The sequence below is a fragment of the Mesorhizobium sp. HAY1-8B genome, assembly GCF_056868045.1.
This window is the reverse complement of record NZ_CP200321.1, coordinates 2,034,257-2,091,927: the sequence shown is the minus strand read 5'-3', so window position 1 is coordinate 2,091,927 and position 57,671 is coordinate 2,034,257. Positions and strand designations below refer to the sequence as shown.

The window sequence follows — 57,671 nt, the reverse complement described above, 5'->3', positions numbered from 1 at the left end:
TTGAGCCCGATTCTCCCCAGGGCAGATTTTTCTTTTTTCATAACGCCCACCTTTGACTGTGGACGCTATCAATCCCGTCTCAAATTATTGCAAAGGAAGGTGGATAAGTTTCCTGTACTTGATAATATCCATTTTATTTAAAATTTTATGCAAATTTATACTTACGCTCACCAAGCACCCGGAGCCGACCCACGCCAGACGGATCGCATGCCAGCCAATGTATATCAGGTTATATGCTTCGAGTTTACCACGCGTAAAAAATACTGAAGCTCGCATATCCGAATATATGAAACAGATTGCAAGATAGTTGCAAAGTAGAAGGGGTCACTGTCTCTATCCGGGAAATGCCGGAGGGGTTTTGGCCATGACGAACAGTAACGATTTGGACACCTTCTCGAATTCGTGGGACGAGCACTCTGAACATAATGGCTTGCCGTCGCAGGCGCAGATTCAGGTCGCGGAAGCGCAAAAGGCGGCTCCGGCAGCCGCTGAACCGGTTCCGGTCGACGTCGGCAACGGCACGCCCGTCAAACCGGAAGCACCCGCGGAGGCCAAGGCCCCAGCGGCAGCGGCGCCGCACGAATATGTGGCCGACACCAGCAATGTGGTGAAACTTCCAGCCAACGTCTCGATCGACAACATCAAGGTCGACGGCCACAATCTCGTGCTCGAACAGGCCGACGGTTCGGTGATCGTCATCAAGGACGGCGCCCTCAACGTGCCGACCTTCATCATAGGCGACGTCGAAGTGCCGCGCGTTGCCTTGATCGCGGCGTTGGAAGCAAGCCATGTCGATGTCGCCTTTGGCGCCGACGGGTCGATTTCGGCGGGTCCTGGAGGTTCGGCCTCTAGCGCAGGCGGAGACTTCTCGGTTCCCCCAGGCGGTATCGGCGACGGGTTCGGCCTGTCGGCACTATTGCCGCCGACTGATCTGGCGTTCGGCCAGCCGGACAACCGCGAGCTGTTCCCGTCTCTTCTCAAGCCCGATTCCACACCGTCGATCGGTGACCTGACACCCGAGGCCGGTGGCGGTGACACCATCGTATACGAAAAGGGCCTCACCTCGGCTCCCGACACCAGCGAGATCAATACCGGCACGTTCACCATCTCCTCCCCCGACGGTGTCGGCTCGCTGACGATCGCCGGCCAAGTGATTTCGGGTGCCGCGCTTGCCAACAGCGCATCGACGCCGGTCACCATCACCACGCCGCTCGGCAGTACGCTGACCATCACCGATTACGATGCCAGCACCGGCCAGGTGAGCTACAGCTACACGCTTGTCCACAGCGAGACCCATCCCGGCGCCAGCACCGATTCCATCTACGACGACATGACTGTGACGGTGACCGACAGCGACGGCGACACCTCGGCTCCCGGCACACTGTCCGTCCAGATCGTCGACGATGTGCCGCATGCGGCGAACGACAGCGGGCAGCAGGCGGCGGAGAACGCGGCGGTCGCGGTCGACGTCAAGGCCAACGACACGGCGGGCGCCGACGGCGTCGACTGGAGCGGCGTGACGCACACGGTTGCGCAGAACGGCGCCAACCCGGCGACGGGGACCCTGTCCTACAACAATGACGGCACCTTCACCTACACGCCCGGCGCGGGCGAACAGGGAACGGTGACGTTCGACTACACCATCAAGGACGGCGACGGCGACACCTCGACCGCGACCGTGACGATCACGCTGCTGACCGACTCGACGCCGACGATCACGGTGACGCCGACCGGCGGCACGCCCGCCGCCGACGCGCAGGCGGTGGTCGACGAGAAGGGCCTGCCGACCGGCACCGGCGAACTGGCCGATCACGATGCCGGCAACAACAGCGACGCGTCCGAGACAACGACCGGCACCTTCAACGTCACCACGGGCGGCGACACACTGCAGAAGCTGGAGATCGCCGACAAGGACGGCAACCTGGTCAACGTGACCAGCGGCGGCACGGTGCACGGCACCAATGGCGACCTGATCGTGACGGTCAATGGCGGCGTCTACAGCTACAGCTACACGCTGGCCCACAACGTGACCAACGCCGATCCCACCAAGACCGGGGCGGCCGACCAGGCGACCGGCGAGCACTTCGCGGTGACGGTCACCGACAGCGACGGCGACCAGGCCAGCGGCTCGCTGACGGTCAAGGTCAATGACGACGGGCCGCATGCGGCGAACGACAGCGGGCAGCAGGCGGCGGAGAACGCGGCGGTCGCGGTCGACGTCAAGGCCAACGACACGGCGGGCGCCGACGGCGTCGACTGGAGCGGCGTGACGCACACGGTCGCGCAGAACGGCGCGAGCCCGGCGACGGGCACCCTGTCCTACAACAATGACGGCACCTTCACCTACACGCCCGGCGCGGGCGAACAGGGAACGGTGACGTTCGACTACACCATCAAGGACGGCGACGGCGACACCTCGACCGCGACCGTGACGATCACGCTGCTGACCGACTCGACGCCGACGATCACGGTGACGCCGACCGGCGGCACGCCCGCCGCCGACGCGCAGGCGGTGGTCGACGAGAAGGGCCTGCCGACCGGCACCGGCGAACTGGCCGATCACGATGCCGGCAACAACAGCGACGCGTCCGAGACGACGACCGGCACCTTCAACGTCACCACGGGCGGCGACACACTGCAGAAGCTGGAGATCGCCGACAAGGACGGCAACCTGGTCAACGTGACCAGCGGCGGCACGGTGCATGGCACCAATGGCGACCTGATCGTGACGGTCAATGGCGGCGTCTACAGCTACAGCTACACGCTGGCCCACAACGTGACCAACGCCGATCCCACCAAGACCGGGGCGGCCGACCAGGCGACCGGCGAGCACTTCGCGGTGACGGTGACCGACAGCGACGGCGATCAGGCCAGCGGCTCGCTGACGGTCAAGGTCAATGACGACGGGCCACATGCGGTGAACGACAGCGGGCAGCAGGCGACGGAGAACGCGGCGGTCGCGGTCGACGTCAAGGCCAACGACACGGCGGGCGCCGACGGCGTCGACTGGAGCGGCGTGACGCACACGGTTGCGCAGAACGGCGCCAACCCGGCGACGGGGGCCCTGTCCTACAACAATGACGGCACCTTCACCTACACGCCCGGCGCGGGCGAACAGGGAACGGTGACGTTCGACTACACCATCAAGGACGGCGACGGCGACACCTCGACCGCGACCGTGACGATCACGCTGCTGACCGACTCGACGCCGACGATCACGGTGACGCCGACCGGCGGCACGCCCGCCGCCGACGCGCAGGCGGTGGTCGACGAGAAGGGCCTGCCGACCGGCACCGGCGAACTGGCCGATCACGATGCCGGCAACAACAGCGACGCGTCCGAGACGACGACCGGCACCTTCAACGTCACCACGGGCGGTGACACACTGCAGAAGCTGGAGATCGCCGACAAGGACGGCAACCTGGTCAACGTGACCAGCGGCGGCACGGTGCATGGCACCAATGGCGACCTGATCGTGACGGTCAATGGCGGCGTCTACAGCTACAGCTACACGCTGGCCCACAACGTGACCAACGCCGACCCCACCAAGACCGGGGCGGCCGACCAGGCGGCCGGCGAGCACTTCGCGGTGACGGTCACCGACAGCGACGGCGACCAGGCCAGCGGCTCGCTGACGGTCAAGGTCAATGACGACGGGCCGCATGCGGTGAACGACAGCGGGCAGCAGGCGACGGAGAACGCGGCGGTCGCGGTCGACGTCAAGGCCAACGACACGGCGGGCGCCGACGGCGTCGACTGGAGCGGCGTGACGCACACGGTTGCGCAGAACGGCGCCAACCCGGCGACGGGGACCCTGTCCTACAACAATGACGGCACCTTCACCTACACGCCCGGCGCGGGCGAACAGGGAACGGTGACGTTCGACTACACCATCAAGGACGGCGACGGCGACACCTCGACCGCGACCGTGACGATCACGCTGCTGACCGACTCGACGCCGACGATCACGGTGACGCCGACCGGCGGCACGCCCGCCGCCGACGCGCAGGCGGTGGTCGACGAGAAGGGCCTGCCGACCGGCACCGGCGAACTGGCCGATCACGATGCCGGCAACAACAGCGACGCGTCCGAGACGACGACCGGCACCTTCAACGTCACCACGGGCGGCGACACACTGCAGAAGCTGGAGATCGCCGACAAGGACGGCAACCTGGTCAACGTGACCAGCGGCGGCACGGTGCATGGCACCAATGGCGACCTGATCGTGACAGTCAATGGCGGCGTCTACAGCTACAGCTACACGCTGGCCCACAACGTGACCAACGCCGACCCCACCAAGACCGGGGCGGCCGACCAGGCGGCCGGCGAGCACTTCGCGGTGACGGTCACCGACAGCGATGGCGACCAGGCCAGCGGCTCGCTGACGGTCAAGGTCAATGACGACGGGCCGCATGCGGTGAACGACAGCGGGCAGCAGGCGACGGAGAACGCGGCGGTCGCGGTCGACGTCAAGGCCAACGACACGGCGGGCGCCGACGGCGTCGACTGGAGCGGCGTGACGCACACGGTTGCGCAGAACGGCGCCAACCCGGCGACGGGGACCCTGTCCTACAACAATGACGGCACCTTCACCTACACGCCCGGCGCGGGCGAACAGGGAACGGTGACGTTCGACTACACCATCAAGGACGGCGACGGCGACACCTCGACCGCGACCGTGACGATCACGCTGCTGACCGACTCGACGCCGACGATCACGGTGACGCCGACCGGCGGCACGCCCGCCGCCGACGCGCAGGCGGTGGTCGACGAGAAGGGCCTGCCGACCGGCACCGGCGAACTGGCCGATCACGATGCCGGCAACAACAGCGACGCGTCCGAGACGACGACCGGCACCTTCAACGTCACCACGGGCGGCGACACACTGCAGAAGCTGGAGATCGCCGACAAGGACGGCAACCTGGTCAACGTGACCAGCGGCGGCACGGTGCATGGCACCAATGGCGACCTGATCGTGACAGTCAATGGCGGCGTCTACAGCTACAGCTACACGCTGGCCCACAACGTGACCAACGCCGATCCCACCAAGACCGGGGCGGCCGACCAGGCGACCGGCGAGCACTTCGCGGTGACGGTCACCGACAGCGACGGCGACCAGGCCAGCGGCTCGCTGACGGTCAAGGTCAATGACGACGGGCCGCATGCGGCGAACGACAGCGGGCAGCAGGCGGCGGAGAACGCGGCGGTCGCGGTCGACGTCAAGGCCAACGACACGGCGGGCGCCGACGGCGTCGACTGGAGCGGCGTGACGCACACGGTCGCGCAGAACGGCGCGAGCCCGGCGACGGGCACCCTGTCCTACAACAATGACGGCACCTTCACCTACACGCCCGGCGCGGGCGAACAGGGAACGGTGACGTTCGACTACACCATCAAGGACGGCGACGGCGACACCTCGACCGCGACCGTGACGATCACGCTGCTGACCGACTCGACGCCGACGATCACGGTGACGCCGACCGGCGGCACGCCCGCCGCCGACGCGCAGGCGGTGGTCGACGAGAAGGGCCTGCCGACCGGCACCGGCGAACTGGCCGATCACGATGCCGGCAACAACAGCGACGCGTCCGAGACGACGACCGGCACCTTCAACGTCACCACGGGCGGCGACACACTGCAGAAGCTGGAGATCGCCGACAAGGACGGCAACCTGGTCAACGTGACCAGCGGCGGCACGGTGCATGGCACCAATGGCGACCTGATCGTGACAGTCAATGGCGGCGTCTACAGCTACAGCTACACGCTGGCCCACAACGTGACCAACGCCGACCCCACCAAGACCGGGGCGGCCGACCAGGCGGCCGGCGAGCACTTCGCGGTGACGGTCACCGACAGCGACGGCGACCAGGCCAGCGGCTCGCTGACGGTCAAGGTCAATGACGACGGGCCGCATGCGCATGACGATACCTGGGGTTCGCCTATCACCGGTCCCACGACCCTTACCGGCCTGCTAGGCAACGACGTCTTCGGTGCCGATGGCGTGGCGACAACAACACCCGGCGTGATAACAACCACCAACGGCGCTCATGGCACCGTCATCTACAACAACGACGGAACCTTCACCTACGCGCCGACGGGGGTGTATGTCGGGTCAGACACTTTCACCTACACGATCAAGGACGGCGACGGCGACATCTCGACGGCGACGGTCACTGTGAATGTAAACACCAACTCGGTTCCGACAGGCGGCGGTTCCGTTTCGCTTGTTGTCAACGAGGCGGCGCTCGATACGACGCTGGATAGTGCCACGCCAGCCGACTTGGCAGCCGGCGCGGTAACCGGCAGCAACCCGGGCAGCCGCACGGAAACCGCTCAGCAGACTTCGGGAATAACATTCAACGCGACGGGCGAAGCGTTGACCGTCGCCTTCGGTGACCCCGCGAATCCGGCTTCCGGATGGGTTGCTCCCACAATCTCGAACCTGGCGCCCGGCTATACGATCACCTGGTCACTTAACGGCAGCGGCCAACTTGTCGGGAATCTGATCGAGACGGCCGGAAACGTGGACCTCGGCGCATTCATTTACCTCGCCTTGACTGGCACGAGTGCTGCCGCCGGCAGTTCGGTGACCCCGACGATCACCGCAACCCTGACCGACCATTTGCAGCATCTTGCGGGCAGCGGTGCCAACAGCATCACCATCAACGGGCTTCAGGTGGTCGCAACCGACACCAGTGGCGATCATGTCTCCGGCGCGGTCAATCTGACGGTTCTGGATGACGTTCCGCAGCCGTTCGTCGGCGACGGCATCAACCTGCCGGACTCATTGCATTCCATGCTGACGGAACATCTGAACTTTGCCGCTGGCGCAGGCGCCGACGGCGTCGGGAACGTCGTGTTCAACGTCTCCAACGGCATGGCCGTTACAGACGCCAACGGCGCGAGCGTCTACCTTAACGGCGAGCAGTTGTTCTATCAAATCTCCTCCGATGGTCACACGGTCGAAGGGCGGACATCGGCTGCAAACGGCAATGACCTTGGGTTCACCGCCACGCTCAACCCGGCAAACGACACCTGGTCGTTCGTGTTGAACGGCACGATCTTCAACGGAGCCCAATTCACAACAGCCGGCGCCTCGGCCTCGGGCGGCAACAACCAGGTGATTGCGTTCACCACGCTCACCACCCCGGATACACCGGACGATCTGCTGGTCACGGCCAGCGGTGGCAACAGTGTCAATACCAGTACTGGAAACTTTGGTGTCGGTAATGGCCAGAGCATCACAAGCGGCGAGACAATCCGTTTCGACTTCGTGAAGAATGCATCGACCACTGGAGTCCTCGCCGGGACCAGCTACACCGAGCACTATGAAGTATCGAGCTTCACCCAAGGGATAACCAAAGCGAACGGCACGGTGGATATCAAGATCAGAGCCGTGAACGCCGACGACGACAAGATTTTCGTTGGCGACAGCTCCGGGGAAGGCACCGCCGCCGGAATCACCGTGACTTTTGTGAACGGATCCGGCGGAGCTGCGCCCACGCTAACGAACAATGGCGACGGCACTTTCACGCTTCATGGGCTGGACCAAGGCGATACCTTCACGGTCTCGGCAAGTTCGGATCCGTTCAGTGCGGTCGAGATCTCGGGAGCCTCGTCGGGAACCTTCAAGCTTGGTCCCGCCACCTTCGCCACCGCCAACGCGGTTGACCCGTTCGACATCAAGATCCCGATCACGGGATCGGATGGCGATAGCGATACCGCGGCCGGCAGCGTGACCGCGCATCTGTACCCAACGACCTCAACGCTCGAGGGCAGCATCAACGCTGACAATCTCGTTGCGACGGCGACGAAGACAACCTTGCTTGGCCAGGACGGCAACGATCATCTCACCGGCATCAACGGACACGATACGATCCTCTCGGGAGGACAGGGTGACGACACCCTGACCGGCATGGACGGAAACGATACCCTCTATGGCGGCTCGGGCAACGACACGCTCGTCGGCGGCGCAGGTAACGACACGCTGTACGGCGGTTCAGGACTTAACCACCTGACCGGCGGAAGCGGTAACGACACATTTGTGATCGACCCGTCCAAGCTCGCGGCGATCCACATGGTCGATGTTATCTCAGACTATACGCCGGGTCAGGACGTCATCGACCTGTCGGATTTGCTCAAATCCCTTGGAGGCAACGCACCGACTACGGATGCGCAGGCAGGTGCCTCGATCGACGTTACTTTCTCGGGCGGTGCGGCTCACGTTATGGTCGATAACAACGGCACTGCCGCTGGCGGCAACATGGTCGAAGTGGCATCGCTGACCAATGTTGGGGTCGGTTCTGCGATTACCATTCTTTATGATCACAACATGCCCACTCACACGGAAACGGTGGTGGCCTGACGATGTTGATCAACACTCCCGTGGCAAGCACGATCCGGCAACTCCACGATGAGGGAACGACCACGCATACGACCACGGCAAATCTGGTCTAACGGGATGGCGTGCGCCGACACCATGCTATATATTAGCGATACTTAAAATTGCAGTTTGGAGAGGGACTTACATGAAGCGTTGTGGAAGATTGCTGGCTACGGCCGCCGCGCTGCTGCTGGCTGGATCGACGGGCTTCGCCGCCGACATCATCGAGGGACCTATAGGCGACTATTGCCGCACCGTCAGCACGTCCAACTTGGTGCTGACCGACAATATCGTCGATCTCAGGCAACAGGTGGTGAAGCTGATGGACGAGTCGGTCGCTGTCGCCAACAGTTCGGAATGGATCAATTCATCCCGGCCGGCATTCGTGTGGGCATCGGAAGCCAAGGTCGCCTGCGGCATGGCCTATGGCTATCTGAAGACGAACTACAAGGACGAAGACACACTCAACAAATGCGAGTGCTTCCACGATCGCATGGTCGAGTACATGCACTGACCGGATGGGCCGCGCCTGTTGGCCATCATGACAGCCGGGCGATCGATCCTGGGGGCGGTCGCCGGCATAATCCCCCTGACCAGCGTCGCCCGTTTGCCGCGCAGTCCAACGGAACTTGCCGCGGACGGCCTGTACACCACCGCACGAAGTATCGCGCCAGGCACGATGAGCCGGTTCCCGGGTGACCCGCGTCCGCTGCCGCAGGCGAGATCGAACAATGCTCAAGGCGGCGAGGGCCCGCCTCCTTGAAGAGCACGGCAAAACGGCACGGCACATCCGCCGCAACATGAATTGAAGACCAGACCGGGGAAATACCCGGCGGCAGACACAGGGTGGAGCAATCATGGAAGCAGGCCGGCAGGTCCGCAACCCGCAGATTTTGGCGATCGCCCTGGCGCTCGCCACGATAGTGTCGGGCTGCCAGTCGAAAGGCGGCGTTTCCGACGTGCTCGATCAGGCCGCGGCTGCCGCGCCCGCCGGCCAGAATGCCGCCGGTCCGGCCCAGGCGAGCCAGTCGCTCGGCACCGGTTCGACCAAGGTCACGATGTTGCTGCCCTTGTCGGCGCCCGGGACGTCAGGGGAGACCGGCAGGAAGATGCGTGATGCCGCCAAGCTGGCGATGACCGATATCGGCAATGGATTGCTGACGTTGACGATCGAGGACACCAAGGGCGACAGCGCACAGGCCAGCAAGCAGGCCGTGCAGGCCATGACGACGGGGTCGAAAGTGGTTATCGGTCCGACCGAACTGCCGGCGGCCCAGCATATTGCCACGCTGTCCGGATCGAAGCGGCCGCCGGTCCTGGCGCTTGCCGACAATTTCGCGGGCGGCGCTGGGGTTTACGCCGTGCGCCTCAGCGAAGCCGACAGCGCCGCGGCGGGTGCAGCAGGGCTCGCCGCGAAAGGCCGCAAGAAGTTCGTATTGCTGGTCGCCGAAGGCTCAAACGCCGGCGCCGTGGAGAAGCGGGTGGCGAACAGCCTTAGCATCTATGGCGCAACACTCGCGGTCACCCTGCCTTATTCGGCCGGCGACGGTGGCGCGAAGGCGATCGACCAGATGGGCTCGCTCGTGGACGCTCCCGACGCGGTCATCGTTGCCAGCGGCGACGGCAGCCCCTCACCCGTCCTTGCCGCTCTCAAATCAAAGGGCATTCCGGGAAAGGCAATCTCTATCGTGGGGACGGACCGCTGGCTGGAACATCCCATGGATCCGTTGTTCGAGGGGGCATACATCGCCACGCTCGATCCAAGCGAAACCGGACCGATCGCCGACCGTTTCAGGACGACATACAATTATCCGGCCGACGTCAATGCGGCCTATGCCTATGATATGGTTGCCCTGACAGCTGGGATAGCGAGCGCGGTCGGACCTGACGGCTTCAGCAAACAGACTCTCGAAAACCCGAACGGGTTTCGCGGATCGACAGGTTTGTTCCGTTTTCGCGCTGACGGATCCAGCCAAAGATCGATGCCATTCTATCGGATAGAAAAGGGTGTGCTCAAGCTGGTTGCCAAATCGACGTCGGGTTTCTGACCGGCTGCCGGCGGGACCTTGCTCGAATGCCGCGATGGCCTGATGGGCACGCCTCGGCATGCCCGCCTGATGATCGCGGTCGGGGGCCTTGAACTGCTGGTCGGAATTGTCCTGATCATGCGCGCCGGGGCCTTGCTTTCCCTCGAGCGGCCCGCCCCTGCGCCGTCGCTGGAAAATTCCGGCAAGCAAGCGGCCCCGGTGGATACAGCCATTGTCGACGGATCAAGACGAGAACCGGCACGGCGGATTGCCGAGAGCCTTATCGCCCCGCCGCCGGTTGACGCCTCGGAAATCGAGCGGGTCGAAGCCCGGCCGCCGCTCGGTGAACTCGGCCTCGCCGTCCGCCCCAGGACGCCAATGCCGCAAGACTGGCGCGAAACCCTGCTGTACCATCCAATTGCAACGTCGTCGGCGACTTTCGAATCGATGGGGCGGAAGGTGGTCATCAGCGGGGCTCTGGACATCGACGAGGCCCAGACCTGCTCGTTTCGCGACGAAGCCTGGCCCTGTGGGCTGCGCGCCCGCGCGGCCTTCAATGCCTGGCTGCGGGGGCGCGCGCTGACCTGCTTTCTGCCGCCGGAACCCGAACGCTTTGCCATCGCCGCGCCGTGCCGGCTGGGCAAGCAGGATGTCGGCGCCTGGCTCGTCGCCAATGGTTGGGCCACGGCGTTGCCGGGCGGCATCTATGGCAAGGCGGAAGCAATTGCCAGGGATGCCGAGATGGGTATCTTCGGGCCGCCGCGATAGGCTGGGAGGGCTCGGTCGCCGAAGTCGCGCGACGACAGGATGGATCGTTCAAATTGTACGGTTCGGCGAAACCGAAATTACGGCAGGCAGGCCTTATACCAGCCGATCTGACAGGAGATTGGCCAATGACGAGACCAATGGCGACCACCACTGCCCAGGACTGGAAGCGCGTCGCGTGGTTGACGTTCCTGGGAACCGCCGGGAGCCTCGGCCTTTCCCTTGGACTGAACTACCTGCTCCTGTTCAGCGACACGCTGACGCCGTTCGCCCGCAGCATGATCACCGCAGGACTGCTGCCGGTGATCATAGGCCTGCCGCTTTTCGCGCTGATCGGCTGGAACCGGGTCGAAATCCACCGCTACCGGCAGGAACTCAACAAGTCCGGAACGTATGACAGGCTGACGGGCTGCCTGAACGGGCCGGTCTTCACGTCGATGATTGAACGACGGGCCGCCAGGCGATCGGGACCAGGACCACGCTCGGGCGCCTTCCTGATCATTCATCCGGAACACCTTCGATCCATCAACATGCGCTTTGGGCTCGAATGGGGCGACGAGGCCTTGCGGCTCATCGTCTCGACCATACAGTCGTCGGTACGCGAGGGGGATCTGGTCGGACGCATCGGGGCCTCGATGTTTGGGGTTTTCCTCCCGGGCGCGACCGAAGCAGAGGCCAAGGAAGTCGGCGAACGTATCCGGACGCGTGTCGCGCAGGTCTATTTCGCGCCAAAAGGCACCGAGGATGTCCTCACCATAAAGGTCGGCGGTGTGATGTTGGAGAACGAGATGGAGTTCTCGGACATGTTCCGGTCCGCCGAACAACACCTGTCCGACACGCAGGATGACGCCGGGTTCGAACTGACGCATCTGCACAGCTGACAACAGCCGGGGCACCAAAGCAGGCCAATTCAAGAACCAGGAAAACTGGTTCTGCGAAAATATAGGAAACGGCCTTTCTGCTCATTGGCGAGCCGGGGATGATCCTGACCACATCCGCGGCAAGAAAAGCGACGTCGCCGTCGCCGGCGCCGCTGCCGACATCCAGCACCCGCATAGCCTGACTTACCCGGCGCATGGCAAATAACTTCGTGTCAACGGCTCGACCAGCGCCGCTTGGGTCGCCAACCGTCGCGACTCCCGATCGGTGTGGCCGAACTCATACTCGTAGCGGCGTTTTGTGTCGGTCGGCTGGGATCCCATGGCGCGTACCCTCGATCGCCTCCGGCGTCTTAGATCATTCCGCGAAACACTCCATCAATCTCCGGTTGTTCCCCAGACGCGCCCTTTTCAAACAATCCGACGGTCGCACCAATGCTGGAGGCCAACACCTGCTCCGGCTTCTCATGACCCCACATCAAGAACCCGGAAGGCCAGCCCTCGACAGCATTTCAAGGAATCTCGAGTGATGATGATCCTTCACGTAGCGTGGCACAAAGCCGGGACAGACATTGCCCAGGTTGAGATGAGGAAGCTGTGACAGGCAGTGATGGATGGCCCGCGACGCTTCTTCGTTGTTTCCGGTGGCCGAAGCGCTCGCGGCCCAATAAAGGGCGCCGCGAACGAAGCCCGGCTTTGTCCTGACCACCTTGCGGGCGACCTCAAGCGCCCGCCGGTCATCTCCGCCGGCAAACAACGCCACAACCAGGCCGTGGTGACGCCAGAAATCGATGACGTCATGCGTTCCGAGCCGGATTGCCTCATTGGCCTCACGCACTGCTTCACCGACCTGTCCGCGCAACGCAAAGAGCATCGAAATGTCGCCGTGGCCAGACGGGTAGCTTGGGTTGAGACTGATCGCGTGTTGGCATTCGGCGATCGCCTCGTCGATACGGCCGGAACTTTCGAGGGCGAATGACAGGATGCAGCGGGCGATTTCGTCGTCAGGCACTGCCAGTACCGATGCTTTCGCAAGCTCAATCGCACGTTCGATCTGCGCCTGCTCCCGAGGCAGCGCGCCGAACGCCACGCTCATGGAGATCGCGATCGAAAGCGTTCGCTGTGCACGGGCATTGTCGGGGCCTATCGAAAGGGCCTTCTCGGCGAGTTCTATCCCGACCAACAACGAGTCCCGGGTCATCTCAAAATACTTCATGAGAGCTTCGTTCACCAACCTGCGCACTTCGGGAGGGCCCGGCGGGCTTTTGTCGCGAACCTTCCAGTTCGTCAGTTGCAGTTCGAGGATCACGGCCAGCACAACCGACTGTGCGATCCTGTCCTGGAATTCGAGCGCGTTCTCGGAGTGGCCGTCGAATTTCTGAGCCCAGACATTGTGGCCGCTGCCAGCGTCGGCAAGCTGGACGTTCACCCTCAGTTCGTCGCCGGATCGCTGAACGCTGCCGTTGAGCATGTAACGCGCTCGAACCAAGGCCGGCGTTTTGAGTTCATCGCCGTTCTTCTCCAAGGACGGGAGCCCGGAGAGCACGACATAGTCGGCAACCTCGGAGAGGGCCGTGGTAATGTCCTGGACGAGCCCCTTGGCGAAAAAGTCGTCGCCTCGCTTTCCGGTGAGATTGACGAAGTCGGCAACGCTGATGGATGGCCGCCCGGAGCGCTGGCTGGCTGGAGGAGCGTTTGCCGACTGCAGAGTTGTCGTGTCGGCGGCAGACAGCAGGGATTGCCACAGCGCCCGCGTCTCCGGGCTCGCCTCGACGCCGAACTCCTTCTTCAGCATGCTCCTGCAAGCCTCGTATGTCCTTATCGCCCTGTCGCGCTGGCCGCATGCGGCAAGCAAGTCCATCTTGAGCCGATAGGACTCCTCCCGCGCCGGGTCCATGCCCAGAATTCGATCGGCCAAGGCTAGCCCGGCCTCTGTGTCCACGAGGCGGGCAAGTTTTTCAAAGGACTCAAGCGCACGGCCCAGCAGCCTGTCGCGTTCCGACGCCGCCCAGTTATCGAAAGCGTTGCTCCCCAGATAGACGCCATCAAGAAACGGTCCGATATAGTGCGCCAGAGCCGTCTCGAGGTCCGGTGCTGAGCGGGCGGAAAGCCCGGATTCAAACTCCTCGACATCAACTCGCACCGCGTCCGGTCTGAGGCCTATCAACTCCCTCCGGGAATGGATGATGTCCACGCCCGCCCGCGACAGATCCCGGCGCAGAACGCTGAGGGTCTGACGCAAGCTGTTGCGCGAGTGTTCGCTGTCGCTATCGCCCCAGAGCAGATCAGCCAGCTTCTCCCTTGTCGCCGTCATGCCTGGACACCGGGTCAGATAGGCAATGATCGCGGGACCCCGCTTCCCGGTCAACCAGATCGGGCCGACAGTTTCCTTCTCAATTCGGAAGCCGCCGAAGAGTGAGATTTTACTTGCGGCGACGCTGTCCCCACCTTGCATTTTCTTAACAGCTTCCCAGCCTAACGAAATTCTAACTCAAAACTAACGCTTCGCAACCGGTGGAACCACGCGTTCAAGCGCTACTGTGACGGCAGATCAATTAAGGCATCGCTCAAGTAGGGGCAACTGAACGAAACGCCGGTTGTAGGGGACGAACCGGGCGCCCTGAAATGGTTGGAGCCATCGCAAGCCCGCGACAGGCTTTATTCCCAGGGGTGCGGTGGATGTCCGAGCCTAAGGCCAATTTGCTGCTGCTGTTTGCCGCTGCCCTATGGGGCTTGGGCAACGTCGAGGGAAGCGCTGTCACCGCGGCGGTGATGGACTATTTTGCCGGCAGCCGTGGCTCTGTTGCGCTGACCTTGGCGACCCTGGTCTTCTTCTGCGGCGGCGAGGCCTATCATCGAGCCTGGGCAAGGCCGGATGCTCCCGATCCCGCCCTCAACCGTCTGGGCGACTTCCTGTCGGGCGTAGGTGCCATCGGGCTCGGCGTTGCCCTGTTGCTGCTCGGCGAGCCGCTGCTCGCGGCGACCTCCGGCGTGCTGCATGCGCTCGGCAAATTCGGCAGCACCTTCCACAGGCCGGGCACGCCGGTTCCCATGTGGCCGGCCGGCTGGCCAGATCCGTTCCGCGGTGCGGTGCTCGCCAGCCCGTTGCCGGCGATGCTGGCGACAACCGTCGCCCTCGGCTGGGCTTTGCTGGAGGTCTGGTCGGGCGGGTCCTTCACGGCGCTCGCCATGCCACTGACGTTGCTCGGCTGTTACCTCTTGTGGACCAAAGCCGACCTGCTGCTGTTCGGCGTGGGGGCCAAGGCCCCCCGCCAAATTTCCACATGTTGAAAATGACCGCCCTGAAAGCAAGCGGTTGTCGGGATGGAGAATAGCATGTTCGAAAGCAAGCATCAGGACGCAAGCGCCTCGTCCGCGGCGGCCTCCTTTCGCGAGCAGGCGCGAGCGATAGGCACGGGCATTCCGAAGCCGACTGAACGACCGGCCAATGGGCCGGCAAAACGGGCCAGCTCATATTTGAGACTGGCGGGAACCCTTGCCGCTTCGGTGTTTTGGGCATCGCAAGCCCATGCCGCCAATGTTGATGTTGCTGTCGTGTTCGCGGTCGATTTCTCGTCCTCGATTGATCCGGAGATTGCCGACATGCAGCGCGAGGGGCATGCCGCGGCGCTCACCTCGCCCGAGATTATCGCGGCCATCACCCGAAATTATGTTGGCTGCATCAGCGTAGCCTACTTTGAATGGTCAAGCCCCGGACACACACGCATCGTGCTGCCGTGGACAAGCATCTGTGGGCTGGAAGACGCCAAGGCGGCGGCCTCGGTGATCAGCAAGAGAGGCGATACCGGCCATATTCGCAGGGGGCGAAGCGGCACATCCGTTTCCTCGGCCATCGACGTCGGAACGCTTCTGCTCGATCAGTTTCCTGGAAAGGCGGCCAAGAAAGTGATCGACATCTCTTCCAACGGTGAGAACAACGATGGACTTCCCGTCCAGCCCAGCAGGCTCAACGCCATCGCCAAGGGATACACGATCAACGCGATCGCCATTCCAGCAGAAGATGAGAATCCCGACCAACCATTGGCATCCTATTTCGCCCAATCGGTCATTGGCGGCTCGCAAGCCTTCGTCATGACACCGAAGGGCCCAAGCGACTATGCCACCGCGCTGCGCCGGAAGCTGGTGACGGAAGTGAGCATGGACGGCGACCCACGAATTCCCGGCATCAGGTAGCAAACGCCACCACAGCGCTGACCGAAAAGGACGGGCCGAGCAGGCCGTTCGGGTTTTTTTGCGCGAAATGGGCGGAGGAAGCGGGGGGGTGCCCCAAGGACGCCATGCCTTGACAGAAAGACAAAATGTCATTCGACTAAGGTGGAGGGCGGGCTTGATGCGGGCTTGAAAACGAGTCTTCGCCATGAAGCTGGTCTTTGTCGAAGCGATCGGCAGCAAGGTATCAAGTGTCGGTTTTGGCTGCGCTTCGCTTGGCTCTCGCATCGGAGTTCGCAAGGGGCTCGAGACGCTCGAACGCGCGTACGAGGCTGGGATAACGTGGTACGACGTAGCGCCTTCCTATGGCGACGGGATGGCGGAATCGATCTGGGGCGAATTTGCATCCAGGAAGCGCGATAGCGTCTGCGTCTGTACCAAGGTTGGCATGCGTCCGCCGAAGACCTCCGCCACCATGCGAGTGCTGAAGCCGTTGTCACGGATTGCCATTGCGACGGTTCCGGCGCTCAAGCGGTATGCCTCAAGAATGCGCCCCACGCCATTCAAGGTGCCGCTGTCTGCGGAGTTTATAAGATCAAGCGTCGAGGAGAGCCTGCGGCGTCTTCGCACGGATTACGTCGATGTCCTTGCGCTGCACCGTCCGACCGCCGAGGAACTTGTTCGCGAGGATATCATCCGGGCCGTGGAGCGCGTGGTTCAGGACGGGAAGGCCCGGGCCATTTCGGTCGCAGGAGACCTTGAGGCTGGAATGACGGCTCTCGATGAATCGCTGCCTTATCGCTTCGTTCAGATTGCCAATACCCCGCTGGAGCCCAACCTGGGGAAGTTGAAGGAGCGCGCTCACGGGCACAGAACGTTTGTGACGCATGGGACCTTCTCAGGCCTCGGTCAAATCGTCGAGACGTTAAATGCGCAAAAGGAAATACTGGCCGCTCTTGGCGATCTCGGATACCGCGGCAGTCCGACTGACGTTGCTGTCTCATTTCTCGCCGACTACGCATTCGCAACCAATTCAGCAGGCGTCACCCTGGTCTCCATGTTCAAGAAGGAGCACCTCGATTTCAATCTGCTGCGATTGAAGAACCATCCAACACCCGAGCGGCTAAATGCCATCGTCGCCGCGCTCGCCATGGGCGTGAAAGACTGATCAGCTTCGCCTGCCGGGGTCTTCAATGAGGCGCAAAGCGGCCATTGATTGCGCATCGCGGCTGCGCGTCGAGCACAAGCGCATCTTCGGCGTTTGAACCCAAGCCATCCTGACAGGCTCATCGAACGTTTCCTCACAAATTCGTAAGGAGCGGTTCATGCAAACGGAGGAAGCTGGCTAACAAAAATGGTGCGAGTTCACGCATGTAGCAGCTTGCTGGTTGCTTCGAGAACGTGTTCGAACTTCGCCCCTTGGTCGTTGTTCCCGTGGCCGGTCGAGGGTGACTTGGTTGGAACATATCACCGGAGCCGGATCGCGTGATTGTCGAGTTATTTGGCCCTGCCGGGTCGGGCAAAACAACGTTTGCACATGCACTTCAGCGCCGTCTGCAAGCTCAAGGCTACGTTGCAAAAGTCGTGCTTTCCTATCAACCCGGTGTCCATTCCACGCCATTTGACCCTGGCGGACTTTGCTACGCTTTCCAGCGTATTGTCAGGGCGATACTGCGAACAGCCACCTTTGCTTTCCATCCTTTGAACAACGCGGATGAACTCAGGCTGACAGTCAAGCTAGTCCGAATTTTAACGCCTAGAAATCCGATTTGGCTGATAAGGTTCAGCCGCTACATCCTTGCCCTATCAGTGGCTTGGCAGTATTCGGTCGGCGATCGGAAATTGTGATTTTCGATCAGGTTTCATTCAGGCTGTCTGCTCTCTTAGCCTGTTTAGCGGAGTTGCGGACACGGCGTCACTGGCAACGGTCCTGGATCTGATACCCACCTCGGATCTTGCGATAAGTGTGGACGCCGCCGAACTTTGTTGTCGAAACGGCTGAAGGACCGGCTCTTTCATCAGAGCTATATGGAGCGGCTGTTCGAGGCGGATTCCAAAACCAACTTGCAATCGATACCAATCATCCGTCGGGCCTCCTTCTCGGCAAGGAGAGATCAACATTAAGCATCGACATGTCGGACGAACGCAGCCTCCAGGAGGCTATATTTCGCGTCGAAAGAGAAATTGTCGAAATGCGTAGCTAGGATCGTTTTCAGGTCAACCGAGCGGCCACCACTGAAGATGGCGTGGTCAGGTTCGCAGTCTCATGAATGCCCCCAACCAGCCGCGCACCTGGGACGCGGATACCCCACAGCTGTCCACGCCGAGCTGCTGCGAAAATGATCCAAACTCCGAAACCGGAAAATGCCCCGAAGCTCCAGGAGCGGAGCACCATCCCAGGCCAATGCCGGTCTTCCCTCGCCGCTTTAGGACCTTGCATGGGCAGTTGGAGCCAAGTCAAGCCGACGTGGCGGTATTCTGGGCGTGACGACAGCGGCCTGGCACTAGAGCAATTCCAGGAAAAGTGTGATCGGTATTCCCGGGAAAAGCGCGTAGCGCTTTCCCTTGGGAATTGCGTTGAAACAAAGAGACAGAGCGTTTTACCGTTTCCGTGAAACGGTAAAACGCTCCGGCCAGCTAAATTCGCGAGGTCTCCCCCTCGGCCAGCGCCACTTCGACCAGATAGTGGCCTCTCTTCGTCACACGCGAAGGATAAAGATCGGCCATTCCCTGGTCATGGGGAATGAGGACGCGGCGGATATCTCGCTTCACCGTTTTCATGATCTCGTCGGTCACCATGAGCAACTTGGTGTTGGAGCCATAGGACAACCCGTTAGGGACGTAGAACGGGTCTTGCGGATTGCCACCGTGCAGATTGTCGTGCCGATAGATCAGATCGCCGGTGTAGACGTAGTTGTCTTCGCTGGCAGTCCGGCCATCATTGCGGATGACGATGTATTGCGAGTGGGCGGTGTGGGTGTCCGGGGCGACACGAAGGTCGATATTCGGCAAGATGTCGTCGGCGTCGCCGTCCACGCCGATCATGCGGCCCTTTCGGGCAAGCTCAATGGCTTCCATCATGTCATTGGGATCGGTCGCCCCCATCAGCCAACGGAACTTCCGGTCCATGGCCATGATCTTGACCCATGCGGCGAGTTCCTCGGACTGGATCAGGAACGTGGCGTTGGGGAATAGGGAAAGCCCGCCCATATGGTCGAAATGGGCGTGCGTGAGGATGACGTAGTCGATATCCTCCGGCTTGACGCCGACTTCCGCAAGAACATCCCGCGGGTGGGCCCATTTCTGGACGTTGAACTTGTCAACGAACGCCTTGCCATGGGACTCGGCGTTGAGGCCGCAATCAAGCAGAATGGTTTTCCCGTGTCCCTTCAGCAGCGTATACGCGTAGGGCAGAACCTGCGTGCCCGCATTGTGGCGACCGAAAATCAGCGAACTTGTCGCCGCATCCGGCACCTCTGCGAAATTAAGCATCCAGATTGAATACTCGGCCATTCACTCCTCCATTGGTCCTGAGCAGATTGCCGTGCAAGGCACAGCACGATTGTTGAAAATCGACGGTCTCGAAACCGGGCATCGCCCGCGAGGCGGCCTCGATGTCCTTCCAGGCCGAGCGCAGCGGCGGCAGCGGGTCCACCGCCGAAACCAATCCGGAAAGCCTGGCATCCAGCGCGCCCAGCGCCGTGCCCAGCTTCTCCAGTGCCGCCGTGAGATGATGATGGAAATGCGCCGCCAGATCCGGCGCCTTCAGCCGGGCGTGATCCGCTCTCGCCTCGGCCAGCCGTTCTCGCACCACTTCGCGGCTCTCCACATCGAGCACATGGCGCGATTTCAGCATCTCCGCCGACATCAACAGCCCGGCTAGCCTCGTCGACACCTCATGCAAGGCGTCGAAGACCGGCTGTGCCGCCAGCACATAGGCGCGGATGACCTCGTCGCTCCTGCTCTGTATCCTCATGGCGTAGCCGTTCGGCCGAGTATCATATCGGCCGCCTTCTCGGCGATCATCAGCGTGGTCGCGTTGGTGTTGGCGGACGGCATGGACGGCATGATAGACGCGTCGCAGACGCGCAGCCCCTCGATGCCATGGACTCTGAGCTGGTGGTCCACCACGCTGTCGGGACGATCCTTCGGTCCCATCCGCGCTGTCCCCATCATGTGATAAACAGTCGTGCCCTTCTGCCGCGCGAAGGCGAGCAGGTCCTCGTCGCTTTCGATCTCCGCCTTCGGCGACGTCTCGGCCTCGACGAAGCGGGCCAGCGGCGGCGCACGGAACAGGCGGCGCGCGATGCGCATGCCCCCGAGAAGAACCTGCTTGTCGCGATCATCAGTGAGATAGTTCGGCTGGATCGACGGTGCCTCGAACACATCCGCGCTCTTGACCCGCACATAGCCCAGGCTTTCCGGCCTTTCCTGCCAGACCCCCAGCGTCAGCCCTGGATGTTTGTCGAGCAACCCGACAACCCCCTCACGGAAGCTGGCGGGCGCGCAGGCAAATTCCAGGTCAGGACGATCGACCGACGGGTTCGAACGGCAGAAGATGTGAACCAGCGAAGGGCTGATGGCCAACGGGCTCGGCAGCCCGACAAGCCAGCGAATGACCTGCACCGCCAGGGCCGGTCCCTGCACCTTGGTGTTGATTGTCGGCGCGCCCCGGATTCTCGACACCATGCGCACAGCATAGTGGTCGCGCAGGTTGGCACCGATGCCGGGAATGTCGCGCAGGACGTCGATGCCCGCCTGCCTGAGCACATCGGCCGGACCGAGGCCGGAGAGTTGCAAGAGCTTCGGCGTATTGATCGCCCCGGCGGTCAGGATTACCTCGCGGCGGGCGCTGACGGTGCGCGTGGTTCCGCCCTGCCCTCCCTGGATATAGCGTACGCTCCGGGCGATGCCGTTCTCGACGACGATCGAGGTGCAATGCGCGGAAGTTCGTATGGACACTGTCGGGCGTTGCTTGGCCTTCGCGAGAAAGGCGCGGGCCGCGCTGATGCGCTTGCCACGGTAGATCGTGCGCTGGAAGAACCCGGCCCCTTCCTGCTTTTCGCCATTGTGATCGGGGTTACGGGGTATGCCGATGGCCTCGGCGGCGTCGATCAGCGCGTCGCTGACCGGATTGTGCCAATCGAGATCGGTGATCGGCAGTTCTCCGGTCGTGCCGCGATACTTCGGATCGGATGAGCCAATCCGCTTGTCGGAACGCCGGAAGTAAGGGAGGACTTCCCGGTAAGTCCAGCCAGGATTCCCTGCCGCCGCCCAGTTGTCGTAGTCCGTCGCCTGGCCGCGAACATAGTTCAGCCCGTTGATCGAGCTGGAGCCTCCCAGCACACGGCCTTGCGGTAGCGAGAACGAGCGATTGTCGATGCCCGGCCCCGGTTCCGACTGGAAGTTCCAGGTGAGCGTCTTCGAATAGATGTTCTTGATGTAGCCGGCCGGTATGTGGATCAGCGGATTGATGTCGGCGGGTCCGGCCTCCAGCGTGCAGACGGAGTGGCCGGCGGCACTGAGCCGCTCGGTAAGGACGCAGCCCGCGGTTCCCGCGCCGACAACCACATAATCGAAAACCTCGTTCTCCCCTGACGACATTACGGAGCCCTCCCCACGGGAGCCGCGCAGCGCACGGAGCCGGATTGCGATGGTGAACTGGCAGGGCTCATTGCACCCCTCCGAGGCAGACATATTTTAGCGACAGGAAATCATCGAGCCCGTATTTGGAACCTTCGCGCCCGAAGCCGGATTGCTTCACGCCACCGAATGGCGCCACTTCAGTCGAAATGAGACCGGTGTTCACTCCGACCATGCCGTATTCAAGCGCCTCGGCCACTTTCCAGAACTGCCGCAGGTCACTGGCGTAGAAATAGGACGCAAGTCCGAATTCCGTGTCGTTCGCCAGTTCGATCACCTCATCCACAGTGTCGAAGCGGAACACGGGGGCCAGCGGAGCGAAAGTCTCCTGGCGGGCGACCTTCATGTCCCGCGTCACGCCTTTGACCACGGTGGGCTGGACGAATGTCTTTCCAAGCGCATGTGGCTGTCCGCCGGTGACCAGAACCGCACCCTTCGAAATGGCATCGTCCAGATGGCTCCGGAGCTTGTTCACCGCCATCTCGTTGATCAGCGGACCGAGCTGAGTCCCCTCCTCGAAGCCGTCGCCGACCTTGAGGGCCGCGACCGCGCGGCCGAGCTTCTCGACGAAGGCGTCGTGAATGCCTGATTGCGCGAAGATGCGATTGGCGCAGACGCAGGTCTGGCCGTTGTTGCGGAATTTCGATTGCAGCGCACCCTCGACGGCGGCTTCAAGGTCGGCGTCGTCGAAGACGATGAAGGGTGCATTGCCGCCGAGTTCGAGGCTGAGCTTGAGTATTTTCTGAGCGCCTTGGGCCATGAGCAGGCGACCCACCTCGGTCGAGCCTGTGAACGTCAGCTTGTTGACGAGGGGATTGCCGCAGACCTCCTGGCCGAATTCGCGCGACCGCGATGTGGGCACGACACTAAGAAGGCCCGGCGGCAGACCGGCGCGCTCAGCCAGAACGGTCAGCGCGAGGGCCGAGAGCGGCGTTTCGGCGGCCGGCTTGAAGACCATCGCACAGCCGGCGGCCAATGCCGGTGCAAACTTGCGTGCGACCATGGCGGAGGGGAAATTCCATGGCGTGATGGCCGCGACAACGCCGACAGGCTGCTTCAGCACCACGATGCGCTTGTCGCGATGATGGCCCGGAATAGTGTCGCCGTAGATTCGCTTGGCCTCTTCGCCAAACCACTCGATGTAGCCGGCCCCGTAGGCAACCTCTCCCATCGCCTCGGCGAAAGGCTTGCCCATTTCCGCCGTCAGGATCGTGGCCAGATCCTTCTGGTTGGCCATGACCAGGTCGAACCAGCGGCGCAGTATCTCGGCCCGTTCCTTTCCGGTGGCCTGCGCCCACAGCTTCTGCGCCGCGGCGGCGTGGGTTATGGCTTGGCGCACCTCGTCAAGAGACATATCGGCGACCTGTGCCAGGATTTCTGCCGTGGACGGGTTTCGGACGGCGATCGTGTCGCCGCTGGTCGAGTGCACCCATTTGCCGGCGAGAAAGGCCTGCTCGCGGACAAGCGAGGGATCGGCAAGGCGCGAGACAAGGGACGTTGCGATCATCCGGGTGTCCTCAGATCTGGTTGCGGATATGCGGGGCGCGTGCGTAGATCGCCACCATCGGAATGATGAGCATGCCGACGACGGCTTGCTGGGAGGCGAAGCTCAATCCGAGGCCCACGAGGATGGAGGTGAGCACGGTAAGCACCAGCACGCCGAGTACGGTCGCCCCATAGCCTCCCGCACCGCCCAGAAGCGACGTGCCGCCGATCACGACGGCGGCGACCGTGGTGAAGAGGTAGGGATCGCCCACGCCGACGAAGCCGCCGCCCGAGAAGCCGAGCAACAGCATGCCGGCCGATGCCGACGCGGCGGCCGAGATCGCATGCACGGCGATCCACAGATTGCGTTCCGAAATCTGCAAGCGGGCCGCCGCGATGCGACTGCTCCCCAGGGCATAAATGCCCCGACCGAACCAGGTGTTGCCCATGACGAAGATCACCACGGCCGACAGGATCAACCAGATGAAGATCACAGGGGGCGCCGGGATGCCGAAGGTCGTGCCGTTATATGCTGCCAGGTTGCGCAGCCATTCAGGTATCGTGGCAAAGACGGTGCCGGCATAGATGGAGCCGAGCGTCGTGTAGATCTGCGTTGCTCCGACCACGGCGAAGCCCACCGCGAGCGACATGATCAGAGCCTGACCCTGGATGCGGAAACTCATCAGCCCGTTCAAGGAGCCGACCAGGCTTGCGAGGCAAATGATGAAGATGATCGCAAGCCAGGGCGGCATGCCGGAGACCAGGAGGCTGGGCAGCAGAATGTTGGCCGAGCCGATGACGAAGGGAATGGACAGGTCCAGCGCGCCCAGGAGCGCGCAGAGCGTCTGCCCGAGCGAGGCGACGCCAAGGAAGGAGGCCAGGAGCAGGATCGAGCGTGCGTTCCGCACCGACACGAAGCCAGGCACCAGCACCGCGCCGAGGACGGCAAGCACTGCGAGCAGCCCCGCGCCGATCAGCAAGGAACGTTGGACGTCGAGGCGGCGCCGGGCGGGCGCGATCGAAGAGGGAAGCTTTGCTGTTTTTTCCATCTGCTATCTCAAGAACTGCGGGCGGAAGGGGACGAGAACACGTTCACCAGGAGCGAGCAGGCCAGGATCGCGCCGAACGCCAGCTGGGTGACGAACCCGGAAAGAGAACCGAAGTTGAACGTGCCCAGCAGGTAGGTGATCAGGAACATGTTGAGTGCGCCAAGCGAGGCGCCGAGCGCACCGCCACGACCGCCGGACAGGCTCGCGCCGCCGAGCACGAGCGCGGTGACCGCCTGCAGCGTGTAGGTCGATCCCTGGGTCGGATCCCCCGATGAAATCAGGGCGGTGTAGCTGAGGGCGGCAAAGCCCGCGAACATGCCGCCGATCGCATAGGCGACCAACCGAACGAGATCGACGCGGATACCCGCCGTATAGGCCATGCGTTCGTCCGAGCCCACGAGGCGCAGTTGCCGATGGAAGCCGGTGCGCGTGATCAACCCCCAGATCGCGAAAACGACCAAAACCAGGATGAGGATCGGGGAGACAATCTGTGCGGCGGCTCCCGCGCCCCATGCCATCAACCAGTCGGGCGCGACACCGCCTGACCGGGACATGATCATCAAGTTGACACCGCTCAGAACCAGATAGCCGGACAAGGAGACGATGATCGGCGCAATGCGCACATGGATGACGATGAGCGCCAGCAACACCTGCCAAAGCGCGCCGGCAAGCAGCGCCCAGCCGATGAACAGGACAGGATTGGTGATACCCCGGGCAGACAGCCAGGCGACCAACGTGACATTGAGGAAGCCGATAAGCGGGCCTATCGAAAGGTCGACAGCCCCGCGACCCGCCATCACGATCGGCGTGAGCGCCATCGTCGCGAAGAACAGCGGGGCAGCGACCAGAATGGCGTTCCCGATGCCGGAGGGCGTAAAAAGGTTGGGCGAGCGCATCGCCACAAGGATGAGCAGGACGACGACGAGCAGGACCGGCACCATCAGGGAACCGAGTTTTCTGAAGGCATTGGACGCTGTCATGGCGCTACCTCATGTGCGGCTTCCAGTTCGATGTGAGCGCCCGGCGGCTGACCGAACATTGCCCCCAGGATTTCGCGTTCCTCAATGGCCTGGCCACTCAGCGACCGGAACAGCGATCCCTTGAAAAAGACGTCCACGCGATGTGAGAAGCCGGGGAATTCCTCGATCTCGCTGGAAAGGTAGACGACCGCGCCGCCGCCTTCGGCAAAGCTCTGGAGATCGCGGTACAGATCGCGCTTGGTGCCAAGGTCCACGCCGCGTGTGGGGTCGTTGAGAACAATGACCCTCGGACTGTCGGCGAAGGCCCTGGCGATCAGCACTTTCTGCTGATTGCCTCCCGACAGCGAGGTGATGCGGTTGTTGTATGAGCCTGTCTTTATCGACAGGCGCCGCACCTCCTCGGCGAAAAGCCTGTGCGCGTGGTCCTTGTCGATCTTGCCGAACAGGCCAAGACGACGGCGGTAGACCCCGAGCGCGAAATTGTCGAAAATACTCATTTGCGGGAATATGCCTTCGCGCTTGCGGTCACCCGACACCCAGGAGATCCGCAACCGCCAGGCCGCGGCGAGATCAGTCACCGGCTCGACAACGCCGTCAGAATTCCGGCAACTGATTCGACCCGCATGCGGAGCAGCTATCCCGGCGAGCGTGCGCGCGAAGCGCTCCTGGCCCTGACCATCGAGGCCGGCCAGCCCGACAATCATTCCAGGCTCCAGCGAGAAGTCGAAAGGAAGCGACTGCTCGTCGACTTGCAGGCCTTGACCGATGAGTATAGGCGCGGCCGAAGTTCCTTGAACGCGGGAAAGCGCAGCTGGCGCAGCCGAGAGGGTGCGACCGGATTGGGTCATCAGTTCCAGGAGACGCGCCTCCGTGATTTCCTCACGGACCAGGACGCCGACCGTCTTGCCTTCGCGCAGGATGGTGGCGCGGTCGGCGATGTTGACGAGTTCGGCAATTCGATGCGTGACCAACAGGATAGTCTTGCCCGCCGCACGCAGGCGCTCGATCTCGGCGAACAGGCGCTGCGTGGCCCCAAGATCCAGCGCCGCCGAGGATTCGTCGAAGATCAGCACTTCGGGCCGCCGCAGGATCGCGCGGACGATGACGATCCATTGCTTGACGCTCAACGGCAGGCTTCCCGCCGGGGCTCGCATGTCCACGGGATATCCGACGCAGCGGGCCATGATCTCGCCCGCCTCGCTCAGCTTCTCGGCCCGGCTTCTTCCCGTTCCCAGAAAACCTTCCGAACCTACATAGAGGTTATCGAGGACGCTCGCCTCGTCGGCGACCAGCACTTCCTGGAAAATTGTGGCGACACCGATGCGACGGGCCTCCAGCGGCGTCGAGACCGAGGTGCCGAGAATCTCGCAGGTGCCTTCATCCAGCATCAGCACGCCGGACATGATCTTCGCCAGCGTGCTCTTGCCGCTGCCATTCTCGCCCACGATGGCATGCACTTCACCCGCATAGGCTTCGAAATTGCAGCCGGTCAGAGCGCGGGTCTCGCCGAAGCGCTTCGATACGTTGCGCAGACGGATTGAAGTCGTTCCCGTCATGCCTGCTCCAGTTCAGTCTGAAATGGCGCAAGCAGACGGGCCGGCCATCGGCGGCCCGTCGCTTGCGTTGGCCCGGTTGGTTGTTTGGACTCGGTTACTTGGGGTTCGCGAAGAACTCTTTCGCCACATCCTTCGGCCACCAGGTGTCGGCCGTCGGTTGGACCCAGCCGGTGGAGTTCAGGTCGCAGTCTTCTGGCAGCGCCGCCTTAACATCGTCGATCGTGTAGGGCAGAACCGGCCGCAGCATCGACTGGACCTTGGGACCTTCACCGCTCAATGTGCGCAGCATGACATCCCACACCTGATCCATCTCGCGGGCCGGCGGCCAGATGTGGAAGGACTTGGAAATCCAGTCGGGATGTTTGCGCCAGTAGCAGGCCGCGGATGCCTCACCGCCGAGCGTAATCGGCACCATCGGCCGACCCGATTGAAGCATGGCATTGAGGACGCCGTTCTCCTGGGCTGCCTGGGTCAGGATGCCGTCGACCTGCGCCGGATTGACCGCAAGGAACTTCTGCAGCTCGGTCTGCGCTACCTGATCCGTCCACTTGCCGGCAATCTCACCTATGATCTTGATGTCGGGGAAGGCCTCCAACGCCTTCTTGGCTCCCGCGTCGAAGGCGTCCGACGAGGCCGTTCCGGGCACACCGGAAACAAGGACCAGATTGCCCTTGCCACCCATCTCGCCAGCCAGCCAGGTGGCCATGTCAAAGCCACCCTGCATGTGGTTGGCGGCGACGTTGATCGAATACGGCGAGGTCGTGTAACCCGAATAAGCGAAGACAGGCACGCCCTTGGAGTGAGCATATTCGATTGTCGGATTGAACGCGGTAACGTTCGAGCAGCAGATAACGATGGCGTCGACGCCATCATCGACCATCTGGCGCATCTGCTGGATCTGAACGGCGTCCTTGAAGTCGGCTTGCGTCACGACCAAATCGGACACCAGCCCGGCCTTCTTGGCTTCCGGGGCGAGCTTGTTGACAATCTCGTCGAGCGCCGTCGCCTGCCAGGTATTGCCCGCATAGGTCGACGCATATCCGATCTTCCAAGGTGGCGACTTCTTGGCCTTGAAGTCGATCAGCGGCGACGGGCCGATAGGGATCTGCGTGTCGACCATCTTGTAGACGTCACGGATACTTTCCGGCAGGCCGTCCAGCCCTCCAGCCATGGAGGCGGTGGACATAGTAGCCACGGCCGAAAGAACAGCAGCAAAGGTCTTCATTTTCATTGGTTTCTCCTCTCCATATTTGTCTCTTCACTGCCTGGAATGAATTTCTTCCAGAATTGGCAGCAGATATTCACGAAACTTCGTGTAGTCTTCAGTCACCGGGAAATGACCCAGGTCCTTCATCGCTGCGAACTTCGAGCCCTTGACCAGTCTGGCCAGTTCTTCCGATTCCTTCGGAGACGTGTTCGGATCGTATTCGCCGGTCAGCATATAAAGCATGCATTTCGACGTATCGATTGCCCGAGCCTCGTCGTCGGACATGTTGTGATCGTAGTAATAATAATACAGATCCCCCGCGAATATTCCTGGGCCGCCGCAGGCGTACTCCCACTGTATTTCCCGAACATTCTTCTCCGGAGAATAGGGTGAGATATTCAGCATCATCGCCGCCCCGATCGACGTGCGGTTGACATTCGGGTTGTCGAATTCCTTGCGGATGCCGGCCATGCCCACATCGACATATTCGACGGCGGAGCGAAGGGCGCCTTCGACCGCGATCGTCGCGCGATAGCGATCCGGATGATTTGAGGCGAGATCCACCGCGAGGTGGCCGCCCATCGAACTGCCCATATAGACGGGCCGATCGAGTCCCAGCGCATCCGAAAGGACGTTCGGGAAGGCCATCATGCGGGCCTTGGTCATATTGTATTCCTGCTCCCACCAATTGACGCCGTAAGGCGGCAAGGACTTGCCGTGGTAGGGCAGATCGAAGGCGATGACGCGAAAGCGGCTGGTCACCGCCTCATCGCACAACAGGTGACGATACTGGCGGCCGTCGGAGCCCGCCGTGTGGCCGACGATGAAGGGGATGCCCGAGCCAGCCTCTTCATAATAGACGCGGTATTCGATGTCCTCCACCGTCAGGTAGACGTAGTGGCCGGTTATGGGATCGTGCCTTGTCATTCTCATGCCTCCCCGTCGTGCAGCTGGCGCAACAGCGTCGTCATCCGGTTCAGCGCGGGAAGATAGGCGAAGGTCTCGTTCGAGACGTTGATCCGCATGCCGTGCTTGACCGCGGCGGACTGGATGCACTGATAAAATGGGCGAGGCCGACGTTTCAGCAGCTCACCCCACTGTTCGACGGTTCCGCCAACGATGATGGTGGATTCTGCATCAGGCACAGCACCGCCATCGGTTATGCCCGCCAGGGCGCCGTTGGCGAAGCTCAGTGCCCAGGACTCGTCGCCGAAGTCGAGACGGATGACGCCGGTCAGATATCTGGTTTCGCGCTTGAACTCGAAGTCGCCGCGCGCGCGTTCGATGAACGCGTTCCTCTCTATTTTCATAATCTCCTCCGAACCGATCAACCGGTTATCTCGTCCAGCACCTGTTGCGCACTGCGGAAGCTGTCGATCGCGGCGGGCACGCCGCAATAGATGGCTACCTGAAGAAAGATTTCGGTGATTTCCTCACGCGTCACACCGTTGTTGAGCGCTCCCCTGACATGGGTGCGTAACTCGTGCTGGCGGTTGAGGGCGGAGATCATTCCGAGATTGAGGATCGACCGCTCACGGCGGCCGAGACCGGGGCGATTCCAGATCTCGTCCCAGCAATATTCGGTCACCAGCTTCTGCATCGGCCAGCTGAAGTCGGTCGCCTTATCCAGCGAGGCGTCCACATAGACGTCCCCCAGCACCTCGCGCCGGGTCTTCAATCCGCGTTCGAAGGCTTCGGTGGGCTCGCGCGCACCTTTCCCTTCGGAGTGGCGTGGGCCGCCGGCTCCGTCTTGCATGCTCAGTCCTCCATTCAGACGTTAGCGGCTATCCCCGTGAGGCGACCTGCCGCGCAAAGAAATCGTAGAAACGCGTGTGATCGACAGAGCCTCCGAGCGCGTTCGCCGCGCTGTCCCAAAGCTGCGCGGTCTGGCGCAGCCCCGGCTGATCGAGGCCGAGCGATGCCGAAAGGTTCGCGGCTGCACGGATATCCTTGGCCATCAGGCCCAGGGCAAACCCCGACGCGAAGGTGCCGCTAAGGATGAACTGATTCATCTTCACGTCGGTGGCGTTGTTCTTGCCGCTAGATGCATTCAGCACCTCCACCACCTTGCCCTGGTCGAGGCCAAAGGCCTTGCCCAGCAGCACCGCCTCGACGGCGGCAATGACACCCGCTCCGGAGACGTAGTTGTTTATGGCCTTCATTGCGTGACCGGCACCTACCGGACCACAATGGAAGAGTCTTGCCGACATGGCCTCGAGAACCGGAACGGCATCGCCATAGTCCGCATCGGATCCGCCGGCCATGATCGCCAGGGAGCCGTCGATTGCCCGCTTCACGCCGCCCGACACCGGAGCGTCGACGACGCGCAGATGGCCTGCCACGCGCTCGCTCAGCGACCGTGTCTCGTCTGGCGCCGAAGAGCTCATTTCAAGAAGAAGGGAGCCGGCCGGCGCCTGCTTGTAGATATCGTCGTCCAGCAGAACCTGCTGAACGATCTTGCCATTGGGAAGCATGGTGATGATCCGATCGCAGTCACGGATCGCGTCGGCGACATTCGCCGCGGCTTCGCCACCAGCTTCGACAAGCGCGGCGACAGCTTTTTCGGAGAGGTCGAAGCCCGTTACCTTGAAACCGGCCTTCATAAGGTTGACGGCCATGGGAACGCCCATCTGACCCAACCCTATGAATGCGATTTTCACGCCCTCAACCATTATGCTCCTCCACTTCTGTAAGATTATAAGATTGTCTTACAAACTGTCAATCTGGAATTTCTTGCATTGGACCATTTTTCAGACATTCGATGGCGACCTTGGCGGCCTCCTCGATATGCCTGCGGCAAGCACGCTCCGCGCGATCCGGATCCTGGGCGCGGATGGCTCTCGCGATCTCGCGGATTTCTGCGACACTCCGTTCGGGCCGTCCCTGCTGAGCCATCGAGGTGAAGCGAAGGAGATTGATCCTGTTATGCATCGAAGTGAGCGTCTGCCGCACGAAACTGTTGCCGCTGCCGCTCATGAGCAGATCGTAGATCACGGCTTTCGCGCGGATCATTTCGGCGGAACCGACCTGGTGAGCGGCCTTGGCGAAAACCTCCACGGCCTCGTCGAACGCATCCATGAATTCCGGAGAGGCAGTCTGGGCGCAACACCGCCCCGAAAAGCCTTCCAGAAGTGCTCGCAGGGTGTAAAGCTGCTCCGCGTCCTCGATGGTGATGCGATTGACCTCCATCCCCCTATGCGGCACGCCGATCAGCAGTCCTTCTGCTTCCATCTGCCTGACCGCTTCGCGAACCGATGTCCTTCCCACGCCCAGAAGCTGACAGAGTTCCCGCTCGATAAGGCGCTGACCAGGCTGGAATCTGCCGCTGACAATCGCCATTCTCAACATCTCGACGGCCTGCCCGCGAACTGTCGTCTTGTCCTTGTCGATCAGTAAATCCACGTCGCGCATGAACGCTTGAAGCCTTCTCCGGGCAACAGTCTGCCGAGCAGCCGACCGGCTATGCCGGCCCTGCAGTCAGGCAATCCATCACCTGCCGAACTCCGGCTCGACAAAGTCGCAATCCGGCGTGGTTGGCGGTGAAAATTCACCCAACCATTGGTATCGGAGATCGAAAGCCTTCAGGTCATCATTGCAAGATTGTATGACAATCTGTCAATAGCAAAAGGCGGTTTCTACGCCGCCTTGCGAGAAAATGCCGCCTTCGCGGCGTTGGCTATATGGAGATGGCACGCCGCGGCGGCGCGCATGCCGTCGCCGGCCTCGATTGCCGCAGCGATGTCGCGCAACTCGGCAATGCTGTGCTGGATCCTGCCCGGCTTCGCCATCGAGGTCGCCCTGAGAAGGTTGATACGGTTATACAGGGATTCCAGCGTGCGGCGGACATAGATGTTCTTTGCGCCCTCAAGTAGAAGGTCGTAGAATTTCGACTTGCTCTCGATGAGATTGACCGACTGTCCCGAAAGCGCGACGGCGGCGAACTCCTCCACAGCCTCACTCAGCAGCCGCTTGAACTCTCTTGTGCCGGTTTCCGCGCAGCGTTGTGCTGCGAACCCCTCAAGCAAGGAGCGTAGCTCATAGAGCTGATGCGCCTCCTCTTCGTCGATTGTCGACACGATGGGGCCGCGATGCGGAATAAGGGTGATCAGCCCCTCCGCCTCAAGCTGCCGTAGTGCCTCGCGAAGCGACGGCCGGCTCACGCCAAGTCTCTCGCACAATTCGCGTTCCACCAGTTTTTGGCCAGGTTGGAAACCACCGGAGGAAATCGCCGCACGCAGCTTGTCCTCGACCTGCCCACGCAAGGTTGCACTTCGCTTCGAAACCCGCAGATCGAATTCAGACATCAAGACCAGGCTCCAACACCGCTGTTTCGAATTCCGTCTGTCGAATCTTCCACTGTGGCCCACATGCCAGCACTGTGTACAGCTTCCGGTCAAGTAGCGGCGGGGCGTCGATGCGCAAACCGATGAGTTCGCTCCAGGCGACGGAGTGACTACAGCTATTTAGACGATCCACAGGACCTTCGACATGCGGAAAACATCGTCGCCCTTCCCAATTCGTCGAGGCGCCATCAGTTTCAAGCCTGTCGTACAATCAGGACAAAGCGGCTTTTCGGAGCTCGGCCCTGCCATCCACAAGGGGTCGAATGTCCGTCAGGATCACAAGCCTGGCGAAATAGCGCCAGCCTTTCAAGGAGATTTCGAACTCGCCCCGCCATTGATCTTGCCCGTCTCGCTATACGGCTTGCAACGTCCAAACGGACAGAAAGCGTTCTGCGTCAAGAGCTTCAGCGATTCTAAGGAGATAGGCTGGTGCTGCGAGAGAGGATTGAACTCTGGCTTACTGTAACGAAATCAATAGCTTACATGAAATTTTGTAACGCTGTTACGAACATAAATAGGCGCCTTCGGGTGACGATTCCCATGCGGCTAATTCGACTTCTCGCGGTTGGGCACATAACCAGTCACTGGACCAAAGCGTCTTGACACCCTGGGTCTCTCTGTTGAGCTTCGCGTCAGGCTGTTCACGCCGTCAAATAGCGACCGAATTCATCTCTTCGCATCCGGCCTTGGGTTACCAGTCGGCTGAGTGTCCCTGGGACAGAGGTCAACTTCATACCCGGATTGTCCTTTTCGAGGATGTCTTTGACCTCACCAGAGGACAGAGGTCGCGGACTTTCTGAAACCGCTCGGAGACAAAGCTGTAGAATCTGCCCATGGCCCGCTCTCTGTGATGTCTCGTTCAGCCCCAGGAAGGCTTCAAGCTGTTCCTTCCGCACTTCGAGCGCTTCGATCTCGTCATTCACTCGCTCAAGCTCTGCCAGCGCTTCGTCCCGCATCGCCGCTTCTTCTGCAGCAATCCGTTCTCGCTCCTCAGTGAGGCGGCGCATTTTCTCGGCTATGGTTTCCATTTTCGTCCTACTGAATGCTGTCAGGCTGTGGCACGAGAACTGGTATCTATGACGTCACCTTGCAGGGACAGCAGACGCTTTTCGATTAGCTTTTCGCGAGCAGCCACGAATTCAGGCAGCATTCGTAAGTCCCACAAATGCTGGTCTTCTGGGATCAGGTGGCGGGCAAGAAACGAATGGTCCCTCGTCTGAATCCACTCTTCAAATTTCTGATTGGTTTTGATGAGATTGTCATGAGAGGTGAGCAGCTGCAAGTTCCCTACCCCGTCTGCAGTTTCAAGAATTTTGTCGACGCGGGATGATGGGATATTCATTCCCATCAAGGTGCGCCGATTGATGAGCGACTTAGGAAATATATGATCGAGATGATGGGGAACCGCTCCCCAGTTCTTTTCATCGTAGAGAAGCGATAGCACGAGAAAAGTCTGCTTCTGCCCGTATTTGATCTCCATGACATTCGCCAGCGATTCGGGATTGATGTTGGTAGGCCGTTTTCGCTGTTTGGTCAGCGCCGAATAGAGCTCTATGAGCGGGAATTCCCTGTCCATAGTCAGCGATGCGTGGATTGTGTTGCGCGACGCACCGATCGTGCCGTCCGAATTTCCGCCAAACACACCGTTCAACAGTGATGATATCAACCACCGCCTTATCCGCTCGGAGTTGCGGCTATCAAACGCTGTGCTGCCTTCCAGCAAATCCGTGTCGATCTTGTAGAGATAGTAGGCGATTGGAAGCAGAGCGTTCAAACTGGTCAGGGTCTCACGATCGATGCCAAACCGGTTCACGAGCAGAAACGTCCGCCGCAACGCCGCTTTGATGCGTGGCCAGTTTTTCCGCATGATCTCAAGGTTGTGGTTGGTGAAGTTTTTGACCTGATAAACGTGATCCAGGTCCGACAGCAGCAGGCATGCCTTCATCACGAAGTCTTTGTTCACTTCGTTCTTCCGATCTAGCCGGGTGTTGAGCATGTCAACGAAGCTGTAGATCTCCTCGCGCGCCGAAATGTCCGACCACTTCGACGAGATCATCGACAGCATCAGGTCCGATTTGCTGAGCTTCGTGCCGCCATCATTTGCGCGCACGAAAATTCCCAAGACACGGTCATAGTCCTGATCCTTCTCCGTGTAGTAGCAGATGATCTCATCCTTCCACACCATGCGGTGGAGCCGGTCGAGATTACGATTGACTGTCTTCTCATCCAACCGTGAAGCCGTTTCTGGCAGCTTGTCGACCAAGCTGTCCTTGAATTTGTCGAACGCATCATCGCCGGGGTAATTTAGAATTTCGCCAACCTTGATCCAGAATCTGCCTGGAATAGACGGCGGCGCGTTTTCTAGAAGTTCGAAGCCGTAGGGGTTTTCGAGGCTCTCTTCGGTATCATCGTCGGTTGCGGACTGGGTTGGGTCTGTGAGAAGGTCGATATAGAGGCGTTTCCGCTGCCATGCGGATGGGCTGTCCCAGCGTTTGTTCTTAGCTTTCACGGTGAAGGAACCCCGCAAGCCGATTAGAAGCGACGTCAGCCGCTGCTGGCCGTCCAGCACGAGGGTGACATCTCTGCCGTCGGTCTCGGCGATCTCGTTGTGGACCTCGCCGTAGCGGAAATTCTCGGCGAACTTGTAGATCTGCCAGTTCGGCTTGTTCTCGGGAGCTACATCCCAGAACAGGAATGAACTGATGGGATAGCCCTTCATCAAGGAATCAAAAAGGGACAACACTTGTTCGGCATTCCAGACGAAAGGTCTCTGGATCGCAGGCAAGAAGTAGGACCGATTTATCTTATCAATTGTAGTTGCAACGGTTGTGGCGGTGTAAGGCATGGCTTGACGATCCAATAGAGTTGTTTGATTTCGGGTTGTCAGCCGCTTGATTGGTAAGGTTTTGATGAGCTGACGTCGGAAATCGTAGGCATCTGTTAGACAGGTCCGTCGTGGACCCGCAGCGGTGATACTAGCCTAAGGTCTTCGCGCTTGAGCGTATCCGAATTCAAGGTAGAAACGACAAGTCGGTTCACGTCGACGATATCATCCACTTCAATCACGTCACTTGGGTCGTCGCAGGAGAAAATAATCTGATTTTCGGATTCGGAGATGCAAATTCCAAGAAGCAGTTTGAGAAAAGGAAATCGCCACACTTCAGTTATGCGAACCAAAATTGAGGCTATGCTAGGTGCAGACTTTCCAGATATCCCTCTAACAGCAAAGCCCACTGAGCGGGCAGCTTGAGCAAGTCGCCTTGTTCGCGTCGCGCTGTGGAACATGTCTGGCGCTACCCGTTTAGGCGATATCTTATTGGGGTGAGTGTCAGTGCAACCATGCTTTGGCCAGTCGCCGCCAAGATCGTTAAAAAATACACGAGAGCCAAATGTGTTTTGATAGAAGTAAACGCTGGCACCACAGACTGGACAGTGAGCATTTGGGTTTACCAAGCAAGCGGCTTGGCGCCGCTCAGTGACAAAATAATCCCGAAGCAGATTCCTTTCGAGCTTATTAGGCTCTTCGCGAACCGCTATCGACGCCGCGTAGCCGCCGCCATACCCACGGCCAATACACCAACCACAAGTGCAATTAGAGTAATGATTATGACCTGTCACAACTTGCCTTCCCTAAGGCGACGAAAGCGGGGGAATCCGATTAAGTTAGCCACAATCCCACATTTGTCATGCGGCCGTATGGCTTTCGACAACCTCTGATAGTGCCGTTTCGTAGCGAAGTGTCCTTTCGTGTATCCAGTCTGCCATTTCTTCCCAGTTTTTCTCGTCAGCGGTGTCGATCCGGAGCTTTTGAACAAATGGGAATGCACGTCCAATTGGAGCCCCAAGCCGGGGTTCGAGCAATGTCTTGAATGGCTCCAAGCGATCTGCTGTCTGGGATGTTTCATTGCCGCGGCCACTACGCACGAATATGCCGACCCCATCGTTTGCGAACCATCGAGATATGACTAAGTCGCTGTTCGGGACAACGTGCCAGCGCGACCTACCGCCTCCTCCTTGCAGCCCAGGATTGTCGAAGCGATTCGCGTAGTATTCCCAAAACGCTCTACGCATAGTTGCAGCTGGACTTGCCTCGCGGCTGTCTCTTGCTTGTTGTCCAACCAACCTGTCCCAGCCGTTCGGTCTCTCGACCACTTCGAACAAGGGAGCAAGGGGCGAATTGCCAATTCGGACCACTCGCAACTTGACCGCAAAGAACGAGAAGGGTTCGACGGTATGTTCGTTGAGCCAACGAATTGCAGACAAGTGCGCCTCTCGGAACGAGGGCGCTATCCAGACCATGACCTTAGCCTCAAGTCCGGCAAGGTAGGTCATGATCTGGCCAAGGTGGCTATGATCACTTTGTTCAAGTTGGTTTTCGATAAGCACTAGATCTCCCGAGGCCGTATCCCGGGCGAGAATATCGGCTGCAAATCGGTCCACCGGCATCTCGGTGCCTTGAAGCTCTAGCTTGAGCCCAAGAGCCTCTTCTAACCGGTCGAGGTTAGCGGCCAGCCATGGAGTAAGCGAGAGCGCCTCATGGATCCAAGCTTCCCTGGCTGACACGTCAGTTAGAAGACCGAATTGGGTTTGATCTGACATCCGACGTTTCCTTGAAGCTTCCGATTTGGTTTGAACATCTAGCCAGCGCAGTGACAGAAGCACGTTGAGCAGCAAATCAGCTGCCTTGACACTAGCTATGCGCCGAAAATGACTTAGCCAGTCGACGGCGCAGCGTGCCTTGGCCAAATCTGGAGAGCAGCCTCGAACAGCACTGCTGCCCGTTGGCTTATCTGCTCCTCGCTCCAGACATCCGGCCATCGATCAAGCAGCTTCGCATTCATCTGCAATTTCGAGTGAGCCTTGAGGGCGACTGATTTGCAGTTGGCCTTGCCATCGGCGCGCGGTGGGAGTTTCCAGGCCGAGTTTGACAGCGATGGGTTTAGTGCATCGCTGACCAGCGTGAGATTGCCGATCCCGTGAAGCGCGCGATCCCTGTTGAGTTGTTCCGTTTCACCGCCTTCGATGGGCCAATGGTCCCGCCATTTCTGCGGCATGATGTGCTCGATCGTAAGCTTGGAGAAATCGAACCCTACCACAGGTTCGCCAAGTGCTCCTGGCGTCTGATAGTGCTCTTCCAGAGCCTGCAGGATCATAAGGACGCGTCCGCGGCGAAAGAAGCCGTAGAAGACCCGGTTGCCCCATTCCAACTTAAAGCGCGTGTCGTCAGGCCAGAACAACGTGCCTTTGATTTCCGTCAGATATTTAGACATCGCGGGAGCAACGGGCATTGTGCCGTCCACGGCGTGAATAACGTCGACGAGTTCGATTGCTAAGGTTCCATATCCTCTGGTCTGGGCACCGCAAACCATGCGTCTAACCAGGTAACTCTCCAAGATCTCCGCCACTGCATCCCTATCCGCGTCATCTGACCCTTTACGGTCCATGACGGCCAGCAACACCGGTTGAAACACTGACATGTCCAACGGTTTCAGCCGCGTGCAAAAGGTCGCGAAGCGCGTCCGGCCAGTTGGTTGATCGATCTGGCGGAAGAGTTTGCCGTGCACTTGAATGTCATTCATCAGTTGATGAACAGACTGCAAATCCTCAGGGGAAACCCGCGGCTCCGCATGTTTCAGGAATTGATCGTATAAGTGGCTCGCAGAGATCGACTGACGAACTCGACAGGTGAGCCAGTTTTGGAGGAACGTGTCCACACGGGCCCGCGCCGCATGCCCCGTGCCTATCTTCTGGCGCCAATAGCCGGGATCACGATCGAAACTGCTCCAATATTGCTCATAGGGCGCAGTCGCGTCGACGTTGCGTCTCGCGAACTGCCACAGAAGCCAATTCTTAATGAGATCGGCCGGCAGCAGCGGCGTGCCATGGGCGTTGAGTGTTTCGAAGATTGCCTGGGGTTCATCAGAACTATCGAGGTCGAGAACAATCAGGCGTAGATGGTCTTTGAGAGCGGAAGAAAGTGCCGGAACGCGTTGTTCTGCCGACCCTTTGCCCAACCAGGTTCGCATCGAATCGACAAAGAACGTGTAGGCTTCGGCCATGCGAGTCTTTGCGCCGATAAGGTCCGAGGGGCCATTGGCATCCATGACCTGTTGAAACGCGGCCCGATCCTCGTTGGTGGGCCAAACCTTGTATTTCTCCTCCTCCTCATACCCTGGCGGGTTCAAAGTTAGTGCTTCTAGCCGAGGGATTTCTATCCGCGCGCATTTCTCCCCATGCTCGTTGCCTGACCCTATGATCTCGCCAAAGGCATGCTTTGCAGCCTGAAGCACGATCTGCAATGTCGTAAGCCGCTGCTGGCCGTCGATAACTTCCCGCCTCGTCACACGTCCGCTGGGTGTGTCGGTCTGCTCAAGCACGACCGTGCCGAGGAAATGGCCCGCCACCTTCTTGCCGCCTGCCGTGACAAGGCGATCCGCCAAGTTGGAAAGGTCGTCCCAGAGCGGCTCCCACTGTTCTTCCTTGCCCCAAACATAGGGCCGTTGAAACAAAGGCACCAAATGTCTGGTCTGAGTTCCAAAAATGTTGGCAAGTGGATGATAGGTAGGTTGCATTCCGAATCCCCCCGGATTCTTTTCGTTTGTTTGGCGATCTAGATCATATCGGGCTGATCATTGGCAACGGTATTCGCCCAGTGAAATACTCTTTGCTGCTCCTCCCGCAGAAACTCGTCAGGCTCCGTGACGAAGAGGCCGAGTTCACGCGCTACGGAAATGAAGCCGGCTAGACTGTCTGGCTTTAGGTCTCCCGATCCGACGTGGTCCCCATTGACAACAATAGCAGATATCAGTGGCCAACCTCGTCGATGCGCGTATTCGCAGAGCCTCGTCAGATGGTCCCCCATCTGCCAGTGCACTTTTGACCAATCCGCGCCGCTTTCATCTGCGATTTGCTTGTAGGAGAGAAAATGACCCGCAACTGCCGCTCGGCGAATGACGGCGAGCGTCGTCTGGAAATCCAGTGCAGGACTCTTCAACCGCTCTCTCGCCGCCAGGATAGCTGGAAAGATCGGGTCGCTTTCGCGCCCTCCTCTTCGGTAGTTCGCGACCAGGTTTTCGAGCTGGTCGAGCGAATAGCTAGCGAGTTTTTCAGCGTTCAAGATCGGCTTCATTCGGCATCCAATTGTTGTCTTATGACGCCATGGGAGGCGCATCTCCTGGCGAGTTGACCAGCGCGAGACCAAGACAGAGGGAAACGCTCCAGCCGCGCTCGCTCACGGATCGATCGCCGTGCTGGCGCAGCTCTGGCTTCACAGTCTCTAAGGGAACATGGCCGACTTGCTCCCAACCAACGTGGACACCAGAAGCCCTCGGTCCAGCCTGGTATTGCGAGCCTCGCACGATGTCTCAGGAACCAATATGCATGCGTGGCACGCGGCTCCGTGGAGCGGTCGTTCATCAAGGTCCGTTCCAGCGTGATGATCGGCGCAAATGGGGTCATTGGAGCACAGCTCCAGCCCGTGCACGGCCTTTGCCAGGATTTTGGGCATGTGCTCGGCCATGCCGCTCAGGCCGCCAAGGGTGCCCTGCGCACCTGCGGTCGACGTATAGATCAGGATTCCGAAACGGTCGGACTGCCCTGCTCCACTGGCGTATATCCGCTCCTTCAGCGATGAAATCGGGTATCCACACTCCATGGCCAGCTCCGCCATAAGCGCATGCGAAAGTGAATGCAGTACCCAATAGGCCACGCCAAGGTGCTTCGGAGGCCGATTGAAGTTCTCGGCTTCGTGTGCCTCTCCGCGCTGTAGCTCACCAGCGCGGACAACGACGTCAGCACGATCCCGCCACTGGCGGATGTAGTCAGGATTCACGTGAAGGAAAATACCTTCACCAAATTGTTCAATGGCTGGCAGCCATCTTACTTCCCGACTCAACGGGGCTCCATCGACGTTGAGTTGGATTTCGTCGAGCTCGCTCTCGGCCGATGTCGGCGGCGGCTCCAAGCGCGTGAAGCCGTAGAGGCATGTGACTTCGCGCAACCGGCTCACCTTCACGATCCCGGCGAGGAACTGGTCCCAGGGCGGGGATAGGTTCAAAGCAGCTCGATCAAGCGTTTCCGCGAAAAGGAATGCTGCTGCGTCGTCATACCCAATTACCGGTGCGCCTGACGCCAGCGCGTCGAATTCTGCAACGCGAGGATTGGTTGATAACCCGTCGCTGTCCCCTGCCATGGTAGCTAAGGCATTGATTATCTCCTCGTCCGAGAACGGAGCAAAAGGCTCTTTAGTCTGTGGCAACGACCTCAAGACCTGAACGAAATTCGGCAAGCTTCTGAGAGACTCAACGGTTTGCCGGTGCTCCTCGATCGTCTGCCTGACACGATCATCGGTGCGGGTCAGCGAGATCACTGTCACCGTCTGCGCGAAATAGGTATTGGTCGCCGATCGGGGTAGCAGTCGAAGATCCTCGTCGCAGTTATCGCCTGATATATACCTCGGCATCAACCACGGGCTGAAGGCCCCGCATGTGCCGAGGAACTTGGGCTTGTAGAGGTCGGCCATCGTAACGCGGGCGCCACATGTGCATTGAACGGAAATGTCTGATGGATCTGAGCTGACCCCGCGTTCGACCCAGAACATCGGCTTACGACAAGCCCTGTCGCCGCCACGATGCGCCAGCCCCCGCCAGTCGACATCCTCGAGATGTCCCTTGGCACAAGCTCCGACAAAGCGGATCGGATTCACGCCCAGTCGCTTACCACTGACCGGATCCGGGTAACTCAGCCTATCGCCGCGAGTTTGGAGATGCTCGAACTCGACCATGCGCCGCCGCGTCTCGGAGGTAGCTGGCGTCTGCCCAGCTGCTTGCTGTGGCTCCTCGACCGTAAACCACGTCGGAAACACCATGACGTCCACGCCGGGGCGACGGTCATCGTGCCGGTCCTCGTCTTGCTTCGGCGGCGGGCGCAGGCCTTCGAATTCCGGCCCCAGAGCAAGTTGTTGGCGCAGCAGTGGGACTAGCCGCTGCTCCTCTATCGGCAGCCATTGACCGCCGTAGTGCCATCCCTGCAGCCCGGCAACGACCACCGCGTGATCAGGAAGGTCCAGCATCGCGCCAGGACCGTAGGTCAGCAATAGTTGTGAGAAGCTCTGTGTGGTGTCGGGCATTGTGCCTCGCCGCTAAAAGGATTGTCCGGTCGGTGTCTTGAGGCGCAGAAGTGCCACAGGCTCTGTATCCCGCATCGAGCGTCCCGCGATGAAAAGCCGGCGCTCGGGTGCCATGTTGACCTGCTGGCTCTGAGGATCCTGCAGCAAGCGTCTGACTGGCTGCTCGTTCGCATATTTGAACGGATCGCCGCCACTGGTTTGCGTGTCGACAATGGCGATCCAGGCGTCCTTTAGCGTCTCGAGGCGCTGTAAGCAGCGATCGATCTCGGGTTGCGTGGCGCCGCTGACCATCATCTTGGCTCGCACAGTGGCAACAACCGCGACAAAAGCTTGGTCGAACTGCGCGAATCTGCTGGCTGCGTCGTTCGGCGTTAGCCCCGGTTCGAAGTGCCGAACGCCAGCGACCATCGTTGCCGCGAGCGCACGGTCGAGAGCACGCGTCGAGAATGGCGTCACGCTGGTCGCTTCCACTGCCCGATAGAAGCTCTTGTGGAATGAACGGAACTGTTCGTAGTGCATCCGGTCGCGGGGCTTGTGCACATTCAGCAGGGTAACCACCAATCCTGGCTTGAGCGCCTCGCGACCGACCCGCGACGTCGCCTGGATATACTCGGCGGCAGTCTTGGGCTGGCCTTGGACGACCATGAGACCGAGCCGCCCGATATCGAGACCCACCGAGATCATGTTGGTGGCTAGGGCCACGTCGACCGCGGTCTTGTCGTTTGCCGGGCGCCCGAGCCGCGTGCGAGCCTCAGAGACCTTATCGGTGCTGTAGCGCGAAGTTAGCTCCTGGATTTCCCTTAGCTGGCGATTGGCGAAAACCTGTCCGGCGGGTTCCAGCCGCACACGGCTCGACCCGTAGCTGCCCAGATGAGCCCTCACCTCGTCGTCGACGATACGCCGCGCGCCGCCCAGCTCGCGCAGGGCGTTGAAGTAGCAGAGCGCCGTCAGATATGGATCGGCAGGATCGATCGCGCTGCCGCTTGCCAACGCCGCTGCTCCTGCCAAGAGCGTTTGAAGGGTCCTCAGGAATACGAGCTTGGGTCCTCTCCCCGGCGAGGCGACACCGACATAGAGCCGCGAGGGCGACGAGGTGTCCGCTACGGCGAAGAAAGAGTCGTGACGGCTAATTCCCGGCGGCGGGAATATCGCTGTGCTTGTGCGCCCGAAGAGGTTCCTTATCTGTGCGCTGGCCCGCCGCACCGTCGCCGTGGATGCTACGATCTTGGGGCCGCGTGGATGATCGTTGATTTTGCGAGAAGCCAAAAGATCGAAGGCGGTTTCATACAGTCCAGCGATCGTTCCAAGAGGTCCAGAGATCAGATGGAGTTCGTCCTGGATCACAAGATCGATCGGCGGCAACGGCGCTGGAAGCCGCGTGCCGGCATTCGGTTCTGCAGCGCCATAGAAGCCCAAACCGTCATGGCGGGTGACATTGCCGAAAAAGGCGCCAGCGCCGCCTACCCAGGGGACGTTGGCAAACTTGTCGATGGTGGCGATCATGAATGCCGGCAATCGCCGATAGATTTCTTCGTCAACCACGACAATCGGCAGCCTCTCGGCGCTGGAGAAATCGCAATCGATGTTGTCGCAGCGGATATCGAGGCGTTTTGGGTCCTGTTGGTTGGGATGGAGGTGGAACGCGTCCGGCTTGAGTTCGCCGCCGCACCAGGGACAATTCTTGAGCGGTGCCGGTGCAGGACCATGGCCGCTGCGATAGCTTCTGACCCACTGGATTGCGGAACCCTGTGCCGGCGTCCTGGAATTGCCGAAGCTATTCGGCGTCGCACCACCACCGACCCACAAGCCGATCTCGATGGGCCATTGACCAAGGCGGCCAAGTTCGCGCCGTTCGAGTTCGAGCGCGCAAATCAAGCCTGCCGCACGCTGCAGTTGGTCCAGCGTCAGCAGCCGCAGCGTATATCGCATCACGACTGATAGACCAGTGCCCCCAAGCCCAGAATTAGACAACCGCCGCCGCGCAATCGCAAAGGCACCGAGGCCAAGGTAGGCCTCCGTCTTCCCGCCGCCGGTCGGGAAGAACAGCAAGTCTACCGTGGCGCGATCCCGGTGGAGAGGGTCGACGAGTCCGTCCAGGTTGAGGAGAACAAAGGCGAGCTGAAACAGGCGCCAACTGGGCGCGGTCTGCTGGTCCGGCTTCTTCCCGTTCATGGTGGAGCTACGCTGGCGGTTTGCGCGCGCCATGGTGCGATTCATGATCGCGAAGGCTTCGCGGCTCACCGGGTCGGCGGTCAGGCGGTCGATACCGCTCGCGATGCGGCCCCTCGCGACCTCGATGTCCTTGAGAAGCTGGCCCGCAACCTGCTGGCGCTTCTGTCCGACTATCTCGCCGACCATCTTAGCTTGTTGCGCGGCCCAAGCGGCGTAGGCAGCGGGCAACTGCTCAAGCGCCGCGCGCAGGCTGTCGGCGCCATCGGCCGCCTTGGCCAGTGCCTCCATGCCTCGCTCCACACCGAGGAGGTCGATGTCGGCGCCGAGTTTTTCGACGTCCTGACACGGGATGGGAGTGGTGAACACTGTTGTAACCAGCCCATCACCACCCGCTACATCCCAGTCGCCTGAGCTGTTGTGACCGGTCGCGTAGGAAGCAACGTCGCCGTAGTGAAGGTCAGACAATCGCTCGTCGAACTCTTCGGCGTCATACGAGGCCCGGTCGTCATTTGGCTCGAAGCCGAGCGAGGATTTTAGCTCCAGACGTGCCTGGAAGCAGAACGCCAGGTCGCCATAGCGCCTGAGGGCCTCGAAACGCCTATTGACGAGGAAGACCGAAACGGCGAGGAGGTCGCGGCGGCGGCCATCAATGCCTGCGGTGTGCGTCGGCCGAACCGAGACTGCAAGCTCAAGTCCGCCCCCAGGGTAGGCGGGCGCTGCACTTTCCGGAACGAGATACCGGTGGAGGCCATGCTTGAGCGGGATCGACACCCCACGCTCCCGGGGAAGGCGGCGCCACTGCAGGCTGCTACGAGCGGGTTCGTCGAGCTTGCGCTTCTCCTTGGCAGCGGCCTCGCGCTCCTCTGGATTCACAAGGGCTGATGCCAAGGGCGGCTCGGTGACGTAGTCGCCCCAGGTGACCCGCGCCTCGATTGACGTGGCTTCGCGCGACAAAAGCACAGTAAGCCCGATGGACGACGGCTCAAACGAACGGCGTGGCGGCGGTTCGGCTGGGCCGGCGTCCTCGCCAGATCCAGGTCGAGGTGCTCCTTGCTCGAGCCCTTCGGTCTCCCGCTGCGTTTCGAGGGCGAATTCGGCCTGCTGCTCCTCGGCAAGTTCGGCGCGCTTTTCAATGACCGTCTTGCGATGAGGCGCAAGGAACCCAGTCAAATACCAGGTCGACGGGCTCGTTCCCTGCAACACCTCATACGCGAGATCCGGATCGAAGTCGGGGTGCGGGCCGACCAGATCACGCCGAAGCATTTCGACCAGCCTTTCACGCACCTCGACGGGAGTGGTTGGCTTGGAAAGGATGCTGAGCCGATCCTGCACCGCTGATGCGGTGCTACTCGGTGGATTCGTGTTCGTCACCTTACTTCCCCTCCCGCTGAGCCAATTGTGCCAGCGCCTGTTCCAACCACTTTTGGGTGTATGCCGACTTGAGCTCGATCGTCGGCCGGAGGCCAACGTCACGCAGCAGGCGCTCGAGCGACACGAGACGATCCTTCAAGCCCAGGCGGATGCCAATGCGAAGGCTGGCCTTGTCTGGGCCGCACAACACCCATGCATCCGTTCGACTGGCCGCATGAGCCCAGAGGGCCTGTTCTCCCGCATCCAAGAAGCCAATCTCCGGGTCGCGCGTTAGCGCTTTGGCGAATTCGGCGTCCTCAACCGCGTGGACCGCTTTGAGCGTAGCCGTCAGCACTTTGCTGTCGATCTGGCGCTCAGGTCTGCGCCACTGAAAGCCCGTCTGGGTCTCGACGAAACACACGCCGACTGTTTCCACCGCGTATCCCCCCGTCAGCGCCTTCCACGCGCCGACGCGCCAGCACTCGATGATGACGTTGGTATCGATGAGGACTGGACCAAAATGTCGCGCCATATCGACATCACAGCTCGTATGGCGCTTCCACGCCGTGAGCGGCGAAGAGCTCCGTGAAATCGTCGATCGCTATATCGAGGATCGAGGCAATCCGGCGCATCGATGTTTTGCCCTCATCGAGCGCTGTCGCAACGATCTGCACGAACGGTTTCGAGAAGAGTGGCGGCGGCACCTGCTTTCCTGGCCTGCTCCTGCCATTGTTCCTAAGGCTGTCTTCAGAAATAGTTTCGTTTTGAGCGCGGCTCAGGCGCCCCATCCCGACGAGTCTCCAGCGCAGGGCCTGCGAGGTCACCAGCAGCTCGTCGGCCACTTCATTGAGGCGATGAGCAAGCGCCTTGTCGCTGAGCGCCCAATCGCCAAACCGATCAAGAGTAGGCGAAGGCATCAACAGCGAGGAGGCGAAGTTGTCCGCCAGCTGCTCCACTCGGTTGCGCCTTACTGGCATAGCTTCCTCAATGTGCTCTGGCGGCATCTTTTCCCAAGTGAGGATGTGGAAGAGCTCATGAGCGAGGTCAAAATGCCGCCGGCCGGCGACCTCATTGCGATTGATGAGCACGACGTCCAGTTCGGGCAGTTGGCAGGCCGCGCCAGACACCCCCTCGATCGGGTCGACCATCAACACCAGCATGCCGAGCCGTGCCGACATGATTTCGGCGAGCTGGCGCGCCGGCACATCTCCCAGACCGAACTCCGCTGCGAAGCGCTCGCCGGCCGCAATCGCATCATCGTAGCTCGACTGCTTGGTCAGGCTCAGCGTGGGCCGGATCAGCGGCGGCTGGTGACCTACCTGGCGTCCTAGAACGCGGAAAGCCGCTATGAACCGGCCGGCCGCCTCTTCGTAGCCGCGGAGCTTGTCACCATCCACGCCGGTCTGACGCCAGGAGAAGCGCCCCTCACCTGCAAGGAGAAAGGGATCGGTGAAATAGTCGAGCCGAACGCCAAAAATCTCGGCCGCGCGTAGCAGCTCGTCAGCAGCCACCCGACGCTCCCCAGTTTCGATAGCGGAAAGCGTCTGCCGGTCCCTAAAACCGAACGCTCGCGACAGATCGTCCTGCGATAGTTTTCGATCTTCCCGAAGCGCCTTTATGCGCACGCCGATGGTAGTGGTCATTTCAGCCCCCAAGTGCCTCATATAATCTTGCAAAACTCAATTTGCAAGATTATCTTGCGAAAGCCTACTTGCCGAATGTAAGCCCAAGCAGGACCGCGACGAGTGAACCGAGAAAGCTCGCTACGATTGGGACCCACCATCGCCGGTCTGTGTGCTGTTCGCGCGCCTTGGCGTGGAGCTCGATCGCAATATCGATTAACGTTCTTATATCTTGGTCCGGCACCCGTGGCCGCGAGGCAAGCGACTTATCGTTTTCCGGTAGCGCGTCAAACTCTGCTTGGCTAAGCATTCTGCTCTCCTTACGAAAGAAACGCCGTGGTAGCGCCCGACGCCAGAGCAGTGCGTAGTAGCCTTGGTAGTTGGGCGATTTCCGAAAAAACTCAGGATGGCTCTCAAATACTCTGAGCCAAGCATCGGCTTTTGCCTTGTCCCCCGAAATGCCTTCTGCCCAGTCCTGGCAAGGCAGACTGGACCGCTCGTTCATCGACATGAATTGAATGGCGGCGATCACATCCGCGAGACGTCCCGGAATCAGATACGGCGACTTTGCCATCATACCTCCTCGCCAGTTTCGTCTTCGTCGAGCCGCTCGTCATCATCTTCCCTCGGACGTTTGCGACCCTTCTCGTGCAGGCCCCGGCGGACTTCTTCCGCGTAGCGTTCGGCGTTGAGGGCGAGGAGGCGGGAGAGGACGAGGTCGCGTTGGGCGGCGGGCCAGAAATAGCGGCCCTGGTAAGTGTGGTCGTCCTCGACCTCCTTGGTGAGGAATTCGGGCCTGACCGTTTCGGCCAGATCGTCCCAGCCATAGGCGCGGAGAACGGCGCGATCCATCTCATCGTGAACCTCGCGCAGGCGCTGGATAGCTGGGCCGGTCTCGCTGTCGTTGTGGAAGCGGTTATAGGTCTTGGTCATCCCCTCGCCGGCGGCGACCATCAGCTGGGCGCGGTGGTCGTGATAAGTCTGGCCGATAGCCTCAAGCATGGCGTCGGCCTTGTAGCCGGGCGGGAAGGGGAATGTCTCGAAGCAGTCGGAGATCGAATAAGCGAGATCATCTTTCAAGCTAGCACCAAACTGCCTTGCCCAAGTTTCGTGAACCCTACTTTGCAGTAGGACGAACGTTGATGCGTTCCAGTTCGGGATGATCATTAATTTGTTCGAAAAGATGCAGGTTGCAGGCAGCTTAGCTAGTGCAAGGTGAGGACTGTAGAGCACACAAGCAACCACACTCGTGCTGCCGACTAGAGCGGCGTAAAGATCTCCCCTCGGACGGTCATAGTGCCACCAATGGGCCCTAGAGTGTGCCCCCTCTTCCCCGAACTAACTGTTCAACAATCGAAAGGAGTGGAGGCCAATCTTCGGCCACTGGGCCGCTGTAGTCGGGTGGCACCAAACCACTGCGAAGTGAGGCTGCTCGGTCGCTCTCTGACATGGCTGCCCAACGCTCCTTGGTTTCACGCCGCAGAGGAAAGTCTTCGAAGGTAATCGCGTAGCGTGAATGCTGATGCGTTGGCGAATTGGCAACCTCCTCGCCGCCCAGCAGGGGCCTAATTCGCTCCGCTGTGTTTGGGATTGCAGAGGTAATCCTATGCATCTCAGCGATGCTCTCTGCACGACCCTCCGCCGCAGCCTTATCGTCGAATGTGAAACCGACTCCCAAGATCACGGAACCTTGGAATGCGCTCCCTACGTTGGAAATGAGATTCCTAGGTTCATCGTCAAACTCCCCTGAGACGAGATACGCGGAAATCCTCGGCACTTGGCGTTCATCGAGCGCCGCTGGCTGCTTCTCTCCTCGGAAGACATGCACGATCGATACGACCACCGCCGCACCCTCGTTCGGCCACTGATAGCGCTTGACCGCCCGATAAATGCTCCCCCCAAACTTCACGATCGCAGCTAGTCCCGTCTGTCGGGTATCGCCTTGACCTATAGTGTTGGTAGCAATCAGCCCAAACGCGCCACCTTTGCGCAACAAGCTGAACGCCCGCCGGAAGAAGTGCGCCACGAGATCGGCGTTACCATGCGCGCCCGCATGCAATTGCTGTAGCCAAGGCAGGTAGCGTGGGCCTGACCCTGCGCTGATCGTGTTTTTGCCGGCGAAAGGCGGATTGCCGACGACCGTATCGAACCCAGGATTGTCGCGCATGAACACTTCCGGAAACTCGACCTGCCAGTGGAATGGCCTCCAGCCCTGTTCGGTGCGGAAGCGCCTTGCGGCAGATTCAATCCTATCCCATTCGGGCCTGAAATGGGCGGTGATCCAACTCTCGACCTCAGTCCGCGCCTGTTCTCTCGCTTTCGCCTTGTCGGCCGAAAAGAACGCAGCGACAACCGCGTCACCGACCTGCCTGGCAGGTTCGATCTCTTCCTCGACACGGCGGTGTCGCGACTCCTGGATGGCTCGCGTCACATCGTCGGGCGCCGTTCGGATGGCCTCGCGACCTTCAAGCGCCTTTCGCACCTCGTCGCGTATCAACTGCCGGTAAAGCGGCAGGCCAGGCTTGGTGTCGTCCCAGTTCGCCGCTTCGATCTCGTGCTGCGTCAATCCAACCAGGCTATCTCCCGCCTTGATAGCATGATCGAGGAACGAGAATTCATGCTCGCGCGCGAGCGTCGCGAGCCAAAGCGACAGGCGCGCCAGATCGACGGCCATCGGGTTGCGGTCGACACCATAGAGGCAGCGCTGGGCCACCAAGCGGCGGGCGTGGATCACCTCATCTTCGTCGGCTGGGATGGTCGGCTTCTCCGCCTTGTGTATGTCCCAGGCTTGCTCAAGCCGCGCGCCAAGCTGGCGGCAGGCTTCGACGAGGAATGCGCCCGAGCCGCAGGCCGGATCGAGCACCTTTAGCGACAGCACCGCCTCAGGCGAGGCGTTCGCGCCGATGCGCTCGAAGGCCGGATCGAGCGCGTGACGCACGATCGGCTCAGTGAGCGGGCGCGGCGTATAATGCGAACCAGAGCGGCGTCTTTCGTCGGTCGGCTGCAGATAGGGCACGCCGGCGCCGATTGGCGTCGCCCTTGGCGATGCTCGCTCATCCACCGCGTTGCCCAGCGCCTCAATCAGCCCATCGATATCTTCCGCGCCCTTGACGGCAGCAGCCTGTTTCGCCGAGAGCTTGATGGACAAATCCTTGAGCGATTTTTGCCGTTCGCCTGGCTTCTGCGCCAACAGTGTTTCAAGGCCGATGAAGTTCGGAAGCTTCTTTTCGTCCTTGAGCGCGATCATGCGCTCGGAGGCACGCATTGTGGTAAAGCCCATCACAGTCTCGTAGACGGAGCCGATACTCTCGACGTCGAGTGCGCGGTAGGAAAGCCGCTCGCGCACCTTCTGCCCATCGAGGCCGCGACCCTCGACGGTCATCAACCCATGCAGGATGCGCAGGATTATTCCGTCCGACACCGGAAGCACCTCAGCCGCTTCCTTCGCCGAGCCCTTGTCGCGCCCTTCAAGGAAGGCGAAGGCATGGGGGTCGAACAGCTTGCCGCCGCGACGCGCGACCCAGTCGGGATAGCCCTCATGGATAATGCGGAACACCGCGAGCAGTTGCCCCCAGGCGCCGCGCCGCTCGTCCATGGTGTCGGGGTTCAGCGCTTCGTCGTCGAGCAGGCGCGAATAGAGTGTCTTTATCGAATAGCCCTGTTCCCACAGCTCACCGAGCCCATCCTCCTTGTGGGTGGGCAGCAGGTCTCGGTCCTCGGCATAGAGCAGGAACACCAACCGCATCAGGCAGGTTAGCAGCCCCTCATAGAGATGATGTGGATCGCTGGCGGCGAGCGCCTCGATGCGGGCCGGATCGGCGCGATGCATGCCGCGCAGCAACTCGTAGAGCGCCTCGAGCACCTGGCTCGACAGTTTCTCGGAAACCTCGTTCTGTGCCTCTCGCGAAAGCTTCAGTAGATGCCTCAGTCTCGTCTCTGGCGCACCGGTCCAGAAGGCCGTGCGGCCGAGGCAGAGCTTAAGGCCCGCGAGCATTGGCCGGCCTTCGACCCGACCGAGCGCCGCCAGCGGCCAGGTGATCCAGCCGGCCGTCTCGCCGCGTGGCGCGTGGATCAGCCGCAGTGTGTTGCGGGCAATGAGGATGCCGGTGCCCACGCCGGTCTCACGCAGCAGCCGTTCGAGCCTTTGGTGCGGACTGGCCTCCCACTCATTTGCGCCGAACTGCCCGCGCACGTCGGGATCGAGGTCGGGATGAACCAGCACCAGCAGCTGGGCCGGCACGTCGGCCTCACCATCGCCATCGCGCCACAATAGCGCCATATGAGGCTCCAGCAACGTGCCGTGCTCGGGCAGGGTTCGCGACAACTCTGACGGCACGGCCGGTCCGTCCGGAGCCCCCGCGACATACCTTGCCGGCCAGCCGAGGAGCGTGCCGAGAAAGCGCCAAGGATCGCGAAGCACAAAGCCTCGATCATCCTCGCGCTCGGACTTCGGCGGCAGACCAAGGGCGTCAGCGGCCGCTTCTGTGTCGAGCGGCCCCTGCCGCAGCGGCGTCAGTCCGCTGTTGCGCAACACATTGGCACCGAGGACCAGACCCTCGGGTTGCAGGTAGTTCAGCCATTGGCTGGTTTCGTCGATATCGCCCAGTGCCAATTGGTCGCCTCAGCTCGTTGTGGGCCAGAGATAGACCAGCCCGATCGGCTCGAGCTGGCGCGCCGCCACTGCATAGTTGTCGCGCACTTTCTGCGGTTCGGTATCCAGGTCCGCCTGCAGCCGCAGCAACTTGCCGTCCCAGGAGCGGCGGTCGGCCTCGAACTGTCTTAGTTCGCGTTCGGCCTGCTGCTTCTGCTCCTCACTCTGATAGAGGTCGAACGATAGCTGGGCCGGCGGTTCAGCATCGCGCATGCTTTCTCGCACGCGCTTGATCTGACGTTCAAGGAGGTCACGCAGGCCGTTGGCCTCCCGCTCGCCATTTTCCGCCAGGTCCTTGATCGCCGCCGTTTCGGCAGAGGCGGCACGGCGTTCGAGATGTGGCCTGAGATCGGTGATGTCCCCATCCACCGACTGCTTGAGGCGTTGGACAATGCCGTCGCCAGGCGACCGCCCGATGCGCAATGCCTCTTCGAGCTGAGCGATCGTGGTTGCTTCGCCTGTGTCGCCGAAAGGTTCGAGGGGGACTTCCCGACGCACATCGCGCCATGCCGCCGTCACTGGGATGATTTCCTCGTGCAAACGCCGTGCATCCGGCCCGAATAGCGACAGTCGACCGATTAGCACGACGCGGGGCTGGGCGCCTGCCCCAACGATTGCTGTCACCCGGCCAATCGAGGTCCGGAAGCCCTGAGACGCAAAGCGCGAAATCAGCCGCTTCACCAGCCGGTGTTCGAGATGCAGCTGGATGATATCCTGTGGCTCGGGCTCGCCATCTGCAAGAACCGGCGGATCGAAGACTAACCCACGCACCGGCGTCTCCCGCCGCCACCGGGCGCGATCACGCTGGCGTGGCGGACGGCCCGGGCGCAGCTCGTCGAAGAGCGCTGCCCAGGTTGCATCCTTCGCGAAGGCTGGTGCGTCCGGATCGAGCGTGACCGCTTCAGGAACGGCGAAGTGGCCGGGCTCGAGCTTGGCGCCGTCGTCGGCCAGCGCGATCTCGACGATCCGCTTCACGTCAGCACCGGTAACGCCGACACGCTTGCGCGCATCTTCGAGGCGTCGCTGCAACCAATCCTGTTCTTCCTTCAGTCGCCCGATGCGCCGCTCTGCCTCGTCGTCGAGATCGCGCTTTGCGGTGCCCACCCCATCGTCAGAGACGTTCTCGATCTCATCCACAAGATGGTCCACCTCGCCACGCGAGATTCCACTTTCGGAGAGCCGCTTCTCGATCTTGAGTCGCAGAACCTCTCCGGCCGTGCCCAACTGCTTGCGGATGATCTCGGTCTTGCGGATCAAAGTATCGAGCACGCGATCTTCGACGCGCTGCTTGTAGAGAAAATACCGGCAACTCACGGTAGCCGCGGGCTGCAGCTTGCGGTCGATGCGGCCATTGCGCTGCTCTAGCCGGGACGGATTCCAGGGCAGGTCGATGTGGATGAGATCGCGACAGCGGGTCTGCAGGTTAAGACCCTCGCGCGCGGCGTCTGTGCAAACGAGAATGCGGATCGGCGCCTTGTCGAAGGGCGCGTTGAAGCGCTGCTTGATGGCGTCGCGTTCATCAAGGCTGGTCCGGCCCGTGAAGCTGACGATGCGGCCCGCAAGTTCAATCCTGCCCCGGCTGCGCTCGCTCAGGCCCTCCTCGAGACGTTCCACGACCCAACGGCGGGTATCGTCCCATTCCGTGAAGAGGATCAGCCTTCGATCCTTCCACGCGTGCTTCTCGTCGAGCATCTCCGCTTCAATCCAGTCAAGGAGCTTTTCGATCCGCTGGTCAGGGACATGCCGATGCGCCTCGGTGATCTTCAGCATGGCTTCGACATGGGCGATCGCCGCGTTGAGATCGCCGAGCTCTCCACGCGCGTCGTGCGTAATCAGTTCGATGAGATCGTCGCTTTCGTTGACGTCCTCGGCTGTGTCATCGGCACCCGCCAGCTTCTCCTGCCGACGCTGAAGCGTCCGCAAGTGCGTCCTCAGCGTGCGATCGAAGGCGATGATAGAGGAGAACAAGCGCTGCTGCAGGTTGGCGAACAGGAACCTCGCACGGCTCCCGCCCATATTGCCGGACCGGTATGCATCAAGCATCGCAGCCAGCCTAAGTTCCGGCGCGTCGGGCGGTAGCCCATCGATGACGATCGGGTTGACCAGGCGCTCGGGAAACTTGTGTCCCAGCTGGCGCAGGTCTTCCTTCAGCCGGCGCACCATGACGGGCTCGAGGTCTTTGGCGCTCACCTCGATCCCGCGGGTGAAACGCTGCGGGTCGAGGATATCCAGCAGCGTGGAGAAGGAGTTGGAATGACCGTTGTGTGGCGTTGCCGACAGGAACAGCCGGTGCTCGAACGGCTGCGCAATTTCTCTCACGGCACGCGTCAACTGCGACTCGGTCGCCCAGGCGATCCCTCCGGCCGGGGCGGCATGATGGGCCTCGTCCAGGATGAACATCGAGCGCGCCCGATATGAGCCGAGAACATCCCGCAAGCCACTCATGTAGGTCTCATCCGCAAGCACACTGTGCGAGACGATGAACCGAGATCCGATGCTCCATGGATTGGCCGAAAAACCACGACGCCGACGGCTCTCAAGCAGGTATTCACGGTCGACGATGGTGAAGTCGAGACCGAATTTCTGGGACAGCTCGTCCTGCCACTGCGACTGCATGGATGCCGGCGCTGCGACCACAACGAAGCTCAGCCGTCGGCGCAACATAAGCTCGCGCACGATCAGTCCTGCCTCGATTGTCTTACCAAGACCGACGTCGTCGGCGATCAGCAGGTTGACGCGAGGGAGTTCGAGCGCTTTCGCCAGGGGGAGCAGCTGGTATTGCTCAAGCCGTATTCCCGAGCGGAATGGGGCCTGAAACAGCCGTCGGTCGGCGGAGGTCGCCGTGCGCCACTCGGTTGCTCTCAGGTGAGCACCGAGGCGCCGGGGGCTCTCGAATGTGCTCTTCAATAAGTTCGACCAATCCGAGGTGTCGACTCGCTCCAGATCGAGCTCGGCCTTGACCGCGATGCGTAGTCCATCGCCCTGTGAGTCGTCCTCCACCGACACCAGATCCAGCGTCGGCACAGAGCCTCCCTCGGCCAGCGCCTCTACTATCCATGTCGTCGATCGAGCCCGAACAAAGTCACCGGGCTGAAATGTCGGCCTACCAGTCAAAGAAGAATCTCCCCCGCACCATGATGAACGCGGTTTACAGATGCAGGTCAACTCTTATGAGGTCTGTCATACCATTGACTAGATCTAGTTGCCCAGGAAATTGCCATGACGACTTCAGCCGGTAGCCTCCAGACTGTCGCAAGGCCATGAGCTCGACGCGGACACCGTGACCGGCCCACTGGCTCCCTACACCCGCATCTCTCGCTCTTGTTCACGGACTATCGCCTCGCCGGAAGCGTTTTCAGCAACTTAATGACCTCCATCCGCCGGATAAAATAGAGCTCGCTCCCGAGCCGGCGAATTGGCTTGCTAGCAAAATACCACGCGCCATTGATCGGCCGTGACATTCTCGCGAACCACCCACGCTTGAGCCGACGGATGGAGATCCAGTCTTTGGAGCTGTAGTTGCTCCACACGACGCTCGGCTTGTCTTTCAGATGCGCCTGCCGCTGACGAACCTTCTTCCACTCGCCTCCCGCAAGACGCAACGCCTTTCGTGCCGCCTCTGCCTCACCGGACGCGATCTGAAGCTCACCATGCAGATGCAGTTTATGCCGATCCGAGATCTCAACAGCGAACCAGTAATCGACCTCTCGACCAAGTGCACCCTTAAGTCGACGAGAGATGCGTTCGGATAACCAATCCACAGCAGACGTCTTGCTTCGCGCCTTGATCTCCACGTCAGCGGACAGATGAAGCGTGAAGGCTTGACTGGGGCCAGAATGTCGAAGGGCATGATGAAACCACTCAAGCCGTCCCGGATCAGACAGATCGCGCCACGGGGCCGGAACGGTGTGCTGCCGAAGGCGAGGATGGACGACTTCATAGTCGCGCCAGAAGCGGGCGTGGCGGACCTCCTCAGCGTCGCTCAGGCTTTCAGGCTTGTAGAACGCAGGTGAGTGGTTGGCAGGATCAACGTCAAAGCGGATAACTGGATAGAGGGGATGGGAGGGTGTCACCGATGTAACTGAAGTCCCCCCACTCACACGCACATTATCGGAGACCGCAACTGCTTGGAAAAACGGGCGAAAAAGCGCGTCACGAAAGACCGATTTGACCCTTGTCGATTTTACTTTGTTGTCAACGCAGGTGCGTGCTTTCAGGGTTTCGGCCTCTTCCCGTTCAAGAAGCTCGAGCTCTTCCAAATCGTCGTCACTGAGGTTTTCGAAGTCGAGATCGTTTAGCGAAAACGTCTGGTGGTTCGCCTGACAAGCGGGCGCTAAACTGCTATAATTCATCCTATCACCACTTGAGACCGGTCGGCGCGAGCGACGTCTCGGCCGGTCATTTTTGTTGTCTGCGGCAATTATAGCGGAACCGGATCGGGGTGTCGGTCCGGATCGAAAATTACCGTTATTAGGACGACTGACGTCTTAGAGTCAGTTTCCCGATGCAAGCCTAGATGATGTGGCCAGCGCGATGTCCATAACGATATGCACTTCGAATGCATTTACTTGCCGTGACTCGACACCCTGTCGTTCGTCATAGCCGGACGGACGGCAGGAGCGTGGATGGGCGGTCCCCGCGCTCCGGAAGCATCGCGAGCAGGCAAACGTGGTCGACCACCACGGCATCTGGCACCTAGGTCAGCCTGTCGACAGAGAGGATCACGTGCGACGCTTTTGGGCATGTCTAGCCCTAGCGAAAGGGCGTGACGCATTCCAGCTTCATAGGCGCAGGCCACCCCGGCAGTTATCATCGGGGACCGCATTTGCAGCATGGATATGTTTCCGGGCTTGGTATGCTTGGGTTCCCATTACGCATAGCAATCACCGGGCTGCATTTTACACAGGACTTCGTTCAAACATATTCCTTCTCTTGGCTGTCTCTCGACGTTGGAGTGTGTCGACGCTCGCTGGTGAGCTTGAAAGCGGGTGTGTTTCGATGTTGACGCTCGGGTTGTTTTTCGATGCTCGTCTGGAAATGTAAAGCTAGGTCAACTTAGGGGAAACACATGAGCTTTATGACAAAGCTCGTGTGACAAAATGGGCTTTACATCTGTAAAGATGGCCTGGGTTTGGATGGACCGTGGCCTGGGCGTTGGTTGGCCGATGTTGACGGCCGTCTACTTCTTCTTGGTGTAGGCTTTGCGCCTGGCGCGCATGGCTCTTCGCCTATCACTCTCCACGACGGTGTGGCCGGAGTTGAAGGAGATCAGCACGGCATAGGGAGCGTTGTCAGGATATGCTTGATCGTAGACAGCCAGCCCGCCCGGCACCTCTTTGACAACGTGGGTCGGGACGTGATTCTGGAGCAGAGCAAGGACTGCCTTCTTTACCGATCCTGGTGTCACGGCTAGCCCCGCGGTGGTGTGCGCTTGCGCGGCGTGGCGCCAAGTGACTGCACCACGCCGACGCGAGAGCCTGGTTTGGCGGCCGGCTTTACCTTGGGCCGAGGCTTAACGGCGGGCAAGGTCGACATGAACCCCTTTGCAGCGTGCATGCCATTCGCTGCGTTGTCGACGGCTTCGATCGAGTTGGCATCGATGTGATAGACCATGTCATCGACGCGGAAATAGACGCCGAGCCTGTTTTCGGCGACGATGTGGTCGTCACCTTTTGAGAATCGATCGGCGAGCAAGGTCGCCAGCGTGTGCAGTATCTCTTGGCGGCTGGCGCCCATGGTTGCCTCCCTTGGTAAACCGTGGGGTGTCTTACGCAAAGGTAGGGCCGGCGCAATGGCTGGCCCTGGTCTGTTGGGGCGGATTCGATGAGAGATCGACAGCGCGGTTAGCGTCACAAATGAGGGTTTTTGACGCAATCGCGCTGATCCTCCTTGGAATGTGGTTAGCGGGACTAATCGCGCTCGCCATCAAGGCGTTTAGCTGAGATCCTTGAAATAGCGGGTCTTGGTAGCCGTCTTCTCGGCGTCTCGCCGAGCCCAGGCGGTGAATTTCTGCGCCACCACTGCTTCGATCTTGTCGAGGGCGGGCTTAACATTCGCCGGCGTGGCCAGGTCGATGTTGCCGCCGCCGGTGGAGTTGGTCTCGGTGTCGATCACCTTGTCGATGCGGATCATGGCGTCACCTTCTCCAATGTGACAAGCGGTGCGCGGGGCGCTCTGCCTCTTTCGGCCGGCTGTCGGTCATCGCCTGTGATCCCATCCCTCCAGATCGATGAAGCCGAGAACTCCAGCGAAACCACTCTCCC

41 protein-coding genes (1 of these 41 cut by a window edge) are annotated in these 57,671 nt (G+C 60.8%); 9 read left to right on the top strand and 32 right to left on the bottom strand.

Annotation, left to right across the window (positions count from 1 at the left end):
• A protein-coding gene (locus AC1VON_RS10115) for a transglutaminase-like cysteine peptidase (protein WP_483126300.1) crosses the window boundary here: on the bottom strand, positions 1–41 show its beginning. The gene continues 904 nt to the left of window position 1, outside the view; 41 of the gene's 945 nt are visible here — the first part of the coding sequence; it begins with the start codon at positions 39–41; the stop codon falls past the left edge of the window.
• Between the two features lie 323 nt (positions 42–364).
• Here AC1VON_RS10115 and AC1VON_RS10110 point away from each other — a divergent pair, with 323 nt between their 5' ends.
• The 5 genes from AC1VON_RS10110 to AC1VON_RS10090 all read left to right on the top strand — a co-directional run bounded on the left by AC1VON_RS10110 (position 365) and on the right by AC1VON_RS10090 (position 12,056).
• The gene (locus AC1VON_RS10110) at positions 365–8,365 is read left to right on the top strand and encodes an Ig-like domain-containing protein (RefSeq protein ID WP_483121889.1); all 8,001 of its coding nucleotides are present in this window, start codon (positions 365–367) and stop codon (positions 8,363–8,365) included.
• Positions 8,366–8,528: 163 nt separating this feature from the next.
• Complete coding sequence (locus AC1VON_RS10105; protein WP_483121887.1) at positions 8,529–8,897, top strand: hypothetical protein; 369 nt, start codon at positions 8,529–8,531, stop codon at positions 8,895–8,897.
• A gap of 343 nt (positions 8,898–9,240) precedes the next feature.
• Complete coding sequence (locus AC1VON_RS10100) at positions 9,241–10,431, top strand: type 1 periplasmic-binding domain-containing protein (protein ID WP_483121886.1); 1,191 nt, start codon at positions 9,241–9,243, stop codon at positions 10,429–10,431.
• Positions 10,432–10,449: 18 nt separating this feature from the next.
• Positions 10,450–11,178: a thermonuclease family protein gene (locus AC1VON_RS10095; protein ID WP_483121884.1), complete on the top strand. Its 729-nt coding sequence runs from the start codon at positions 10,450–10,452 to the stop codon at positions 11,176–11,178.
• Positions 11,179–11,303: 125 nt separating this feature from the next.
• Positions 11,304–12,056 carry a GGDEF domain-containing protein gene (locus AC1VON_RS10090; RefSeq protein ID WP_246740793.1) on the top strand — a complete coding sequence of 251 codons (753 nt, stop codon included), beginning with the start codon at positions 11,304–11,306 and terminating at the stop codon, positions 12,054–12,056.
• A 475-nt stretch (positions 12,057–12,531) separates the two neighbouring features.
• On the opposite strand, the gene AC1VON_RS10085 is transcribed toward AC1VON_RS10090, so the two are convergent.
• On the bottom strand, positions 12,532–14,508 hold the full coding sequence (locus AC1VON_RS10085; protein ID WP_483121882.1) for a BTAD domain-containing putative transcriptional regulator: 1,977 nt from the start codon (positions 14,506–14,508) through the stop codon (positions 12,532–12,534).
• A gap of 224 nt (positions 14,509–14,732) precedes the next feature.
• Here AC1VON_RS10085 and AC1VON_RS10080 point away from each other — a divergent pair, with 224 nt between their 5' ends.
• The 4 genes from AC1VON_RS10080 to AC1VON_RS10065 all read left to right on the top strand — a co-directional run bounded on the left by AC1VON_RS10080 (position 14,733) and on the right by AC1VON_RS10065 (position 18,071).
• The gene (locus AC1VON_RS10080) at positions 14,733–15,344 is read left to right on the top strand and encodes a hypothetical protein (RefSeq protein ID WP_483121880.1); all 612 of its coding nucleotides are present in this window, start codon (positions 14,733–14,735) and stop codon (positions 15,342–15,344) included.
• Positions 15,345–15,389: 45 nt separating this feature from the next.
• Entirely contained in the window at positions 15,390–16,247 is an 858-nt protein-coding gene (locus AC1VON_RS10075) for a DUF1194 domain-containing protein (protein ID WP_483121879.1), read from the top strand.
• A 184-nt stretch (positions 16,248–16,431) separates the two neighbouring features.
• Entirely contained in the window at positions 16,432–17,391 is a 960-nt protein-coding gene (locus AC1VON_RS10070; protein ID WP_483121877.1) for an aldo/keto reductase, read from the top strand.
• Positions 17,392–17,708: 317 nt separating this feature from the next.
• A complete protein-coding gene (locus AC1VON_RS10065) occupies positions 17,709–18,071 on the top strand; it encodes a nucleoside/nucleotide kinase family protein (protein ID WP_483121875.1) in 363 nt (120 codons plus the stop codon).
• A 789-nt stretch (positions 18,072–18,860) separates the two neighbouring features.
• On the opposite strand, the gene AC1VON_RS10060 is transcribed toward AC1VON_RS10065, so the two are convergent.
• The 30 genes from AC1VON_RS10060 to AC1VON_RS09915 form a co-directional block, all read right to left on the bottom strand.
• Positions 18,861–19,736 carry an N-acyl homoserine lactonase family protein gene (locus AC1VON_RS10060; RefSeq protein WP_483121873.1) on the bottom strand — a complete coding sequence of 292 codons (876 nt, stop codon included), beginning with the start codon at positions 19,734–19,736 and terminating at the stop codon, positions 18,861–18,863.
• On the bottom strand, positions 19,708–20,199 hold the full coding sequence (locus tag AC1VON_RS10055; RefSeq protein WP_483121871.1) for a hypothetical protein: 492 nt from the start codon (positions 20,197–20,199) through the stop codon (positions 19,708–19,710). The genes AC1VON_RS10060 and AC1VON_RS10055 overlap by 29 nt, the downstream gene beginning before the upstream one ends.
• Positions 20,196–21,827, bottom strand: coding sequence for a GMC family oxidoreductase (locus AC1VON_RS10050; RefSeq protein WP_483121869.1), 1,632 nt, complete (start codon positions 21,825–21,827; stop codon positions 20,196–20,198). Before AC1VON_RS10050 ends, AC1VON_RS10055 begins: the two co-directional genes overlap by 4 nt.
• 67 nt (positions 21,828–21,894) lie before the next feature.
• Positions 21,895–23,373 (bottom strand): NAD-dependent succinate-semialdehyde dehydrogenase, encoded by a 1,479-nt coding sequence (locus AC1VON_RS10045; RefSeq protein ID WP_483121867.1) that lies wholly within the window; start codon positions 23,371–23,373, stop codon positions 21,895–21,897.
• A 10-nt stretch (positions 23,374–23,383) separates the two neighbouring features.
• On the bottom strand, positions 23,384–24,400 hold the full coding sequence (locus AC1VON_RS10040) for an ABC transporter permease (protein ID WP_483121866.1): 1,017 nt from the start codon (positions 24,398–24,400) through the stop codon (positions 23,384–23,386).
• Positions 24,401–24,408: 8 nt separating this feature from the next.
• Positions 24,409–25,380, bottom strand: coding sequence for an ABC transporter permease (locus AC1VON_RS10035; protein ID WP_483121864.1), 972 nt, complete (start codon positions 25,378–25,380; stop codon positions 24,409–24,411).
• On the bottom strand, positions 25,377–26,936 hold the full coding sequence (locus tag AC1VON_RS10030) for a sugar ABC transporter ATP-binding protein (protein WP_483121862.1): 1,560 nt from the start codon (positions 26,934–26,936) through the stop codon (positions 25,377–25,379). The genes AC1VON_RS10035 and AC1VON_RS10030 overlap by 4 nt, the downstream gene beginning before the upstream one ends.
• Positions 26,937–27,030: 94 nt before the next feature.
• Positions 27,031–28,167, bottom strand: a complete 1,137-nt coding sequence (locus tag AC1VON_RS10025; RefSeq protein WP_483121860.1) for an ABC transporter substrate-binding protein — start codon at positions 28,165–28,167, stop codon at positions 27,031–27,033.
• A gap of 27 nt (positions 28,168–28,194) precedes the next feature.
• Complete coding sequence (locus tag AC1VON_RS10020) at positions 28,195–29,025, bottom strand: alpha/beta fold hydrolase (RefSeq protein WP_483121858.1); 831 nt, start codon at positions 29,023–29,025, stop codon at positions 28,195–28,197.
• A gap of 47 nt (positions 29,026–29,072) precedes the next feature.
• Positions 29,073–29,474 carry a hypothetical protein gene (locus tag AC1VON_RS10015; RefSeq protein ID WP_483121857.1) on the bottom strand — a complete coding sequence of 134 codons (402 nt, stop codon included), beginning with the start codon at positions 29,472–29,474 and terminating at the stop codon, positions 29,073–29,075.
• Positions 29,471–29,899 carry a carboxymuconolactone decarboxylase family protein gene (locus AC1VON_RS10010; protein WP_483121855.1) on the bottom strand — a complete coding sequence of 143 codons (429 nt, stop codon included), beginning with the start codon at positions 29,897–29,899 and terminating at the stop codon, positions 29,471–29,473. Before AC1VON_RS10010 ends, AC1VON_RS10015 begins: the two co-directional genes overlap by 4 nt.
• A 28-nt stretch (positions 29,900–29,927) precedes the next feature.
• Positions 29,928–30,815: an NAD(P)-dependent oxidoreductase gene (locus AC1VON_RS10005; protein WP_483121853.1), complete on the bottom strand. Its 888-nt coding sequence runs from the start codon at positions 30,813–30,815 to the stop codon at positions 29,928–29,930.
• Positions 30,816–30,861: 46 nt separating this feature from the next.
• A complete protein-coding gene (locus AC1VON_RS10000) occupies positions 30,862–31,554 on the bottom strand; it encodes a GntR family transcriptional regulator (protein ID WP_483121851.1) in 693 nt (230 codons plus the stop codon).
• A gap of 224 nt (positions 31,555–31,778) precedes the next feature.
• Complete coding sequence (locus tag AC1VON_RS09995) at positions 31,779–32,447, bottom strand: GntR family transcriptional regulator (RefSeq protein WP_483121849.1); 669 nt, start codon at positions 32,445–32,447, stop codon at positions 31,779–31,781.
• A gap of 680 nt (positions 32,448–33,127) precedes the next feature.
• Complete coding sequence (locus AC1VON_RS09990; protein WP_483121847.1) at positions 33,128–33,514, bottom strand: hypothetical protein; 387 nt, start codon at positions 33,512–33,514, stop codon at positions 33,128–33,130.
• 20 nt (positions 33,515–33,534) lie between these two features.
• A complete protein-coding gene (locus AC1VON_RS09985; RefSeq protein ID WP_483121845.1) occupies positions 33,535–35,331 on the bottom strand; it encodes a DUF262 domain-containing protein in 1,797 nt (598 codons plus the stop codon).
• 839 nt (positions 35,332–36,170) lie between these two features.
• Positions 36,171–37,085, bottom strand: a complete 915-nt coding sequence (locus AC1VON_RS09980; RefSeq protein ID WP_483121844.1) for a hypothetical protein — start codon at positions 37,083–37,085, stop codon at positions 36,171–36,173.
• Between the two features lie 113 nt (positions 37,086–37,198).
• The gene (locus AC1VON_RS09975) at positions 37,199–39,058 is read right to left on the bottom strand and encodes a DUF262 domain-containing protein (protein WP_483121842.1); all 1,860 of its coding nucleotides are present in this window, start codon (positions 39,056–39,058) and stop codon (positions 37,199–37,201) included.
• Between the two features lie 38 nt (positions 39,059–39,096).
• Positions 39,097–39,615: a hypothetical protein gene (locus tag AC1VON_RS09970; protein ID WP_483121840.1), complete on the bottom strand. Its 519-nt coding sequence runs from the start codon at positions 39,613–39,615 to the stop codon at positions 39,097–39,099.
• A 147-nt stretch (positions 39,616–39,762) separates the two neighbouring features.
• Positions 39,763–41,613, bottom strand: a complete 1,851-nt coding sequence (drmB, locus tag AC1VON_RS09965) for a DrmB family protein (RefSeq protein WP_483121839.1) — start codon at positions 41,611–41,613, stop codon at positions 39,763–39,765.
• A gap of 12 nt (positions 41,614–41,625) precedes the next feature.
• Positions 41,626–45,156 carry a DISARM system helicase DrmA gene (gene drmA, locus AC1VON_RS09960; RefSeq protein ID WP_483121837.1) on the bottom strand — a complete coding sequence of 1,177 codons (3,531 nt, stop codon included), beginning with the start codon at positions 45,154–45,156 and terminating at the stop codon, positions 41,626–41,628.
• Between the two features lies 1 nt (position 45,157).
• Positions 45,158–45,667: a hypothetical protein gene (locus AC1VON_RS09955; RefSeq protein WP_483121835.1), complete on the bottom strand. Its 510-nt coding sequence runs from the start codon at positions 45,665–45,667 to the stop codon at positions 45,158–45,160.
• Between the two features lie 7 nt (positions 45,668–45,674).
• On the bottom strand, positions 45,675–46,778 hold the full coding sequence (locus AC1VON_RS09950) for a helix-turn-helix domain-containing protein (protein ID WP_483121834.1): 1,104 nt from the start codon (positions 46,776–46,778) through the stop codon (positions 45,675–45,677).
• A 64-nt stretch (positions 46,779–46,842) separates the two neighbouring features.
• Positions 46,843–47,331, bottom strand: coding sequence for a hypothetical protein (locus tag AC1VON_RS09945; RefSeq protein ID WP_483121832.1), 489 nt, complete (start codon positions 47,329–47,331; stop codon positions 46,843–46,845).
• Positions 47,331–47,924, bottom strand: coding sequence for a type IIL restriction-modification enzyme MmeI (locus AC1VON_RS09940; protein WP_483121831.1), 594 nt, complete (start codon positions 47,922–47,924; stop codon positions 47,331–47,333). Before AC1VON_RS09940 ends, AC1VON_RS09945 begins: the two co-directional genes overlap by 1 nt.
• Positions 47,925–48,069: 145 nt before the next feature.
• Positions 48,070–51,369: an Eco57I restriction-modification methylase domain-containing protein gene (locus AC1VON_RS09935; protein ID WP_483121829.1), complete on the bottom strand. Its 3,300-nt coding sequence runs from the start codon at positions 51,367–51,369 to the stop codon at positions 48,070–48,072.
• Positions 51,370–51,378: 9 nt separating this feature from the next.
• A complete protein-coding gene (gene drmD, locus AC1VON_RS09930; protein WP_483121827.1) occupies positions 51,379–54,522 on the bottom strand; it encodes a DISARM system SNF2-like helicase DrmD in 3,144 nt (1,047 codons plus the stop codon).
• A 218-nt stretch (positions 54,523–54,740) separates the two neighbouring features.
• Positions 54,741–55,760, bottom strand: coding sequence for a hypothetical protein (locus AC1VON_RS09925; RefSeq protein WP_483121825.1), 1,020 nt, complete (start codon positions 55,758–55,760; stop codon positions 54,741–54,743).
• Between the two features lie 1,057 nt (positions 55,761–56,817).
• Positions 56,818–57,144 carry a hypothetical protein gene (locus AC1VON_RS09920; protein WP_483121823.1) on the bottom strand — a complete coding sequence of 109 codons (327 nt, stop codon included), beginning with the start codon at positions 57,142–57,144 and terminating at the stop codon, positions 56,818–56,820.
• A gap of 198 nt (positions 57,145–57,342) precedes the next feature.
• Entirely contained in the window at positions 57,343–57,540 is a 198-nt protein-coding gene (locus AC1VON_RS09915) for a hypothetical protein (protein WP_483121821.1), read from the bottom strand.
• Positions 57,541–57,671 lie beyond the last annotated feature (131 nt).

Bases quoted from the DNA above. Each gene is read 5' to 3' on its own strand.
- AC1VON_RS10110 (WP_483121889.1), top strand. From the start codon at position 365: ATGACGAACAGTAACGATTTGGACACCTTCTCGAATTCGTGGGACGAG.
- AC1VON_RS10105 (WP_483121887.1), top strand. From the start codon at position 8,529: ATGAAGCGTTGTGGAAGATTGCTGGCTACGGCCGCCGCGCTGCTGCTG.
- AC1VON_RS10100 (WP_483121886.1), top strand. From the start codon at position 9,241: ATGGAAGCAGGCCGGCAGGTCCGCAACCCGCAGATTTTGGCGATCGCC.
- AC1VON_RS10090 (WP_246740793.1), top strand. From the start codon at position 11,304: ATGACGAGACCAATGGCGACCACCACTGCCCAGGACTGGAAGCGCGTC.
- AC1VON_RS10085 (WP_483121882.1), bottom strand. From the start codon at position 14,508: ATGCAAGGTGGGGACAGCGTCGCCGCAAGTAAAATCTCACTCTTCGGC.
- AC1VON_RS10080 (WP_483121880.1), top strand. From the start codon at position 14,733: ATGTCCGAGCCTAAGGCCAATTTGCTGCTGCTGTTTGCCGCTGCCCTA.
- AC1VON_RS10075 (WP_483121879.1), top strand. From the start codon at position 15,390: ATGTTCGAAAGCAAGCATCAGGACGCAAGCGCCTCGTCCGCGGCGGCC.
- AC1VON_RS10070 (WP_483121877.1), top strand. From the start codon at position 16,432: ATGAAGCTGGTCTTTGTCGAAGCGATCGGCAGCAAGGTATCAAGTGTC.
- AC1VON_RS10060 (WP_483121873.1), bottom strand. From the start codon at position 19,736: ATGGCCGAGTATTCAATCTGGATGCTTAATTTCGCAGAGGTGCCGGAT.
- AC1VON_RS10055 (WP_483121871.1), bottom strand. From the start codon at position 20,199: ATGAGGATACAGAGCAGGAGCGACGAGGTCATCCGCGCCTATGTGCTG.
- AC1VON_RS10050 (WP_483121869.1), bottom strand. From the start codon at position 21,827: ATGTCGTCAGGGGAGAACGAGGTTTTCGATTATGTGGTTGTCGGCGCG.
- AC1VON_RS10045 (WP_483121867.1), bottom strand. From the start codon at position 23,373: ATGATCGCAACGTCCCTTGTCTCGCGCCTTGCCGATCCCTCGCTTGTC.
- AC1VON_RS10040 (WP_483121866.1), bottom strand. From the start codon at position 24,400: ATGGAAAAAACAGCAAAGCTTCCCTCTTCGATCGCGCCCGCCCGGCGC.
- AC1VON_RS10035 (WP_483121864.1), bottom strand. From the start codon at position 25,380: ATGACAGCGTCCAATGCCTTCAGAAAACTCGGTTCCCTGATGGTGCCG.
- AC1VON_RS10030 (WP_483121862.1), bottom strand. From the start codon at position 26,936: ATGACGGGAACGACTTCAATCCGTCTGCGCAACGTATCGAAGCGCTTC.
- AC1VON_RS10025 (WP_483121860.1), bottom strand. From the start codon at position 28,167: ATGAAAATGAAGACCTTTGCTGCTGTTCTTTCGGCCGTGGCTACTATG.
- AC1VON_RS10010 (WP_483121855.1), bottom strand. From the start codon at position 29,899: ATGCAAGACGGAGCCGGCGGCCCACGCCACTCCGAAGGGAAAGGTGCG.
- AC1VON_RS10005 (WP_483121853.1), bottom strand. From the start codon at position 30,815: ATGGTTGAGGGCGTGAAAATCGCATTCATAGGGTTGGGTCAGATGGGC.
- AC1VON_RS10000 (WP_483121851.1), bottom strand. From the start codon at position 31,554: ATGCGCGACGTGGATTTACTGATCGACAAGGACAAGACGACAGTTCGC.
- AC1VON_RS09995 (WP_483121849.1), bottom strand. From the start codon at position 32,447: ATGTCTGAATTCGATCTGCGGGTTTCGAAGCGAAGTGCAACCTTGCGT.
- AC1VON_RS09990 (WP_483121847.1), bottom strand. From the start codon at position 33,514: ATGGAAACCATAGCCGAGAAAATGCGCCGCCTCACTGAGGAGCGAGAA.
- AC1VON_RS09985 (WP_483121845.1), bottom strand. From the start codon at position 35,331: ATGCCTTACACCGCCACAACCGTTGCAACTACAATTGATAAGATAAAT.
- AC1VON_RS09980 (WP_483121844.1), bottom strand. From the start codon at position 37,085: ATGTCAGATCAAACCCAATTCGGTCTTCTAACTGACGTGTCAGCCAGG.
- AC1VON_RS09975 (WP_483121842.1), bottom strand. From the start codon at position 39,058: ATGCAACCTACCTATCATCCACTTGCCAACATTTTTGGAACTCAGACC.
- AC1VON_RS09970 (WP_483121840.1), bottom strand. From the start codon at position 39,615: ATGAAGCCGATCTTGAACGCTGAAAAACTCGCTAGCTATTCGCTCGAC.
- drmB (WP_483121839.1), bottom strand. From the start codon at position 41,613: ATGCCCGACACCACACAGAGCTTCTCACAACTATTGCTGACCTACGGT.
- AC1VON_RS09955 (WP_483121835.1), bottom strand. From the start codon at position 45,667: ATGGCGCGACATTTTGGTCCAGTCCTCATCGATACCAACGTCATCATC.
- AC1VON_RS09950 (WP_483121834.1), bottom strand. From the start codon at position 46,778: ATGACCACTACCATCGGCGTGCGCATAAAGGCGCTTCGGGAAGATCGA.
- AC1VON_RS09945 (WP_483121832.1), bottom strand. From the start codon at position 47,331: ATGGCAAAGTCGCCGTATCTGATTCCGGGACGTCTCGCGGATGTGATC.
- AC1VON_RS09940 (WP_483121831.1), bottom strand. From the start codon at position 47,924: ATGATCATCCCGAACTGGAACGCATCAACGTTCGTCCTACTGCAAAGT.
- AC1VON_RS09925 (WP_483121825.1), bottom strand. From the start codon at position 55,760: ATGAATTATAGCAGTTTAGCGCCCGCTTGTCAGGCGAACCACCAGACG.
- AC1VON_RS09920 (WP_483121823.1), bottom strand. From the start codon at position 57,144: ATGGGCGCCAGCCGCCAAGAGATACTGCACACGCTGGCGACCTTGCTC.
- AC1VON_RS09915 (WP_483121821.1), bottom strand. From the start codon at position 57,540: ATGATCCGCATCGACAAGGTGATCGACACCGAGACCAACTCCACCGGC.